Source organism: Cognatundibacterium luofuense (assembly GCF_018139685.1).
In the GTDB taxonomy this organism is placed as follows: domain Bacteria; phylum Pseudomonadota; class Gammaproteobacteria; order Burkholderiales; family Burkholderiaceae_D; genus Undibacterium; species Undibacterium luofuense.
Genome location: NZ_JAGSPN010000006.1, coordinates 173015 through 230685, shown reverse-complemented (window position 1 = coordinate 230685; position 57671 = coordinate 173015). Strand labels below are relative to the sequence as shown.

Here is a 57671-nt window from a genome sequence, read left to right as displayed (position 1 = left end):
ATCTGGGGCATCGGCCTGCAACCAACCGGTGACCGCGATCCGTTCGCATTGCGCCGTCATGCGCTGGGTATCCTGCGTATGCTGCTGGAAAAACGCCTGCCACTATCCCTGAACACGCTGCTGGATCAGGCTGTGGCACTGTTTGCCGGTAATGCACAGTTCACCGACAACCGCGTGGATATTCTGAACTTCCTGTACGACCGTCTGCGTGGTCAGTTGCGTGAACGCGGTTTTGCACAGAATGAAGTCGAAGCAGTTGTTGCGCAGACGCCGGATCAGCTGGCGGATCTGAATGAACGCCTGGAAGCGGTGAAAGTGTTTGCCGGTTTGCCGGAAGCGGAAGCGCTGGCTGCTGCCAATAAACGGATCACCAATATCCTGAAAAAATCAGATATCACACCGGGCGAAGTCAACACGGCATTGCTGACTGAAGCAGCGGAAAGTGCCCTGGCACAAGCGGTTGAAAAGATTCGTCCGCAAGTGGATGCTGCGTTTGCCGGTTCCGATTTCACACAGGCGCTGAAAGCCATGGCGGCGATTCGTCCGGAAGTTGATCAGTTCTTTGCGGATGTGATGGTCAATGCAGAAGATCCTGCACTGCGTCTGAACCGTCTGTCACTGCTGGCCAGCCTGCACCGCATGCTGAATCAGGTAGCGGACATTTCTAAACTGGCGGCCTGATGCAAACGTCCGGGAGAGCACCGATGAAACTGATTATTTTAGATCGCGATGGTGTCATCAATCATGATTCCGATGCCTTCATCAAATCACCGGAAGAATGGGTGCCGGTTTCCGGATCACTGCAAGCAATTGCCCGTCTGAATCAGGCGGGCTATACCGTGGTGGTGGCCACCAATCAGTCCGGTGTCGGACGCCGTCTGTTTGATATGACCACGCTGAATGCCATCCATCAGAAGATGCATCAGCTGGCGCAACAAGCAGGTGCGACGATAGACGCCGTATTTTATTGTCCGCACATGGCAGACGATAACTGCGACTGCCGCAAACCACGCGCCGGTATGTTTCATGAGATTGCCCGTCGTTACGATGTCAGTCTGAAAGGTGTACCCACCGTCGGCGATTCGCTGCGGGATTTACAAGCCGGCTTTGTCGCCGGTTGCCGCCCGTATCTGGTGCAAACCGGAAAAGGCAAGAAAACGCTGGAAAAAGGAGGCCTGCCACCAGGCACCGGCGTTTTTGCGGATCTCGCCAGCGTCGTCGATCATTTACTCGAGCACAACAACAGCCTGTCCGGTGAATAAACCACCGGCAAGTATGGGGACTTTATGTATCGTATTTTTTTATTTATCCGTTCACTGATTTTCTTACTGGTGATGATCACAGCGACCGTGATCTGGGCGCCGGTCAGTATGTGCTTTGCGTTTCTGCCCTATGTTCAGCGCTACAAAATCACCGCGATGTGGAACCGCTTCATCATTTTTGCGGCACGTGTAATTTGCGGTATTGAATACGAAGTGCGCGGCAAAGAAAATTTCCCGGACAGCCCGGCAATTCTGCTTGCAAAACACCAGTCTGCATGGGAAACCATTTTCCTGATGACCGTCACACCACGTCCGCTGGTATTCGTGTTTAAGAAAGAAATCCTGTATTTGCCGTTTTTCGGCTGGGCGATTGCTTTGCTGCGTATGATTCCGATTGACCGCAGCAAAGGCAAAGATGCGTTCAACCACGTCGTGCGTCACGGCACACGTCGTCTGGCTGATGGTCAGTGGATTGTGATGTTTCCGGAAGGTACCCGTATTCCTGTCGGTAAAAAAGGCAGCTACAAAATGGGCGGAACCCGCCTTGCGGTAGCAACCAAAGCACCGGTGATTCCGGTGGCACTGAATTCCGGTGAGTTCTGGCCGAAAAACAGTTTCATCAAGCATCCGGGCAAAGTCATCGTCTCGATCGGCAAACCGATTTCCAGTGAAGGTAAAGATGCAGGTGAGCTGATGCAGGAAGTCGAAAGCTGGATTGAATCTGAAATGCGCGTTATTTCTCCGGATGTCTATCGCGACAAAGCCGCTGCCTGAGTTTTTCCTGCGTTCCGGTCTGCCATCTGACAGACCGGAATCACTTGCATCCAGTGCCGCTGGCTCTGCAGATAAACAAAAAATCCTGTAAAGTTGGCGTTTGTCCGCACAAACAGCCAAGCCTTCATGCCCGTTTCCCAGGTTTTTGACCGCGCCCTGCAATTAGCACTGCAGCTGGATTTATTCAGCGATCTGGTCACACCGGCGCAGATAAAAACCCGCGGAAACACTGCCAATCCGCTTGTTCAGGAAGCAGCTCCTGCTTCTGTTCCTGTCACTCCGCTTATCCTGCCGACGCTTCCGGTTTCACCCGTTTCGTCTGCTCCGCCTGTAAATCCTCCTGCCGTACAGAAGCCTGCGCCGGATACAGGTTCTGATGCTATCAAACCGGATGTACGTCTGCGCCATTGTCGCTGCGGCGATCAGATGATTTCGTATACTTTATCGCGCAGCAGCCGGCGTTCGATCGGGCTGTCTGTCCGCGACAGTCAGTTGCATATCACCGCACCGCACCGGGTGACCATCTCCACCGTCGAAGAAGCGATCATCGCGAAGCAGCGCTGGATACGGAATAAGATACAGGAACAACAAAATCGTCCGTCCGCACGCCAGCGCAGCGTGCAACAGTGGTCTGACGGCGCCTCGCTGCCCTTCATGGGGTCTGCGCTGCAACTGGGATTTGATCCGGCCCGCAAACGGATAGGTCTGGCCGGTGCGCAACGGCTGGAGTTACCGGCAACGGTACAAAGCGATGAAGGCAGGATCAGAATGCTGGTGGAAGGCTGGCTGAAGCAACAAGCGCTGCAGATCTTTGAACAAAAAATCGCAGACTTCGCGTTACGGCTGGGCGTGACGGTGCGTCAGGTCAGTCTGTCATCCGCCCGCACGCGCTGGGGTTCCTGCACCACGCAAGGCGATATCCGGCTGAACTGGCGGTTAATCTTTTTGCCGGAAACCATGATGGATTATGTGGTGGCGCATGAACTGGCGCACCGCCGCGAAATGAATCACAGTCCGCGTTTCTGGGCGCAGGTGGAGGCGATTTATCCGGATTACCGGAATGTGCGCAAACAATTACAGCAATACCCGATTTCTTCCCTGCCGCTGTAGCAGCGGCTTTGTTTAATCTGCCGGCCTGCACTGCAGTCCGGCGCAATTCATGACAGGAAAACCTATGCGTATTCTTCACACTATGCTGCGTGTCGGCAATTTACAGCGTTCTATCGACTTCTACACCAGCGTACTCGGCATGAGCCTGCTGCGTACCTCCGACAATCCGGAATACAAATACACGCTGGCTTTCCTCGGTTATGGCCGCAATCCTGAACATGCGGAACTGGAGCTGACCTACAACTACGGTGTGGAAAGCTATGACATGGGTACGGCCTATGGCCATATCGCGATCGCGGTGCCGGACGCCTATGCCGCCTGCGAAGCGGTAAAAGCCAAAGGTGGTAACGTGACCCGTGAAGCCGGTCCGGTCAAAGGCGGCACTACGGTCATCGCCTTCGTACAGGACCCGGATGGCTACAAAATCGAACTGATTCAGCGCAGCAGCGAAGTCACGCTCTGATACGGGACCCCAAGTAACAAATCTGCACTGATAAGAAAACGAGTTGCATGACGCAACCCGTTTTTTTGTGGCACGGACGCTTCGCAAGCAATGACTGCTGTGCAGCGATCGTCATCACCTGTTTCCGGACGACCAGAGTTTCTGCCGACGACAGCCCGATCGCTATGCTGAACACCGCATTTGAGGCATTTTTGGTCTGAAAACAGCGCCATCAGCTACCAGTAGCAAGCGCGAGTCAGAGATGCAAACGGTGGCTGTGAAACTGCGCTCGCTGAAAAAGTAAAAGCACGGATTTCCATTGGGGGAAAGCCGTGCTTTTTCATCTCAGATTACTGATTCGTGCGGACAAGTCTGCGCAACTGTCCGTCTCATAAATTTATTCCGCCGAAGTACGCGGCTCAGCCGGTGTCAGTGGCATATACGGTGGTGGTTCCGTCGTTGTCACCTGACGTATCGCCTGCAACAAAAACCAGATACACAATCCGCATAACAGCACTAATCCTGCCAGAAAACCTAACCAAGCCATTCCATCATTCCTGAAAGCAACAGGCTCTTTATAGCAATCCGGCACAGATCCGGTCAACAAACTTGCGGCAAATCAAAGCAAATTTTGCGGAAGTGTCGTTAATGGCGGCAATCTGCTGCAAAAGGCTGCAGCAGACCGTCATTTACATGCCTGATCAGACGTGACCGTGACGACGGAAATAGTCAATCAGGCCACGGGTGGACTGATCCAGCTGCGCATCTGCCTCGGATTGCCCCATGATCGCCGGCAGCAAGCGGCTGGCCAGTTGCTTGCCGAGCTCCACGCCCCACTGATCGAAGGAATTCAGCCCCCAGATCACGCCCTGCACAAACACTTTATGTTCATACAGCGCAATCAGCATACCAAGCTGGAAAGGATCCAGCGCAGGCAACAGGATTGTGGTCGATGGCTGATTACCGGCAAACACTTTGTGCGGCAGCAAACGTGCAATCTGCTCTGCACTCATGCCAGACTGCTGCAATTCTTCGCGTGCCTGTTGTTCGGTTTTGCCAAACGCCAGCGCAGCACTTTGTGCCAGACAATTCGACAGCAATGGCGCCTGATGTCCGGGCAAAGGATGATCACTGGAAGCGGCTACGAGGAAATCACAAGGAATCAGCCAGCCGCCCTGATGCAGCAACTGGAAGAACGCGTGCTGACCATTGACCCCGATTTCACCCCAGACAATCGGATTCGCCGGGCAAGCCAGCGCTTCACCATCGCGCCCCACAGTTTTACCGTTTGACTCCATTTCCAGCTGTTGCAGGAACGCTGGCAAATGACGGATCGATTCGTTGTAAGGCAGAATCGCGGTCGTTTCCGCGCCGAGGAAATTGGTATTCCAGATCGAAATCAGCGCCATCAGTACCGGCAGATTCTGTTCCAGCGGTGAATCGCGGAAATGCTGATCCATCGCCTGCGCGCCCTGCAGCATGCGCTCAAACCCGTTCATGCCGATCGACAACGCCACCGACAAACCGACCGCCGACCACAGCGAATAACGGCCACCCACCCAGTCCCACATTTGCAGAACATTTTCAGGCGGAATACCGAACTCAGCTGCTTTGGCAGTATTCGCAGATACGGCGATAAAGTGCTTCGCAATCGCCCATTCTTCCATTGCCGCCGCCATCAGCCAGGTACGCGCGGTCTGCGCATTGATACTGGTTTCCTGTGTGGTAAAGGTTTTGGACGCGACGATAAACAAAGTCGTACGCGGATCGAGCTTCTCCAGCAGTGGCGACAAGTGCGCACTGTCCAGATTAGAAACATAATAAAAATTGATATGCGGATGGGCGAATGCCGATAAGGCGCGGGTTGCCATTTTCGGGCCGAGATCGGAACCGCCAATCCCGATATTCACCACATTCTGAATCGCATCACCTTTAAAGCCACGCCACAAGCCACTGCGCACGCGCTCCACGATGTCACGCATCTGGCGGCGTACAGCACGCACCTGCGGCATCACATCCTGTTCATTGCACGGAAACGGTGTTGCATCCATATGGCGCAACGCGGTGTGCAATACTGCACGGTCTTCGCTTACATTGATTTTCTCACCGGCAAACATACGGTCACGCCAGGCTTCCACATCGGCTGCGCGGGCCAGATCAATCAGGCTGACCATGCAACCGCGATCGACGCGTTGTTTCGAATAGTCGATCAGCAAGCCATCGAGCTGCGCAGAAAAATGGCTGAAGCGCTGCGTGTCTTCAGCGAATAACTGGCGCAAATGAACATGCTGCAAACGTTCACGATGTTGCAGCAAAGCATTCCATGCATTCGTTTTAGTAATATTCATTGTGCTCAGGATTTCGGTGTTTTTTGCGACCACAGATTGGCCAGTGCAACATAAACCTCAAGGGAAATGGTTTCCGGTCTTGCCTGCGGATCCGCACCCGCCTGCAACAATTCTTCTTCAGTGAACATGCCACTCAGGCAGTTACGAATCACCTTACGACGCTGAGTAAAGGCTTTGGTTACGACTTCTTCCAGCGCAGCGACGTCGCAAGCCGGTACATCCTTACGCGGAATCATACGCACGATGGCGGAGTCTACTTTCGGCGGTGGATCAAACGCTTCCGGCGGCACCACAAACAGCAACTCCATGTGATAGCGCCATTGCAGCATCACGGATAAACGACCGTACACTTTCGAACCCGGCTCGGCCACCATGCGTTCGACCACTTCTTTTTGCAGCATAAAATGCTGATCCAGTACGTGCTCGGAAATCGTCGCCAGATGGAAAAGCAAAGGACTGGAAATGTTGTACGGCAGGTTACCGACCACACGCAGTTTCTTCCCTTCCGGCACCGGAATCGACAAGAAATCAAATTTCAGTGCATCACCTTCATGAACCGTCAGGCGCTCCGCCGGATATGATTTTTTCAGGCGTGCGACCAGATCGCGATCCAGCTCCACGACGTGCATATGCGGCATCGCCTGCAATAACAAATTCGTCATCGCTGCCAGACCCGGCCCGATTTCCACCATCACATCATCTTTGCCCGGACCAATGCCACGGATAATCTGATGCAATACGCCATCGTCGGTCAGAAAGTTTTGGCCGAAGCGTTTTCTTGCAATATGTTTCATGAAAATTCCATTATTTTTTGATCATGGATGCGGCAACCCGCATCGCGACCTGCATGCTGCCGGCATCCGCCAGACCCGTTCCCTGCGCAGCCACATCCAGCGCCGTGCCGTGATCGACTGACGTCCGAATCACCGGCAAGCCCAGCGTCACATTCACACCTTGTCCGAGGCTGGCATGCTTGAGCACCGTGAGTCCCTGATCGTGATACATCGCAAGCACCGCATCGGCCTGCGCCAGATATTTATGCTGGAACAGGGTATCTGCCGGATACGGGCCGTGTACATCGATACCCGCCGCTTTCGCTGTTGCCAGCGCCGGTATGATCACATCCAGTTCTTCGCGTCCCAGATAACCGTTTTCACCGGCATGCGGATTCAGTCCGCAAACCAGAATTTTCGGTGCTGCGATACCCCATTTGGTACGTAAATCCGTATCGGTGATACGCAATACTTCCATCAGCAATGCTTCGGTAATTGCATCCGGTACGGCACGCAATGGCAGATGCGTGGTAGCCAGCGCAACCCGCAACGGATACGGTAAATGCGCATTGGCTTCACAAGCCAGCATCATCACCACGCGATCCGTGTTCGTTTTTTCAGCCAGATATTCGGTGTGACCGGAAAACGGTACACCGGCATCATTGATCACGGATTTCTGTACCGGTGCAGTCACCATCGCATCGCACCAGCGATCGCGGATGGCTTCCAGCGCGATATCCAGCGTCTGAACAACGCTGCGTCCGTTACGCGGATCCGGAATACCAGCCTGCACATGGGCTTTCAACGGACAATCCAGTACCGTAATCCGGTCAGGCAAACCAGCCGGCAAACCGGTATGACGGACTGCCGCCATATTCGTTGCCTGCAGGCGGATTTCAGGATCAAGTTCTGACGCAATCATCGCCAGAAAAGCGGCGTCACCAATAAGAACGGGCCGGACCTCATGGCGCAGCGACCAGGCTGCGCGCAGAGAAATCTCCGGCCCGATACCTGCCGGTTCTCCTGTGGTGACAGCGAGAACCGGCAATCCGGATTCAGACATTATTTTTCTTCCGTACGGTATTCAACATAAGTTTTGTCACGCAGTTCGCGCAACCATTCCTGCAGTGCTTCATCGAACTTACGTTCACGCAGCGCCTGACGTGCAGCTGCACGTTTGCGGTCTTTCGATTGCTCGTCCGATTTGCGCTCCAGCACCTGAATCAGATGATAGCCAAACTGGGTTTGTACCGGATCACTGATTTCATTCACTTTGAGCTTGTTCATCGCTTGCTCGAATTCCGGTACCAGTGCATCGCCTGGGAAAATCCAGCCCAGTTCACCGCCTTTAGCAGCAGAACTGTCGACAGAATTAGCTTTCGCCGCATCTTCAAAGGAGATTTGTCCTGCTTCAATTTTCTTTTTCAGATCCGCCAGTTTCTGACGTACTTCCGCGTCCGGCACAATCTGCGTTGGTTTGATCAGAATATGACGCACGCGTGATTGCTGCACCAGATCGCTGCCTGCTTTGCCGTCATTAGTACGCTTACCATTCAGTTTCAGAATGTGGAAACCATTCGCGCTGCGGATAATCGCCGAGGCCTGACCCGGCTGCAGTTTTGCCACTGCATCAAGGAACAGTTGCGGAATTTTGTCCTGTTCGCGCCAGCCGATATCGCCGCCCTTCAGCGCTTCAGCGCTGTCGGAATAGGTAATTGCCAGACGACCGAAATCTTCACCGGCCTGCAGTTTTGTGACGACTTCTTCAGCACGTGCGCGTTTTGCGGCAATCTGTTCCGCTGTCGCATTCTCCGGCAGGCGTACCAGAATGTGCGCCAGGTTCAATTCCTGCTTCGCCGCTTTACCGGCAGTTTCCTGAGCGAGATAGTTATCAACTTCGCTTTCAGAAATAAACAGCTTGCTTTCAACTTCGCGGTCACGAATCCGCTGCATCATAATTTCATCGCGGATTTCTTCGCGGAATTTTGCGTATGGCGTACCTTCACGTTCGATCTGGTTACGCATATCCTGCAGAGACATTTTGTTTTGTTCTGCCATTTTGACCAGCGTGCGGTCCAGTGTCAGATCATCAACACGCATACCGTTTTCTTTTGCCAGCTGAATTTGCGCACGGTCCAGAATCATGCGCTCGACCAGTTGTTTCTCGAGTTCGGCACGATTTGGCGGCTGCGTTCCTTGTGCTTTCAGCCGTTTTTCCAGCGCGCTGATCTGCTCATTTAATTCCTGACGGGTGATTACTTCATCATTGACGACCACCACAATACTGTTCACCAGCTTCGGTTTGCTGACAGGTGCAGAAACCGAGGTTGCCGGCTTCAGTTGAGCGATGGCGGGAGATTGCGCGAACAAACCGGCTGATACTGCGATCAGGGAAAACAGAGTGCGTTGTTTCATGAAGAAAAATTGTCGCATAAATAATAGTTGATTGAAGCAACCCGGGCAAAACGCCCTCTTAAAGCACAAAGCCTGCAATATACACGCTGACAGGCAATTCATAAACCGGAAACAGCAGCGGCACGGCAACTGATTCCGGTAGTACCGCATCACGGTTCATGCGGACAAAATGTATTTTCTGCCATCAGTTAGCCGGTGGCAGCCGACAGCCAGCATGATATCCGTTGATTAACGTTCTGAAACAGACTGATAACCGGCAATATTCCGTTTCAGCGATTCCAGCGGATTTCCGCCGACGCCAAGGCGTGCCAGACCCGTCAGTTCCAGCTGCAATGCAAATCCGGTATTGCTGGTGGTACTGCTGGTGGCAAAACGCTGGGCCACAAAACGCAGCGACCAGCAATCAGCCTTATATTCCAGTCCGGCAATACCGTCGACGATACGTTTATCCATCAGAGAATAATTCAACCTTCCGACACCGTATAAACGGTCGGCGAGCGGCCACTGACCGGAAATATCGACTTGCTCCAGCGAATCACGCTGGAAACGATATCCGAGATTCAGCACCTTTTTCGCTTCCGGTTGCCATTGCACAGAGTAGCTGGTCTGAATAGCGCGACGGTTACTCTGGCTCAGCTGAAATGCCAGATCGCCGCTCAGTGTGGATGACCAGCGACCGGTTGCCGCCAGCAATAAATCTGACCGGCTCGGACTTGGTGTATTGTCCAGCGTTACGCGCTGATGATTAAAATAAAAGCGCTGACCAACCGCCAGTTTCAGGCGTTCGGAACCATCACTTTCCAGATAGCGGGATACCAGCGCCGTGGTCACCTGATTCGCATCACCGATACGATCCTGACCGACGAAGCGGTTTTCCGTGAAAATCTGGGCAAAGTTAAAGTCGGCAGGGGCACTGTCAAAGTTTGGCAGGCGACTCTGATCACGATACGGAATATTCACGTAATACAGACGCGGTTCCAGCGTTTGCGTGAAATCACGTCCGAACAAACGGGTATCGCGTTCAAACACCAGGCCGCTGTCGAGAGAGAATATCGGTACGATACGATGCGCATCCGCATCCTGCTTCTCCGACGGATTCACCAGATGATAATTGGTGGCATGGACACTGACAGCCGGTTTAATGAAATAGCCGGAACGCACGAAAGGCAGCGACAGGTTGGCGGCAACAACAGCACGGTCGCCGCGCACCAGATCCGGGTGCCAGAAGCGTGTCAGCATGGTGTCGACACTCATATCAAAACCGGCGACATCCAGTTGTTCTGCATGCAACTGCAACTGTGGCAAGCGGTCATACGGCCGCGTAATCGGTGCATTCACATCCTGCAGCACCTGATAACCGCTGGCCTGAAACGAGGCACTCCAGAACGAACCACCGTAACTCAGCTGCAGATCGCGCGGCAGCAGACGAACCGAGGTTTTGGTAATCGAATTCGAAAAATCGGTCGGATAATTGTCATCGGAAGCCATGTTCAGGTTCCACGATAATTTCAGATCCGGCATCAGATACTGCTCATGCAGGGATGTCAGCGCATAGCGGTTCGTGCTGGTCTGACGATCGCCGACGATACCCTCAAGCGTTGATTCGCCGCGGTATTGCTCACCCAGATAGCGCGCTTCCGCTCCCAGTTGCAAACCACGACGGCTGATAATTTTCGGATACAGCGTCACATCGCGGTTCGGAGCGATATTCCAGTAGTACGGCAAACCGAATTCAACACCGCCTTTAGAAGTCGCACCGGTCACCGGCGGCAGAAAGCCGGAGTGACGTGCGCTGGACAGCGGAAAAGTAATCGACGGCGCCACCAGAATCGGCGTATCTTTGAAATACAACACAGAACGGCTTGCGGTTCCCGTATCCAGACCGGTATCCAGCTGCAGCGTTTCTGTTTTCAGATACCAGTCGGGACTCACACCCTGACAGGTACTGTAGGTTCCCTGATGTACAACCGAACGTTCTTCATCCAGAAAATCGATGCGCTTCGCCTGTCCCTGCGCATGATTGCGCACCAGACGATAAACCGGATTTTCAACAAAGCCGGTGCTGCGTTCAAGCTGCACACGTACGCGGTCACCGTCATAGCAATCGCCGTTGCGGGTCAGGCTGACCTGACCTTCGGCCTCGGCTTCATCTTCGAGAAAACGGTAAGTTGCCTTATCTGCTGTCAGACGCATATTGCCGCGTGTCATTTCCACTTCTTTTTCAAAGTGAACAAAGCGATCGGTGCGTCCCCAGACTTTCAGTGCGGTTACTTCCAGCGGCGGTTCCGGCTTCACGGGATTCGCAGCTGAACTGCGGCGCTGTGCAATATCCTCGGCAAACGTCGCTGGTGCGGGAGTTGCCAGCTTAGCCTGCTCCTGACTCTGAGCATGTGCCAGCGCCGCCGGTAACAGGACCGAAGCGATAATCGCCGGAACAGTAGGAAACCAGAGCGGCGAATGCGATAATAGAGGTTTGCTGCGCATGTAAATTGACGATCCTGACATTTCTGCAAGCGATCCGGCAGTGCTGCCCGATGGCGGACTGACGGAAAATGAGCCGCTTATTATAGGTGAAATGTCAGCGAAACCATCCGAACTTGCATCATAAACAGTTTTCTTTGCAATATTACTCATGACTTCCCCAACTTCCTCTCAGGCGACTGCGCCGGATGCGGCTGCACGCCGCAATGATCTGCAATTATGGCTGAGCAGCCTGCAAGGCCACGATCTGTTGCCGGATACCCTGCAAAGTGCGTCTTCGGATGCCAGTTTCCGCCGCTTTTACCGTGTTCAGACCAGCACCGGCGGCAGCCTGATCGCCGTGGATGCGCCACCGGCAACCGAAAATTCTGCCGGCTATATCAAAGTCGCAGCGCTGCTGAAAAGCATGAATCTGACCGTGCCGGACGTACTGGCCAGTGATCTGGAACAAGGCTTCCTGCTGGTCACCGATCTGGGTCAGCACACCTATGCACAAATTCTGAATCCCGATACCACACACAAACTGTATCTGGATGCGCTATCCACACTGGTGCTGATGCAGACGCAAAGCCAGCCGGATGTGCTGCCGGAATATGACCGCGCTTTCCTGTCACGCGAACTGGGTATTTTTACCGAGTGGTATATCGGCCGCCATCTGGGCAAAACGCTGGATGAAAAACAACAAGCCACGCTGAACAAAGTGTTTGACCAGATTCTGGCCAGCGCCCTCGCCCAGCCGCAGGTATTCGTGCACCGCGATTACCATTCGCGCAATCTGATGTGGATGGACAAAGGCAATCCCGGCATCGTTGATTTCCAGGATGCGGTATACGGCCCGATTACCTATGACGCAGTCTCGCTGCTGCGCGACGCCTACATTCAGTGGGACGAAGAACTGGTGCTGGACTGGGCGATCCGTTACTGGGAAATGGCGCGCAAAGCCGGTCTGCCATTGTCGAACGATGTGGATGCGTTCTACCGTGATTTCGAATGGATGGGCTTGCAGCGCCACCTGAAAATTCTGGGCATTTTCACCCGCCTCGCCCACCGCGATGGCAAAACCCAGTATCTGGACGATATTCCTACCGTCATGGATTACATTCGCCGCACCACCAATCGCTATAAAGAGCTGGTACCGCTGTGGCGTCTGATTGAAGAACTGGAAGGCAGCGCCACCCAGGTCGGTTATACCTTCTGAGGCCGCAATGAAAGCCATGTTACTTGCCGCCGGACGCGGCGAACGCATGCGTCCGCTGACCGACAGCACGCCCAAGCCTTTGCTGAAAGTGCGCGGCCGACCGCTGATCGTCTGGCATATTCTGAATCTGGTCAAAGCCGGTATTACCGAGATCGTCATCAACCATGCTTACCTCGGTCAGCAGATTGAAGATACGCTCGGCGACGGCAGTCAGTTCGGCGCCAGCATCACTTACTCACGCGAAGCGGAAGCGCTGGAAACCGCAGGTGGCATCGCGACCGCGCTGCCTTTGCTCGGTGATGAGCCGTTTGTGGTGGTGTCTGCCGATATTTATATCCCGCACTTCGATTTCCGCGAATGTCTGAATACGCTGGAAGATGAAGATCCGTGGGGCAATCCGCTGCCGGAAGACGAGCGCGATCTGGCCTGGCTGTACATGGTCAAAAATCCGGACTTCCATCCGCTGGGCGACTTTGCACTGAACCTGATGGGTCTCAGCAATGAAGGCGAACCGCGTTACACCTTTGCGAATATCGGCGTCTATCGGCCGGAAATGTTCCGCCAGATTCCCGCCGGCAATTACGCGAAACTCGGCCCGCTGCTGCGTGAACTGATTGATCAGGGACGCATAGGCGGCGAGCTGTATCGCGGCGACTGGCATAATGTCGGCACACCGGAACAACTGGCGCAATTGAATCAGCCATTCCGTCCGGCGATCTGAAACTTGTCTGCGGGCAAAGCAGAAACCGGCAGCGCGTGGCATGATGCGCGCACCGAAGATGATGGAATTTCAGCATGACAGCGATACTGAATGATGCAGACATTGCAATTGCAGGTGCCGGACCAGCCGGTCAGGCACTCGCTTCCTTACTGATACGCGGCGGCTTTCCGGCGGCGCGGATTGCGGTATTCGATGCGAAAACCGCAGAACAGTCGCAGCAGGATGTGCGTACGATTGCGCTGTCTGCCGGCAGTCGCCAGATTCTGGAACAAGCCGGTGGCTGGCCGGTGCGGGCGACCGCTATTCATGAAATTCATGTTTCGCGGCGCGGGCATTTCGGCCGCACGCTGATCCGCCATGACGATTACCAGCTGCCTGCACTCGGTTATGTGGCGCGTTACGGCGACATCATCCGCCCTCTGGAGCAGGCTTTGCAGCCAAGTAAGCTGCAGTTTTTGCGGCCGGTAAAAATCACCGGCTTGCAGGAGCAGCATGATCATGTGCAGATTCAGACCATCAGCGCCGATGGCCAAACCCGTCAGTACGCCGCCGGCATGGTGATTCAGGCTGAAGGCGGTACGTTTACCGATCAGGAAGCGCGTGGTCAGCGTCGCGATTACGGCCAGACTGCCGTGATTGCGCATGTCTGTTTCAGTGGCAGCATTGCGCACCGTGCATTTGAACGCTTTACCGATCAGGGCCCGCTGGCATTATTGCCGGAAGACGACGGCTACGCGCTGGTCTGGTGTGTCCGCCCTGAACTGGCGGAACAGTTAATGCAGCTGGATGACGCAGCGTTCTGCGCCGCCCTGCAGCAAGCGTTCGGACAGCGTCTGGGCAGCATCAGCAGTATCAGTGCGCGCAATGCGTTTCCGCTCGGGCTGAATGCCCAGCACAGCGCCAGCACCCGTATTGTCAGCATAGGCAATGCAGCGCAAACCCTGCATCCGGTTGCCGGACAAGGTTTGAATCTGGGCTTACGTGATGTAAGCGTGCTGGCACGCGCCATTCTGCAAAACGGCACGCAAACCGAAGCGGCGATTCAGGATTTCATGCGCCTGCGCGGCACCGACCGCCAGCTGACCATCGGTCTGACCGATACGCTGGCCAGAATTTTTGCCAGTTCGCCGGACGGCAGCCTGCGGCAAACGCTGCTAGGCTCCGGACTGGCCTTACTGGATATGTTGCCTCCTGCCAGACATGCGCTGGCGGGGCATATGATGTACGGCTGGCGCAACTGAGCGCCTTGCCGGAATTTTTTATAAAGGAAAATACGATGAAATTACGTCAACGTCGCCGCCTGATGAACTATGGCCGTCTGTACAACCACCAGCTGGCCACCGTACTGGAAGCGGCTTACGAAGAATTCAAAGCAGAATTCCTGAAAGACGGCGGCAATCTGGACGCTGCAACACCGGCTTTCCAGAAACTGGGCCAGAGCTACCGCGCATTCCGCAAGTTCGTATTCCGCTTCGTGGTGGTTCGCTAATCACGACCATCCGCCGGCATACCCGCCAAGTCGCCGGCGAGCAGAATAAAGCACCGCAGACTGTCATGGTCTGCGGTGCTTTTCTTTTATACCTGCTTTGATCCTCGCTGTGACCGGCTGGCAGCGCAAAACAGGCCAAAAATGCCTCAAATGCGGTGTTCTGCACAGCGATTGCGCTGTCGTCGGTAGAAAGTCCGGGCCTCCGTAATTGCCTGATGACGATCGCTGCACAATCGCCGGCGGCTGAGTACGGTGTTTCAGCGGTATTCTTCGGTAATCGGCAAGCCGCTCGGTGGTTTGATTTCTTCCATACAAATCATGGAACGCAGCGATGCGACGCCCGGCACCTGCATCAGCGTATCGGTCAGAAACTGCGACAGGCTTTTCAGATCCGCCGCGACCACTTTCAGAATGTAGTCAAAGTCGCCGGAAATCGTGTGGCATTCGATCACGTTTTCAAACGCTTTCAGCTTGCCCTCCACTTCCCGCACATTGCGGAATTGTTCACGGTCCAGCGACAGATTCACAAACGCCATCACGCCCAGCCCTACCGATTCCGGATTAATCTGCGCCACATAAGAACGGATAACGCCTTTTTCTTCCAGCGCCCGCACCCTGCGCAGGGTTTGCGGCGGCGATAAATGGATGCGCTCAGACAAGTGCAGATTACTGGTGCGACCATCTTCCTGCAGGATGCGCAAAATACTCTGATCGTAGTGATCCACAAAACCTCCGGATTTTTGCTGCAAAACAGCATAATTTTGTCATCAGAATGAAATATGAAATTTTCAGACGAAATTTCATAAACCATGAAACCTTATTTCCTTATCTTGCCGAATAACATGGTATTTAGCAATCTAATTATTTCGTCCCGTGGCTACAATATTCTACGGAACACGACAATCTCACTGCACTCCGCGCGAATGCAGGAGGCTTTTGCGAAATTGAAGATTTCATAAATCTCGCAACGGCTTCGGGACATGCCCGCACGACCGGGCTAAGTTCATTGGCTGTGTTCTCACTATCTATAACGATCAGGAGAACAATCATGGTTAGCTATATCGGCACCAGAGAATTACAAAAGCATTTACAACAAGCCAGACCGGAAACGGCGATTTCCCGTATGGCAGAAATGATCCGCGAGGATTACCTGCGCTGGTCACAATTCGACAAAACCCCGCGCGTTGCCAGCCATTCTGAGGTTGGCGTGATTGAACTGATGCCGATTTCTGACGGCACCCATTACAGCTTCAAATACGTGAACGGCCATCCGAAAAACACCCACGCCGGTCTGCTGACCGTGACTGCATTCGGCGTACTGGCCGATGTGGATACCGGCTATCCGCGTCTGCTGTCGGAACTGACTCTGACCACCGCACTGCGCACCGCTGCCACTTCGGCGCTGGCAGCACGCTATATGGCACGTCCGGATTCGCGCAGCATGGCGCTGATCGGCAATGGCGCACAAAGTGAATTTCAGGCGATTGCCTTCCACACCATGCTCGGTATCAACGAAATCCGTTTGTTCGACGTCGATCCGGCAGCAACCGAAAAACTGATCCGTAACCTGAGCAGCCGCTATCCGTCGCTGCGCCTGATCCGTGCTGCATCCACAGCAGAAGCCGTGCGCGGTGCAGATATCGTGACCACGGTGACCGCAGACAAAACCAATGCCACCATCCTGACACCGGACATGATAGAACCGGGTATGCACATTAACGGCGTTGGCGGTGACTGTCCGGGCAAGACAGAATTGCATGCAGATATTCTGCATCAGGCCTTTGTCGTCGTAGAATACGAACCGCAGTCCAGAATTGAAGGTGAAGTGCAGCAAATGCCGGCCGATTTCCCGGTGACGGAATTCTGGCGCATCGTCAACGGCAGCGTTGCTGCCCGCCAGAGCGCCGCGCAAGTCACCGTGTTTGATTCCGTCGGTTTTGCGCTGGAAGATTTTTCTGCGATGCGCTATCTGGAAAAATTCGTGCTGCACCGTGATACCCCGATGCTGGACCTGATTCCCGAAATGATGGATCCAAAAGATTTGTTCGGCATGGGAATGGCTGATCTGAACATCAGTTCCGAAAAAACAGGCATTGCACCCGCAGTGCCGATACACGCCTGACACAGGCATTTGACTGAGCCACTTTATCAACAGAATAGAATGAAAACCATTACCCTTATCGGGGCGCCAACTGATGTCGGTGCCAGCGTCAAAGGCGCAAGTATGGGACCGGACGCGCTGCGTGTTGCCGGTCTGGCCGAAGCACTGCAGGGTCTGAACCTGCAAGTGATCGACCGCGGCAATCTGCACGGCCCTGCCAATCCGTGGCAGGAACCGGTCAACGGCCTGCGCCACCTGAAAGAAGCGATCGACTGGAATCAGGCTGTGTATGATGCCGTCGAAGCTGCATTCAACGACGGCCAATTCCCGATGATGTTAGGTGGTGATCACTGTCTGGCGATTGGCTCTATCAGCGCGGTGGCGGCACATTGCCGCCGTCAGGGTAAAAAGCTGCGCGTACTGTGGTTTGATGCGCATGCCGACAGCAATCTGGCGACCATCAGCCCGACCGGCAATATCCACGGTATGCCAGTGGCCTGCCTGATGGGTCACGGCCCGAAAGAGCTGATTGATTACGCGGGTTTCACTCCGGCCATTCAGCCTTCCGACATCCGCCAGATCGGTATCCGCAGCGTGGATGAGGGTGAAAAGAAATTCATCCACGAACTGAATATTCAGGTCTACGACATGCGCTACATCGATGAATACGGCATGCGTAATGTGATGAGTTCCGCACTGGCAGGTCTGGATGCAAATACCCATCTGCATGTCAGCTTTGATATCGACTGCCTCGATCCTAGCATCGCACCGGGCGTGGGTACTGCCGTGATGGGTGGCCCGACTTACCGCGAAGCGCAGCTGTGCATGGAAATGATCGCAGATACCGGCCTGCTCGGTTCGCTGGATGTGGTGGAACTGAATCCGGCGCTGGATGTGCGCAATCAGTCCGCGACGCTGGCGGTCGATCTGATCGAAAGTCTGTTCGGCAAATCGACACTGGTACGCAACTGATCCTGTTCTGCCTGCTGCAAAACACAAACGCCGCGTTCTGCGGCGTTTTGTTTTATCCGGCTATATTTATCAGGCTTCGTTTAATGTCAGATTTCGGTTGATGTCGCCCGATTTTCGGCGCTTTGATTTTTCGTTTACCGGAATCCGGCCACCCTGATTTACCGTGTACTGTGCAGATATCGTCATCAGGCATTTTCAGAGCACCCCGCTCAGCCACTGTTTTCGCGGACGTCCGCAATTCAGGCAGTTTTGAGGCGTTTTCTCCGATTCCCGCCGCTGACACCGGTCAGCCATAAAAAAACCGTCCCTGGGGACGGTTTCGTTTGACCAGTAGCACTGGCTGAAGCCGCTTGCGCAGCTTCAGCGCCAGCCGGATTACTCGACTGCCTTGACCATGTCTTCGATGACTTTTTTCGCGTCACCGAACACCATCATGGTTTTATCCATGTAGAACAATTCATTGTCCAGACCGGCGTAACCGGAAGCCATAGAACGTTTGTTCACGATCACGGTTTTCGCTTTGTAAGCTTCCAGAATCGGCATGCCGGCAATCGGCGATTTCGGATCTTTCGCAGCAGGATTCACCACGTCATTCGCGCCCAGCACCAGCACTACGTCAGCCTGACCGAATTCAGAGTTGATATCTTCCATTTCAAACACCTGATCGTAAGGCACTTCGGCTTCCGCCAGCAGCACGTTCATATGACCCGGCATACGACCAGCCACCGGATGAATCGCATAACGCACGTTGACGCCGGCATGCGTCAGTTTCTCGGTCAGTTCTTTCAGTGCATGCTGCGCACGCGCCACCGCCAGACCGTAACCCGGCACGATGATGACGGATTCTGCGTTCGTCATCAGGAAGGCTGCGTCGTCCGGCGAACCGGATTTCACATTGCGCTGCGCCTGTGCTGCTGCGCCGCCTGCTGCTGCCTCGCCGCCGAAGCCGCCGAGAATCACGTTGAAGAACGAGCGGTTCATCGCTTTACACATGATGTACGACAGAATCGCACCGGATGAACCAACCAGCGAACCGGCAATAATCAGCATTGAGTTATTGAGCGAGAAGCCAATCCCCGCTGCAGCCCAGCCGGAATAACTGTTCAGCATCGACACCACCACCGGCATATCCGCACCGCCGATAGGGATGATGATCAGCACACCCAGCACGAAGGCAATCGCCGTCATCGCCGCAAACGGTGTCCAGCTTTGTGTGACGCAGAACGCAACACCGAGGCCGATCATCAGCAGCGCCAGCACCAGATTCAGCATGTGCTGACCGGCAAAATTCACCGGTGCGCCCTGAAACAGGCGGAACTTGTATTTGCCGGACAATTTGCCGAATGCAATCACCGAACCGGAGAAGGTAATCGCACCGACAAAGGTACCGATAAACAATTCCACACGGTTACCGACCGGAATCGCTTCTGCACGACCGGTGATATTGAATACCCACGGCTCTGCCACTACTGCTACCGCGATACAGACTGCCGCCAGACCGATCAGCGAGTGCATCGCCGCTACCAGTTCCGGCATCTTGGTCATTTCCACGCGTTTAGCGAGAATGGCGCCGATACCGCCACCGACCACCACGCCCAGCGTGACCAGTCCGTAGCCGATGCCACCGCCGGTTGCTTCGGATTTCAGTTTGATAATCAGCGCCACGGTCGTGAGTGCGGCAATTGCCATACCGGCCATACCGAACGCATTCCCTTTACGGGCCGTGGAAGGATGAGACAAGCCTTTTAAGGCCTGGATAAAACAGACCGATGCAATCAGATACAGCATCGTGACCAGATTCATACTCATTATTTGCCCTCCGCTGCAGTGTTCTTCTCTTTCTTACGGAACATTTCCAGCATCCTCTGGGTGACCAGAAAACCGCCGAATACATTCACTGCAGCAAGCGCAACCGCGACCGTGCCCATGACCTGCGCGAGTACGCCTTCGGTCAGGCCGGCAGCCAGCATGGCGCCAACGATGATAATGGCCGATACCGCATTGGTGACCGCCATCAGGGGAGTATGTAAAGCAGGTGTGACATTCCACACCACGTGGTAGCCGACATAAACGGCCAGCACAAAAATGATCAGGTTGGTAAGGGTATGACTGACTTCCATGATGTCCTCTCTGGATAATTTATTCTGAGCTGACATGCAAAAGAAGCACTCCCGTTCAAACTGCGGGGCGCAGGTTCCGGCCGGAGTTGCCGACCGGACCATGCTGCAACGGGCTTGCCGTTACTCCTTCAGACTGGTGATCTGATTTTTACCGTTCACAAACACAACTTTCGGTTTGTAGTTACGCGCTTCTTCTTCTGTCATCGGCGCGTAAGTGCAGATAATCATCAGGTCGCCCAGTTGCACCCTGCGAGCTGCGGCGCCATTCAGGGAAATTTCACCACTGCCGCGTTTACCTTTAATCGCGTAGGTGGAAAAACGTTCGCCGTTATTGACGTTGTACAGCTCAATCTGCTCGTTCTCAATGATGTTCGCAGCATCAAGCAGATCTTCATCGATTCCACAGGAGCCTTCGTAGTGGAGGTCGCACTGGGTCACAGTTGCGCGATGAATTTTGGCGCGGAGCATATTTCTTTGCATGATCTTTCAACTTTCAGGTACAAGTTACGGAATCTGACCTTATCCGCTACTTTCTGAGTACCTCCCCGCCGGCACACACCAGCGTCGCTGCGACGATCTCATCTTCGCGGTTAATCGCGAGTGCACCATCTTTGGTGATGATCAGTTTCAGGAAATCCAGCACATTGCGGGCATACAGCGCCGAAGCGTCCGCTGCCACCAGGCAAGCCAGATTTGGTTCTCCGATAATGTGTACACCGTGGCGGGTGACGGTTTTGCCCGGTTCAGATAAAGGACAATTACCGCCTTGTTCCACCGCCATATCCACAATTACGGAGCCCGGTTTCATCGCTTTCACGGTCTCTTCGGAAATGAGCACCGGTGCTTTGCGGCCAGGTATCAGAGCAGTAGTAATAATGATGTCAGCCAGTTTGGCCCGCTCATGGACAAGAGCCGCCTGACGTTGCATCCAGGCAGCGGGCATAGGACGTGCATAGCCGCCAACACCCTGAGCGATTTGGCGTTCTTCATCGGTCTCATAGGGGACATCAATGAATTTCGCACCGAGAGATTCTACTTGTTCTTTGACCGGAGGTCTAACGTCGGACGCTTCGATCACTGCCCCCAGACGTTTGGCGGTCGCGATGGCCTGTAAGCCTGCGACGCCGACACCCATGATCAGCACACGGGCGGCTTTCACCGTACCCGCTGCCGTCATCAGCATAGGCATGAAGCGCTGATAGGTGTTTGCTGCCAGCATTACCGCTTTGTAACCGGCAATATTGGCTTGCGAGGACAACACGTCCATCGACTGTGCACGGGTAATGCGGGGTGCCGCTTCCAGTGCAAAAGCGCTGAATCCTGCTGCCGCCATGGCAGCATTATTATCAGCGTCATAAGGATTGAGCATTCCTACTAAAACGCTGTCCTTGCGCATCAGCGCCCGCTCACTGGCATCCGGCGCACGGACTTTGAGCACCAGATCGGCACTCAAAGCACCGGCGGCATCGGTCAGTACCGCACCGGCGGCCTGATAAGCATCGTCCGTGATACTGGATGCAATCCCTGCACCGCTCTGCACCACGACCTCATGTCCCGCGGCCACATACTTCTTGATCGTTTCGGGGGTGGCCGCCACCCTGGTTTCCCCCGGCCTGATCTCGGCTGGAATGCCGATTCTCATAGCACTGCTCCCTGTTGATTAATAAAATCTTTCGAAAACTGCTGTTAAAACCGGTCATGACACTGGCGCCCCGGCATCCCGCCGGTCCGCATCACCCTGCTTGCGGCAGCGCACACTGGTGCACCACAAATGCTTACCACAAGCTTACATGTCATATTCGACAACGATATTACATGCAAGCATTAGCGCGAACAACGCTGATTTTTTTCAGAAAATGTAGCAATTTCGCCTCAATTCTGAGCCAGACAAATGCACCAAAAGTGCGCAAAAAATTCTGTTTATCTTTTATATTCAATTACTTAGACAGAAACCACGGACACTTCGCTGCCGTCAGCAAAGCCGCTGTTTTTATCAAAGCACTACGTACTATCCGTAAAGACAAAATTCGCATTAGCTAATGCTGTTCATGCTGCGCTACAGCAGTGAACGCGCAGAAAAGGGCGCATCCAAGTACAATACCGGCCTGAACAGGAAATACTATGTCTACCATCTGGAAACCCTCCGTCACTGTTGCGGCCATCATCGAACGTCAGAACCGCTTTCTGATGGTTGAAGAAGATACGCCGGACGGCGTGCGCATTAATCAGCCAGCCGGTCATCTGGAACCGAAAGAATCACTGGAACAGGCCGTGATTCGCGAAACGCTGGAAGAAACAGCGTATGAATTTCAGCCGGCAGCGCTGGTCGGTACCTACTTATCGACGTTTGTATCGCCATCCAGCGGTGAAACCGTGACCTATCTGCGCTTTGCATTTACCGGTGAGGCCGGTGCGCTGACAGACCGTCCGCTTGATCATGGCATCCGCGCCGCGCGCTGGATGAGCTATGCTGAGATCCTGAATTGTGAACATCAGCACCGCAGTCCGCTGGTGCTGCAATGTATTGATGATTACCTGCGTGGCAAACGTGCACCTTTGTCACTGCTCTTCACCCATCCAAGTGCTTTATGAGTAAAAAACGTGTTGTGATCGGTATGTCCGGCGGCGTGGATTCGTCCGTTTCCGCCTGGTTACTGAAAGAACAGGGCTACGAAGTCATCGGCCTGTTTATGAAAAACTGGGAAGATGACGATGACTCCGAATACTGCTCCACCCGCGAAGACTGGATTGATGCAGTCAGCGTGGCAGACGTGGTTGGCGTCGATATCGAAGCGGTCAATTTTGCCGCTGAATATAAAGACCGCGTATTCGCTGAATTTCTGCGTGAATACGAAGCAGGCCGCACACCGAATCCGGATGTGCTGTGTAACGCCGAAATCAAATTCAAAGCCTTCCTCGACCATGCAATGACACTGGGTGCGGATTACATCGCCACCGGCCACTATGCGCGGGTGCGTGAAGTCGATGGTCAGTTTCAATTGCTGAAAGCGCTGGATGCGAGCAAGGATCAGAGTTACTTCCTGCACAGGCTGAACCAGAAACAACTGGCTAATACCCTGTTTCCGCTCGGTGAAATCCCGAAAACCGAAGTCCGCAAAATTGCAGAACGCCTGCAGTTACCGAATGCGCGCAAGAAAGATTCCACCGGTATCTGCTTCATCGGCGAGCGCCCTTTCCGTGACTTCCTGAACCGCTATCTGTCATTCCAGCCGGGTGAAATCCGTACGCCGGAAGAGCAAGTCATTGGCAAGCATGTCGGACTCAGCTTTTACACGCTGGGTCAGCGCAAAGGCATCGGCATCGGCGGCATCAAAACCCATCAGAAAGCCGATGGTTCGAGTGATGCGTGGTATGTCGCGCGTAAAGACGTGAAAAACAACCGTCTGTATGTGGTGCAGGGGCATGATCACCCGTGGCTGCTTTCCGCAGAGCTCGAAGCGAGCCAGACCAGCTGGGTCGCCGGCTCAGTACCGGAAACCGGCAACTACTCCGCAAAAACCCGCTATCGTCAGCCGGATGTTGCCTGCCATCTCAGCGGCGATGCACAAAGTTTCCGTTTGCAATTTCCGGAAGCACAATGGGCAGTGACGCCCGGCCAGTCGGCCGTGCTGTATGACGGCGATATTTGCCTCGGTGGCGGCATCATTCACAGCGCCACTCGCTAAACACTGTTTCCTTATTACGACGGCAGCCCTGCGGCTGCCGTTTGTATTTTCAGATCACCTGAAAGACTGCATCACATCTGCTTTCTCTGTCGCAGATCTCCTGCCCTGTTCCGTGCGCCAGCCTGCACCACCATAAAACCTGCCAATTCAAGAATATCATTTGGCTATTTTCCGCATTAAAGAATTAAATTCCGCCGCAACGGTGCGACTATCTGGCCTGCTGTCCGCTGCAGCGTGTCAGGTCAGCGTTGGTATTGAACGACAGTACAGTGGTCTGTCTCGTGTCAGCAACTGACTGACAGGGCATGCAATGTTTTATTTCTTTACATTTCAAATACCCGAAACTATATTTACAAACCGGTTTCCCGACTTATCCACAGACTATGAATCGTCCTGACACACAAGCACTTGGCGGCACCGTCAACGCCCGTATCGGCAAGGTATATATGAACTTGTCGAAAGCGCATAAAAAAGCAGCGGATTATGTGTTGTCAAATGTATTCCGCTCCGCCACGATGTCGATCGATGAACTGGCGAATGCCGTCGGGATTTCTGTCGCTACCGCTAACCGCTTTGCGCGAGCACTCGGTTTTGAAGGCTACCCGCAATTCCGCGCCGAACTGGTCAGCGGATTTGAAGCGATGCTGGTACCGATTGATAACCTGCGCAATGAAGTGCAACGCCCTGCCACACCGGCAGAAATTATTGCCGGCACGCTTAACGAAGATATTGCCAATCTGGAAGCGACCCGCCGTGGTCTTGACCCAGCGCTGTGCGAGCAGGCTGCCCGCCTGATTCTGAATGCAGAGCGGATTTACATCATCGGCTATGGTGCCAGTGGTTTTCTCGCAGGCTTAATGGCACACAATCTGGACCCGTATTGCAAAACTGTACAATCTGCGATGGGTACCGCCGGACCGTCAACAGTGGCGCGCCAATTATTTAAATTCACAGAAAAAGATCTGGTGATCGGCATTTCCTTCCCGCGCTACGCGGCGGATGTTGTCACTATTCTGACGCAATTAAAAGAAAAGCGGGTTCCGATACTGGCGCTGACGGATGCGCCAAGTTCACCTCTGGCGGCACTGGCGGATATCACACTGTTTGCACAAACCCGCCGTCAGTTTTCTCCGAATTCCGAAGGTGCTGCGTTATGTCTGATCGAAGCGATCTGCAGCGCTGTTGCCCACCAGTCCGCTGCACCGGTACACGCCGCATCCGAAATGACAAAATTCGTGCTGCCATGGCTGTATCAGGACCCGTCGCATCAGGCGGGTCGCCGTGCTGAAGAAGAGGCGGCTTTTCCCGAACATCCTTACAGCGCATGATCACGCCTGTCTGCGTCATTCATGGCGGCGCAGGCACGATTTTGCGCACCAAAATCAGTGCTGCGCAAGAGGCAGCGTACCTATCAGCACTGACACAGATACTGCGGGCAGCGCAGAAATGCCTGCTACAGGGTGGCAGCGCCCTCGATACCGTCGAACTGGCAGTCAGCCTGCTGGAAGACTGTGAGTTATTCAATGCCGGCAAAGGTTCTGTCTATACCGCTGCAGGAACGCATGAAATGGATGCCGCTGTGATGGATGGCAGTCAACTGGCAGCAGGTGCGGTAGCCGGCGTCAGCACACTGCGCAATCCCGTCAAAGCCGCAAGACTCGTGATGGAAAAAAGTCCGCATGTATTACTGGCCGGTTCGGGTGCGGAAGCGTTTGCCAGCAAGCACGGTGCGGAAACCGCTGCGCCTGACTACTTTCACACCGATTTCCGTTACCAGCAATGGTTGCAGGCACGCCAGCAAAACCGAGTCATGCTTGACCATCAGGCACGTCCGATTGATGAAGATCGCAAGATGGGAACTGTCGGCGCAGTCGCACTGGATCAGCACGGCAATCTCGCGGCAGCGACTTCTACCGGGGGTATGACCAACAAACTGGCCGGACGCATCGGCGACACACCAATCCCAGGCGCCGGATGTTATGCGGATAACCGCACAGCAGCGCTGTCAGCAACCGGGACCGGCGAAGCCTTTATCCGCAGTGTCGCGCTGCACGATATCAGCGCCCGCATGCGCTATCTGAATGAAACCCTGACCGTTGCAGCAAGTCAGGTGGTGATGCACAGCCTGCCGGCCGTTCAGGGCAGCGGCGGCATCATCGGTGTCAGCGCTACCGGTGAAATCTGCCTGAGCTTCAACAGTGAAGGCATGTACCGCGGACTGGTACGCGGTGCCAGCGCACCGGAAGTCGCGATTTACCGCGACAATTAATTCGCCACGGATACCGGCAACAAGGCGCTATCCCGTATCCGCAGCAACCGCAATGCTTCTGCTGATCTTCCTGCAATCCTCTCCCTGACAGCTGTAACACTGCGTATTGTGGTTTTTTTACAGCCTGGTAAATCTGCATACCGATTACCGCAGCCACCTTCATGCTCAGGCTCTATACTCCGCTTGTCTTCTTGATACGAACGGAGTATTTCATGCAAAACCTGATCAAACGCGGCGCACTGGGACTGGGTGTGATTGCGGGCATTCTCATCATTAACCCGTTTGCGACTGTGCCTGCAGGTTATCGCGGCGTGATCACCACCTTCGGCAAACCGGCGGAAACGGTTTACGGCGAAGGCTTGCATTTCATCTGGCCGGTTGCGCAGCGCATGCACAAAGTGCAGGTTGCCATACAAAAAGGCGAAGGCGAAGGCGACGCCGCATCACGTGATCTGCAAACCGTACACACGCGTATCGCAATCAACTATCACATCCGTCCGGATGCTGCTGTATCGGTGTTCCGTGACCTTGGGAATGAGCCGGGTGAACGGATTATTATCCCCAGCGTGCAGGAGGCTGTGAAAGCCGTGACAGCGCGGTTTACCGCAGAAGAGCTGATCACGCACCGCGCGCAGGTGCGCAATGAAATTGTGGAAGCGCTGCGCGAACGCATGGCGAGACACGGCTTAATCGTCGATGAGTTTTCGATTGTGAACTTCAACTTCAGCAAAACCTTCAATGAAGCGATCGAAGCAAAAACCACGGCAGATCAGTTAAAAATGAAGGCAGAGCGCGACTTGCAGCGAATCGAAGTGGAGGCAAAACAAAAAGTATCCCGGGCCCGTGCTGAAGCAGAAGCACTGGCATTGCAGCGCCAGCAAGTCACTCCGGAATTGCTGCGCTTACGTGAAGTTGAAAACCAGACCCGCGCAATTGAAAAATGGGATGGTCGTCTGCCGACTACAACCGGCGGTGCAATTCCTTTTCTGAATGTAGGAAATGCCCGCCCGGAAACAGCGCCGTCACAGCGATGATGTTTTCAGAATCTTTTCGTTACTGACCGCTTGCGCCGGTGCATGCCACTGGCGTAATGCGGTAACGGCAAAAGTTTTTCCTGCCTGCACGATGTGTCCGAGTTCTGCATCAGCCTGACTCTGTTGCAAACCGATACGCAAGCGTGTGCCGGGTTGCAAGCGATAACCAGCTGGCAGGATCAGCTGACGCATCGTCTGATGGGTACCAAGTAATGCTGCAAAAGTGTTCGCTCTTCCGGCCGGATGACGCGGATCCGCCCCAGCTTCTACCGTGACCGGTCTTATTTCTGAAGATAATATTTGAAAAAGTATGATCGCCTGCCCGTTCGCACGGCGCTCTATCCGCCGGATGCAGGCCAGTGCAGGACGTTGCCAGTCTTGTTTATCCAGCATAACTGCCGCCAGATCACCGATTTGCATCGCCGTCGTGTAATTCGTCTCCAGCGTTGACAGCAACAGTGTTTCCACCGTCTGTGCCAGCAGGAACCACTGACTTTCGTGATGCGCATCCTGATCATCAGAAAAAACCGCTGAATGCTGCGCCAGCCGGTCTGCAAGACGCTCGCCGATGGCCTGAATTGCACCACCGCTTTCGATATGGCGCAGCAATGGATAAATCTGTTCCATGCCAATAAAAATCCGCAACTCTTTCAACTGACGCTGGCGAAGTGGCGGCTCTGCAGGATGTTCTTCATACTGGGTAATACACTGATACTGTAACTCAGCGGCAGCCAGCCGATCGCTGCTGCCGAGCAGGCTTAAATGTGCGGACAAACGTGATGCATCCGACTGCACCGGATGACGGACAACTTCCGCCAGATCGGACACGATGCGCTGCTGCAACTGATCCCAGATCAGGTACAGACCGTCATTCTCCTGCGTCACGACGCGGCGCACTGCCTGATGGTCGCCACAGACAATCCGGCTTTTCACGCGCGCACCTGCCGCCTCAGCAAAAGTTCCGGCAACAGGACGCCAGACACGCTGATACAAAGAAGCACGCAAAAGTTTTTGCCACAGTACTGGCCAGTGCAGCATGTTCAGACGCTCAACCGTATGAATTGCGGCATATAAATCACGACTGCACAAAAAGAAATGAGACTGACGTCCACTGAAATGCGGCACCTGCAACAGTGGCTGCTGTACGGCATCAAAGCGCTGTGACTGATGCAAAATGTAAGCAAGTGTATGCAAGCCCTCCCAGGTCTGTCCTTCCAGACGCTGGTAACGTAAAGCACGCGCCGATTGCTCCATATAGGCCAGCTCCATCATGCGGAAACTGACCAGATCCAGTCTTTTCAGCGTACGCGCATAGCGAAAGCGGGACAGACTCTGATAATGCTGAACCAGCGCACGATACGATAATCCGAGCGCTGCACATAACTCTATGACCGTATCCAGCCATTGCACTCGTTGCGCAGAATCCGGCAAACCACCTTCACTGGAAAAACGCAGAACCACATTGCCAGCAGGCTGTATCATCAGTCGCGCGATATCTTCACTGAGTGTCAGCCGGGCCGAAGGACGCAGACGTGCGCGGTTCAGTAAACGTACCTGTTTCAGCAAAATACTGAGCAGCGTTTCATCGTCAGCATCACCACGGCGACGTTTTTCGATTTGCCATGCTTCATTCAGCACCGGCTTACGGGCAGAGCGCACGACCGGTAAGGTGCAGGGCATACTGTGTATGCGTTCGGGCAAATCCAGCCCCAGAAATCGTCTTACCCAGTGAGCAGGTTTCATGATCTGAAGAAAGAAATTGATTAAATTCGTTACAATTGTAACTAAAAAACAATTATCTTCCTATAAATATCTGATTTACAACAATCTCAAATTAATAATATTCTTTAGATATATCGCAGACTTTTCATTAAATTTCTTTTACAAATGCACTTTTTTTTGCTTCAATGTTTCCATCAGGAAATTTAACAGGAGCGTAAAAATGACAATGCGTACTCTCGATGAAGCAGAAATCCACATGGTCAGCGGCGGTGAAGAACCACCAAAAAGACCAGAAGATCCGGTTATCGTACTGGCCAGCATCATGGAAGTGCCGGTCAATGAAATTAAAATCCTGCCGCCGCCAACACAAGACCCTATCCGTAAATAAAACGGAGTAGAAAAATAAAAACGCCGGATCACTCCGGCGTTTTTATTTTCAGCGTGGCTGACAGCAAGCAGTAGTTCAGATGCTGTTCCGGCTGGCTGAAAACCTGTCTTACTGGCGAATCAGATAGTCAAACGCACCCAGCGCAGATTTCGCACCTTCACCAACCGCAATCACAATTTGTTTGTACGGTACGGTGGTAACGTCACCGGCAGCAAACACACCCGGTACGGAAGTCTGACCATGCGCATTGGTCTGAATTTCACCGTGACGCGACAATTCCAGCGTGCCTTTCAGCCATTCGGTATTCGGTACCAGACCGATCTGAACAAACACACCTTCCAGCTCCACCTTGTTCAGACTACCGCTGACACGGTCTTCATAGCTGATCGCATTCACTTTTTTTCCATCACCGTGTACTTCGGTAGTGGGTGCATTGGTGATCACGGTGACATTCGGCAGACTGTGCAATTTGCGCTGTAACACGGCATCGGCTTTCAGCTGATCGGCAAATTCCAGCAAAGTCACATGCTGTACGATGCCAGCCAGATCAATCGCGGCTTCAACGCCGGAATTACCTCCACCGACGACAGCCACGCGCTTACCTTTAAACAGCGGGCCATCACAGTGCGGGCAGTAAGCCACGCCACGGTTACGGTACTCTTTTTCACCCGGCACATTCATTTCGCGCCAGCGCGCACCAGTCGCCAGAATCACGGCTTTAGCTTTCAGTGTTGCACCGCTGACCAGCTGTACCTGATGCAAACCATCCTGCTGCGTCAGCTTTTCAGCGCGCTGCAGATTCATGATATCCACATCATAGGCTTTAACGTGCTGCTCTAAGGCGACCGCAAATTTCGGGCCTTCAGTTTCCTGTACCGAGATAAAGTTTTCAATCGCCATTGTGTCCAGCGTCTGGCCGCCGAAGCGTTCCGCCACGATACCGGTACGGATACCTTTACGCGCTGCGTAAATCGCTGCTGCGGCACCGGCCGGGCCACCGCCGACGATCAGTACATCGTAAGGTGCTTTTTCATTCAGTTTTTCTGCTGCTTTGCTGCCGGCGCTGCTGTCCAGTTTGGCGAGGATTTCTTCCACCGTCATGCGGCCCTGACCAAATACCTGACCATTCAGGAACACGGTCGGTACCGCCATGATTTCACGCTGCTCGACTTCGGACTGGAACAGTGCGCCGTCGATCATCACAGCTCGGATTTTCGGATTCAGTACCGCCATCAGATTCAGCGACTGCACGACTTCCGGACAGTTCTGGCAACTCAGCGAGATATACACTTCAAACAGCATCTCCTGATCGATGGCGCGGATTTGTTCAATCACGCCTACATCGGCTTTCGGAGGATGTCCGCCGGCCTGCAGTAAAGCAAGTACCAGCGAGGTAAATTCGTGTCCCATCGGAATACCGGCAAAACGGATGCCGATATCATGACCCGGCGATGTCACAGCAAAGCTCGGGCGACGCAGTGCGGGATCTGCATCTTCAGCAATTGAAATCTTGTCAGACAGCTCAGCAATTTCGCTCAGCAGTGTCTGCATTTCACGGGACTTGTCGCTGTCATCCGGAGTCAGAATCAACTGTACGGGTCTGGTCAGACGTTCCAGATAAGCTTTTAATTGCGTTTTGAGATTCGTGTCTAACATGATGCTTCCTGATAATTTTTTCAGAGCTCCGGACCACCCGGAGCTCTTTGACTACACAGGCGCTAACCGCCTGTTACATTAGATCTTGCCAACCAGATCCAGGGATGGTGTCAGAGTTTCTGCGCCTGGAGTCCATTTAGCAGGGCAAACCTGACCTGGATTGTTTGCAACGTATTGTGCAGCTTGTACTTTACGCAGCAATTCTTTTGCGTCACGGCCGATGCCCAGATCGTGAATTTCTTCTACTTTGATCTGACCTTCCGGATTGATCACGAAAGTACCGCGCAGTGCCAGACCTTCTTCTTCGATCAGAACGCCGAAGTTACGGGAGATCGCTTGTGTAGGATCGCCGATCATCGGGTATTCGATTTTGCGGATAGTGTCGGATGCGTCAGCCCATGCTTTGTGGGTGAAGTGAGTATCTGTCGATACTGCGTACACTTCCACGCCCATTTTTTTGAATTCAGCGTAGTTGTCTGCCAGATCGCCGAGTTCAGTCGGGCAAACGAAAGTGAAGTCCGCCGGGTAGAACACAACAACAGCCCATTTACCTTTCAGGTCTGCGTCAGAAACAGAAACAAAATTGCCGTTGTGGTATGCAGTTGCTTTAAATGGTTTGATCGTAGTATTGATCAGAGACATGGTCTTTCCTTTCGTGTCAGACGTTGTTGATGAACATGTGCACATCTTAAGACAGACAAGCACATTAATAAAGACAATTAAATTTATCATTACGATTAAATTTAACTATCAATAGCCCTAAGTATACCTGATTCTGATGAAGCCGTTGTGTCAGCGGCCACTGCGGCGCAGCATAGAACTCATTTCATAAATATCTGCGAGATGCGTTTGCCTCATAGCGCAGGCTGGCAAGGGTGCAGCAGGGAATTCATGCAGCAAAGCTGCATGCCTGCGTAACGATGTGCGCTTACCAGCGCACGTGCGCCCTGCAAGGGGACAAGGCAGTGAATAGCGGTGCTATTCACAACGCGTCCAACGCTGACCAGCATGCGCTATGAGGCAAACCCTCCGGGAACGGAGGTGCCGGGCGCATTGCTTTGTTGCGTCGCTTGCACAGGCACCAGCCTGTGCAACTGCGTGTAGCCTTCCGCAAATATGCGGAAGTCGCTTCGCAGGTGGATTGCGGTGCAATCCATTTGTCCTGCTACGCCGCCGCGCACCGCATCCCGGCACCTCGCGTTCGCACTCGTGGCTATTTATGAAATGAGTTCTGAAAATTCCGCAACATACTACGATTTCCTCAGGCGCAATCGTAGGAGAGCACTGCTGTCAACGTTATAATGCGCGACCAACTGAAATGCGAGGAATTTGAGTATGTCTGATCGTCTGGCCGTGTTACCCCAGTATTTGCTGCCGAAAAAAGCACTGACCGCGTTTGCCGGTTTCGTCGCCGGTGCCGAAGCCGGTAGCCTGACCACCGCGCTGATACGCTGGTTTGCCGGACGTTACAAGGTCAATATGCAGGAAGCGGCCAATCCGGACTTCGCCAGTTATCCGAGCTTCAATGCTTTTTTTACCCGCGCGCTGAAACCGGGCGTGCGTCCGCTGGCCGATGCGGATCTGGTATGTCCGGTTGACGGTGCGATCAGCCAGTTCGGGCCGATTCGTCAGGGGCAGATTTTTCAGGCCAAAGGCCACGATTATTCCGCCACCGCTTTACTGGCTGGCGACAGCAAGGAAGCGGAACGCTATCACGGCGGTCAGTTCGCCACGATTTACCTGAGCCCGCGCGATTACCACCGTATTCACATGCCTTGCGATGGCAAACTGACGCGCATGGTGTATGTGCCCGGCGATTTGTTTTCGGTCAATCCGACCACAGCGCGTGGCGTACCGGGCTTGTTTGCCCGTAATGAACGTGTGGTCTGCTACTTTGACGGCGAGCACGGCCCGTTTGTCTTAGTACTGGTCGGCGCGACCATCGTCGGCAGTATGGCAACCGTCTGGCACGGCGTGGTCAATCCGCCGCGTTTGCCGCAAGTGACCGAATGGCGTTACGACGATCAGTCAATCACGCTGAAAAAAGGCGAAGAGATGGGGCGTTTCCTGCTCGGCTCTACGGTGGTTTTGCTGTTCCCGCAAAATAATCTGCAATTCAATCCGGAATGGACGGCGGCACGTCCGGTACGTCTGGGTGAAAGCATGGCGAACCAGCCTGCCTGATCTTCCGCACGGCGCTGGCGGCCTGCGCCGCCGCGCCTGTCTGCTGCATTCCTCTGATTCTGCTTTCCTGCGCTCTGCTGCCGCAACATCGTCATAAACCTCAGTGCTGATACAGTTTGCGATTCTGCGCATCTGCGCTTGTGCTTCGTCGCTTACGTGCGGCTCTGCACTGTCTGCATGAAGCCATTCTGAACCGGCGATGCGCTTGCACCTATGCTGTGCTTTCGCGGTGCTTTTGCCTGCACCTTCCCTGTCGTTTTACCACGCTAGTCCGCACTTGTTTCGTGCTGCTTTCATCCTGTTTGAAGTTTAAATCAGCTTAATTTCGTTTCCAAAGAAGATACTCCCCCTCCCTGCAGGCTTATCGTCGGCAGAAAGTCTGGTCTGTAGACACATACCCCCAGGGAGTATTTTTTATCGAAATCCGCATCATTTTGGCTGTTTTTGACGATTTTCAGCCATTGTCCCCCCCCTACTGTCCGCAGCACATTCTTTGCTGTCGCATGAAGAAGTCCGTCGGCAAACAGCTAAGCAAACGCCAACCCTTCGCCACAACCGCTGAACAAACAGTCAAACGAACCCGCAAACAACCCGCATTACATGTGACTGTTTTCCCGTCACAAAACAGCGAATCCGGCCAGCAATGCAAAGCTCTGCAGGCAAACAAACGACCCGCCTGTGCCGCCGGTCTGATCCCGCACAAATTTTCAGCAGTAAACCCGGAAAAACGCTTGCCAAAAAAAGAAATATACACAATAATCTAAATAAGAATTGTTCTCATTTATATTCAGAGGAGCAGCGATGGCTGAACTGAAACATGCTGAAGCCGGTAATACCGGTGCAACGCGCCTGCCACGTGAACAGCGCGTGGTCCCGCGTCTGAAAAGTCAGGATCTGATGCAGCAATCCCGCGAACTGGAAATCGACCACGAAGGCCGGATTTACCGTCTGCGCGTGACCCAGCTGAACAAGCTGATTCTGACCGCCTGACAGCGTTCCACGGGTCGCCAGCCGGAGAGTCTCCCCCTCTCAGCCAGTCAGACACCGCGCCAATGAAGGAGTGTGAATATGCACCACCGAAATGACAGCGGCACTGAAATGCAGCCAAACGGTCATGCAACCCAGCCGGAAATTCTGGTCTCGGCAGTACTGCACCTGATGTCGCATTACAGCGTGCATGCCAGACAACCGGACCGGCAGCAGGCTTGCCAGAATCTGGCGCCGGTGATTGAGCGGCATCTGAATGTGTTATCCGGCTTGCCGGAACTGACGCCGGTACTCAGAGCCACCTGTCAGCAACTGGCAGAACAATGGTCGGCTGTGGTGCAACGCCCGCAGCCGCCGGCAAGAACAAAGCGATTTTCCTGGCTGATGCCGGAAAAACTGATTTAACCAAGAGGAAACCATGATTGTCTGTGTTTGCCATAACGTCTCTGATTCGCGTATCCGCCGCAGCATTGATGCCGGCGCGGAAAGCTTTGCAGATTTACGTCAGGAATTACAGATCGGCAGCACCTGCGGCAAATGCGCAGGCTGCGCACGCCAGATTCTGCGCGAACATCAGCCAGCCATTATTCTCAGCCCCGGCGTTCAGCGTTTGCTGAATGGCCTGCAACTCGGACAAGGAGCTGTCGCAGCATGATGTCCCCCGCCCTCTCTTCCGGCCCTTCGCTCAGTTTTCATGTGAATAGTGCGCCGGCTTCCGGTAAATGGATTTCCGTCGGCGTGATTCTGCTGGCCCACGTCGGTCTCGCCATGGCCTTACTGCAAGGCATTACTGTGCCTGCCAGTCAGCCTAAAGAAGTGGTCATGACGCTGATTGCACCGCCATCGCCACCCGCGCCACCGAAAATGCAGCCTGAGCTGCCAAAACCAAAAACTACCCAGACCACCACTGCACCGGCCGTGATTGCGCCTGCTGCAGCACCGGTGCAACCGGTGGTTGCCACCATCAGCGCCAGTCCGGAACCGGCGCCGCGTGCAGAACCGGTCAGCAGCCATCAGCCAGCCGCACCCGTGGCGGCACCGGCAGCCCCGGTCAGCGCAGGCCCGAAAGTGGTTTCCGCCGTCGAATACCTGCGCCAGCCGCGTCCGGAATATCCGGCCATGGCACGCCGTATGGGAGAAGAAGGCAAAGTCGTGATGCGCGTACTGGTGAATGACAAAGGTCAGGCTGAAAAAATCGATATCCAGCAATCGTCCGGTTCGCAACGTCTGGATGATGCAGCCCGTATCGCGATTCAGCGCGCGCTGTTCAAACCGTATATTGAAGATGGCAAAGCCCTGGCAATGATTGCGACTGCAACCATCAATTTTTCCATCGATAACTGAGCCAGCAATTCCCTGACTTACCCTTTGCGGGATGCGGACCGGCAAGCACCGGCCACATCCCGTTTTATTTTTTCTTCACAACATCCGCCGCCCCGGCACTGTCGCTGCTGTCCGCGTTTCCCGTTTCGCTGCCTGTTGCAGCGCGGTAGCGATGCATCAGCGCAACTGCTATGATGAAGCGGATTTCACCTGAACCATGCAGAAAGGAAGCCGTATGAAAGGCGATGCAACCGTCATCCAGTGGCTGAATGCCCAGCTGACCAATGAACTGACCGCGATTAACCAGTATTTCCTGCATGCCCGCATGTATAAGCACTGGGGTTTCGACAAAATCGCCAAGAAAGAATACGACGAATCCATCGGTGAAATGAAACATGCCGATAAACTCATCGACCGCATCCTGATGCTGGGCGGCCTGCCGAATCTGCAGGCGCTGCATAAAATCATGATCGGTGAAGACACCAAAGAAATGCTGGAATGCGATCTGAAGCTGGAACAGGGCGCACAGCAAACCGTGAAAAACGGTATCGCTGCGGCCGAAGCGGCTGCCGATTATGTATCGCGTGATTTACTGCTAGCGATTCTGGAAGATACCGAAGAGCATATCGACTGGCTGGAAACCCAGCTGGAACTGATCGATAAAATCGGTATTCAGAATTATCTGCAATCCCAAATGGCGCAGGACGAATAAGCGCTTTCTGCTGCTGGCGGCAGATAAAAAGTCGGATAAAAAAATGGACGCTGCGGCGTCCATTTTGATTTGTGTGCTGATGATCAGGCAAACGGCACGGTGTCGCGGAAAGACGGTCGTTCCGATAATTTTTCGAACAACTTTGCCAGATTCGGGTACGGCGTGCGCCAGTCATATTCCGGGAAACGGAAACTCAGCCAGCCCACTGTACACGCGACCGCAATATCTGCCAGCGTCATATGATTGCCGAGGTAATACGGATGATCGCCGAGTTGTGCTGACAGGGTTTGCAAACCGGCGTCCACCTTGCCCATCTGACGATCTGTCCAGCTCTGGCTTTGCTGCTCTGCCGGACGCAGGGTTTTCTCCAGACGCACCAGAATCGCCGCGTCCAGCACACCGTCTGCAATTGCTTCCCAGCATTTGACATCGGCACGTTCACGGCCCAGTCCGGGGATCAGCTTACCAACCGGCGTCAGTGTATCCAGATATTCAACAATGACGCGCGAATCGACCATGGTTTTACCGTCTTCCATCACCAGCGCGGGAACTTTACCCAGCGGATTAGTTTGCTGGATTTGTGTTTCGGCTGCCCACACATTTTCCAGTACAAACTCATAATCCAGCTTTTTTTCCGCCATCACAACGCGGACTTTGCGAACAAAAGGACTTGTAGTGGATCCGATCAGTTTCATAGCGTTTCACAGTAAAGTTTGGTCTGGATTATAACACCGGCCAGTTTGCGGCCCGGCGGTCTCGGCACTGCGTATCTCAACCTCCGTACGATACAGTTGATGCGTAATCTGTTCCGATACAGAACAGAGCGGAATGCTAAAATGCTGGCTGTCGCGCACGGTACAGCAAAGCGGCAGTTTTCCCTGCAAGCTTAGTGGAAAATCTGATCAGACAGACAAAATTTCCACCCGTTGTTGTATTTTGCGCAAGCAAATCTTTTTCACTTTTCATTCTGACCATCATGTCCTTATCTCCACTTTCTGCTTTGTCCCCGATTGACGGCCGTTACGCCGCCAAAGTTGACGCTCTGCGCAGCACCCTGTCCGAAGCCGGTTTCATGCACCACCGTGTGAAAGTGGAAGTGGCGTGGCTGCAAGCTTTGTCCGAAGCCGGCTTCAGCGAAATCCGTCCGTTCTCTGCGGATGCGGTTGCACTGCTGAACCGTCTGGTCAGCGATTTTTCGGAAGCTGATGCACAGCGCATCAAAGAAATCGAAGCCGTCACCAACCATGACGTCAAAGCCGTTGAATACTGGCTCAAAGAAAAAGTAGCAGGTTCTGCGGAACTGGTTGCAGCCAGCGAATTCATTCACTTCGCCTGCACATCTGAAGACATCAACAACACTTCGCACGGCATGATGCTGAAAGCGGCACGTGATGAAGTGATGCTGCCTGCACTGAATAAGCTAATCAGCAAACTGGCGGAACTGGCGCATCTGAATGCAGAAATCCCTATGCTGTCCCGTACCCACGGCCAGCCAGCCAGCCCGACGACACTGGGTAAAGAACTGGCCAACGTGGTTGCACGTCTGCGCCGCGCTGCAGACCGTATCGCGAAAGTAGAAATCCTCGGCAAAATGAATGGTGCAGTCGGTAACTACAACGCACACTTGTCTGCCTATCCTGCACACGACTGGGAAAGTTTCTCCAAAGCCGTGATCGAGCAGCGTCTGGGTCTGGTGTACAACCCGTACACAATTCAGATTGAACCGCATGACTACATGGCAGAAATGTTTGATGCCTTTGCCCGTGCCAACACTATCCTGCTGGATCTGAACCGCGACATCTGGGGTTACATCTCCATCGGTTACTTCAAGCAAAAAACCAAAGCCGGCGAAATCGGTTCCTCCACCATGCCGCACAAAGTCAATCCTATCGACTTTGAAAACTCTGAAGGCAATCTGGGGCTGGCCAATTCTCTGCTGCGCCACCTGTCGGAAAAACTGCCGGTATCGCGCTGGCAGCGTGACCTGACCGACTCCACCGTACTGCGCAACATCGGCGTGGCACTGGGTTACACCCTGCTGGCGTACGACAGCTGCATGCGCGGCCTGAACAAACTGGAAACCAATCCTGAACGTCTTGCAGCTGATCTGGATGCGACATGGGAAGTACTGGCAGAGCCGGTGCAAACCGTAATGCGCCGCTACGGCATCGAAAATCCGTACGAACAGTTGAAAGAACTGACACGCGGCAAAGGCATTTCTAAAGAAGCGCTGCGTGAATTCGTTGAAGGTCTGGCGATTCCGCAAGACGCCAAAGATTTGCTGCTGGCCATGACACCAGCCAGCTACACCGGTATCGCGGTCAAACTGGCAAAAGCCATCTGATCGGTATCCGCGTCAGAAAAAGCCAGCCTGTCGTAAAGGCTGGCTTTTTTATTGGCCGCACTCTTTACGGCTGCATTGCTGCTTCAAGCTGAAGCACGCTGATTTGCACTGATCTGCGCCACTTTATCGGCAAATTGTTGAACTTCCTGCATTCCCCGCTATCCTAATGAGAACTGTGTTTCCGGTATCAGTACAGCATTGCTGAACGCCACGTCCGGCAGCAGGTACTGGTGCATTTCCGGAAAATACAGCGGACTTGTGCAAACTTTTTTAATTTGCGCTATATTAGTTCTAATCAGAACCAATTATTTGTTTTGCAGAGGATAGTATGGCTACGCCTTCCCGTTATTCCCCCGTCATGATCGCATTGCACTGGCTGATGGCTTTGCTGATTATCGGCGCATTCACGCTCGGCTTCATTATGACCGATATGCGCATCAGTCCGACCAAACTGCAGTTTTATGCCTGGCATAAATGGCTGGGCGTTACCGTTCTCGGACTGGCGGCCTTCCGTCTGATCAGCCGCTTGCTGAGTCAGGTACCTGCACCGGTAGCAGGACCGGCATGGCAGGAAAAACTGGCAGCCGGTACGCATCTGGCCTTGTATGTGCTGATGTTCGCAGTGCCTGTTTCCGGTTATCTGCATACCTATGCCGCTGGCTATCCGGTAGTGTATCTGGGCATATTTGAACTGCCTGCACCGTTTCCTCCGCAACCGGAATGGAAACATACACTGGAAGAAATTCACGAAGTGTTATCCAAACTGATGCTGGTGACCTTGCTGATGCATATCGCCGGCGCCATCAAACATCAGGTCATTGATAAAGACCGTATTTTCCTGCGCATGATGCCAGGCACTCAATCTGACAAGGAATAAAACATGTCACTCGTTTCTAAAATCACCCGCTCCGCCATCACCCTGAGCCTCGTTGCCGGTTTGCCTTTGCTCGCGCAGGCTGCTCCACTGAAAGTCGATGCAGCGAAAAGCCAGGTTGCGATTACATTCAAACAAATGAATGTACCGGTCGATGCCACCTTTAAGAAATTCAATGCTGCCATTGACTTCAATGCCGCTGCAGTTACCACATCCAAAGCCAGTTTCGATCTGGATGTTGCCAGCTTTGATCTGGGCGATGCGCAGTACAACAAAGAAGTACAAAAAAAAGAATGGTTTAACGCACCGCAGTTTCCGAAAGCGAATTTCGTCAGCACCGGCATGAAGCAGGCTGCGGGCGGCAAGCTGGAAGTGACCGGCAACCTGACCATCAAAGGAAAAACCACTGCAGTCAGCTTTCCGGTCACTCTGAAAAAAGAAGGTAACAGCCAGATTTTTGACGGCACGCTGCCAATCAAACGCCTGACCTACAACATTGGCGAAGGCGAATGGAAAGATACCAGCATGGTGGCGGATGAAGTTGTGATCCGCTTCCATATCGTGACGAATCCGTGATCAGTCGCGATACGTGCAGGCTGTACGTATTGTTTTACCCGATCAAATCGAATTCAGCCGACTTCATCCGAATTTATCTGAACCAAGTCGACTCAAATTCAATTGTTTTATTAAGATACCCGTCAGAAAAACTGACGGGATTAACGCAACCCACCAATCCACTGGAGTTTCTCATGTCTGTAAAAAAACTCGTTGCCGCTTTATCCCTGATCGCTGCTGCACCGGTATTCGCTGATAACTACGTTATCGACCCAACCCACACTTACCCAAGCTTTGAAGCAGACCATTTCGGCGGTCTGTCTGTATGGCGCGGTAAGTTCGACAAATCCAGCGGCAAAATCACGCTGGATAAAGCGAAAAAAACCGGTACTGTTGACATCACTATCGATGCAACATCGGTGAACTTCGGCATGAAAAAAATGGACGATCACGCGAAATCTGCGGATATGTTCAATGTTGAAAAATTCCCGACTGCAACTTACAAAGGCAGTGCCGTACGTTTTGAAGGCGACAAGCCAGTGGCTGTTGACGGTGAATTCACATTCATGGGCGTGACAAAACCACTGACACTGAAAATCAATCAGTTCAAGTGCATCATGCATCCGATGCTGAAAAAAGAAGTCTGCGGTGCTGACGCATCTGCAGAATTTAACCGCGCTGACTTCGGTCTGACTTACGGTCTGCAATATGGCTTCAAACCGGAAGTACGCCTGTCGATTCAGGTTGAAGCAGTGAAAGTTGACTAAGCTCAGTAACGCTGAGTACAGCTGAATACAGCTTCAGGCTGCATTCAGCACGCAACCGGATGCTGCCTGTCGCAGCGCCGGTTGCCATCTGACAAAGCGATCTGGCTGCAACGCTACCCTGTCCGTATAATGCGGGCTTTACCGCAGTTGCCGGCCAGACATGATGCCCGGTGCGGAAACCTGATTATTCCTCCCTTATGGCTAAGAACTATCTGCGCAGCATCCGTCTGCTCTCCGAATGTATGCAATTGTTTGAACTGGCATCGGCACGCACGGTGCGCCAGTTCGGGCTGACCCATTCCCAGTTCGATATCATCGCCACGCTTGGCAACACGCCCGGCATGACTTGCAAAGAACTCGGCGAAAAAACCCTGATTACCAAAGGTACGCTGACCGGCGTGCTGGACCGGCTGGAACAAAAAGGCTGGATACACCGTGAACGCGGCAATGATGACCGCCGCCAGTTATTTATCCGCCTGACAGCGGAAGGTGAGCGCTTGTTTGATGAAGTGTTCCCGCAAGTGGTTGCGACCGGCGCACGCCGCTTTACCGATTACGCAGACGAAGATTTCGATACGCTGGAACAGGCGCTGATCAAGCTGAAACAGCATCTGAGCGACGCCACCTGATCGCCTTACCTGCCGCTGGTTGTTCTGCCGGAACACCCGTATCCGGCACTGTCTGCAACTGCTTTGCGAGCACCCATTGTGCAATTATCGTCATTTGTGATTTCCGGAAGCCCGGACTTTCTGCCGACGACCGCCGGATCGCTGTGCCAGACTCCGCATTTGACCCGTTTTTAGCCATTTTTCAGGCATTCTGGGCCTGCTCCGGCCTGCCGGACGCCTTCGCATTGTCCGAAAAAAAGCCCCGCTGTCTTTTCAGAAAGCGGGGCTTTTGTCCTGCAGGCTTGTTCTGCTCAGTGTATCTTTGCTTCAGACTTTGGCAGATGAAGACGATGCGTCGTGCAGATCATCGCCGGTAATCGGGCCTTTACCACTGTATTTATCCAGCGCCAGATAAATCACCGGCGTGATGAACAGGGTAATCGCCTGTGAAAACACCAGACCACCGACCACCGCCAGACCCAGCGGCTGACGCAATTCTGCACCTGCACCCAGACCCAAAGCAATTGGCAGCGCACCAACCGCTGCCGCCAGCGTGGTCATCATGATAGGACGGAAACGCTGAATACAGGCTTCGCGGATCGCTTCTGCCGGTGTCATGCCGTGATGGCGTTGCGCGTCCAGTGCGAAGTCAATCATCATGATCGCGTTTTTCTTGACGATACCGATCAGCAACAGAATACCAATCGTCGCAATCAGGGTCAGATCTTCGCCAAACCATTTCAGTGTCAGCAAAGCCCCCACTGCTGCCGATGGCAAACCGGCCAGAATCGTAATCGGGTGAATATAACTTTCATACAGCACACCCAGCAGCACATAAATCACCAGCAAGGCCGCCACAATCAGTACCACCTGACCGGATTGCGTATCTTTAAACACCGCCGCATCGCCACCGTATGTGGTGATAATGGACGACGGCATTTTGATTTCATCACGGAATTTTTCAATACGAGTGGTCGCCTCACCCAGCGCCAGTTCCGGCGACAGATTGAACGATACCGTGACCGCCTGCAACTGACCTACGTGGTTAATCGAGGTCGGGCCAACGGTACGGCGCACGGTCGCCACACTGCTCAGCGGAATCAGGCTGCCGGTATTGGTACGGACGTAAATCCCTTCAATTGCGTTCTCATCTTTTTTCTGATCCGGCGCGACTTCCATGATGACTTGATAGCTGTCCACGCTGGTAAACATGGTCGAAACCTGACGCTCACCAAATGCACTATACAGCGCAGAACGAATCGCATCCATGCCAACACCATAGGTATTCGCACGGTCACGGTCGATATCCACCGATGCCTGCAAACCTTTCAGCTGCGCATCGGTCGTCACGTCTTTAAAGCCAGGATCAGTACGCAGTTTTTCCTGCAGCTTGTTCGCCCAGCCATTCAGTTCACCGGCTTCCACACTTTGCAGAATGTACTGGTACTGACTCTTACTCTGACGTCCGCCCAGTTGCAGATTCTGCGTCGGACGGAAGAACACGGTAATACCCGGCACTTCCGCGACTTTTTTACGCAAGCCATCGACCACATCTTTCATCGGCTTACGTTCACCGCGCGGCTTCAGGTTAATAAACATACGGCCGTTATTCTGCGCGCCACTGCCACCATTAAACGAGGTCGCGGTTGCCACATTCGGGTCTTCACGGATAATGCGCGCCACTTTGTCCTGCAACTGCACCATGGCCGGGAAAGAGGTTTCCTCAGAAGCTTCCGTTGTTACGTTAATCTGACCGATATCTTCCTGCGGGAAAAAGCCTTTCGGAATATCGTTAAACAGATAGGCGGTTGCCGCGAACGTACCCAGCGCAACCATCAGCACAGTTTTGCGATGCGCGAGTGCTGCATCCAGCCAGCGCGTATAAAACTTCAGCGACGCGTCGAAAGCAGATTCAAAGCTGTGCAGTATCGCAGCAATCGCTTTCGGCGGCTCCTTCATTTCATGCTCACTGCGCAGGAATTGCGCTGCCAGCATCGGCACCAGTGTCAGCGACACAAAGGCAGAAGCCAGAATCGCGAGACTGACAATCACCGCAAATTCATGGAACAACTGACCGATGACACCCGGCATAAAGAAGATAGGAATAAACACAGCCACCAGCGAAGTGGAAATCGAAATAATCGTAAAACCAACTTCGCGTGAGCCTTTCAGCGCGGCCTGAAACGGTTTTTCTCCCATTTCAATATGACGCATGATGTTTTCCAGCATCACAATCGCATCGTCTACCACCAGCCCGACCGCCAGTGTCAGGCCCAGCAGCGAAATATTATCCAGCGTATAGCCAAAGCCCCACAGCAAACTGATGGCACCAACAATAGATACCGGTAAAGACAGTGTAGGAATCACGGTGGCGACCAGACGGCGCAGGAACAGGAAAATCACCACCACCACCAGCACGATGGTCAGGATCATGGTCAGATTCACGTCATGCAGCGCTTCGCGGATCGATACGGAACGGTCATTCACCAGCGTCATTTTGACGGATTCCGGCAACTGCGCCTGGAAGCCCGGCAGCGCCGCTTTGATCGAATCCACCACCTTCACCGTGTTCGCATCTGACTGGCGCTGAATGGCCAGCGTAATCGAACTTTCACCCATGAAATTGGCCGCGGTTTTGACTTGCTCGTAACTGTCTTCCACCGTTGCGACATCACGCAAACGCACAACCTGACCACCTTTATTGCTGACCACCAGATTGGCAAATTCCGCTGCACTTTGTAACTGGCGGTTTGCCAGAATCGTCAGCGTCTGTTTGTCGCCGTCCAGTGTTCCTGCGGGCGTGTTGGCATTCGCTGTGCGGATTGCCGCAGAGAGCTCGTCCAGTGTCAGATTACGTGCTGCCAGCGCGCCCGGATTCACGCGGATACGCACGGCATAACGCTTGATACCGAAGATATTCACCTGCGCCACACCTTCCAGCGTGGACAGCGATGGCGAAATCAGATGCTCTGCATAACTTGTCAGTTCCGCCAGACTCAGCGACGGAGACTGCAGTGCAATAAACAGCACCGGTGCATCCGCCGGATTCACTTTGCGGTAAGACGGCGGCGATGTCATTTCCACCGGCAGCGAACGTTGCGCGCGCAGCAATGCAGCCTGCACATCGACTGCGGCGGCATCGATATTCCGGTTCTGATCAAATTCCAGCGTCAGCGAGGTGTTGCCCAGCGTGTTATTCGAGCTGATCACCGACAAACCGGGAATCGTGGCAAATTGCTTTTCCAGCGGCAACGCGACCGAAGTCGCCATCGTTTCCGGACTCGCACCCGGCAAGTTTGCACCTACGTTGATTACCGGCGTGTTATAGCTCGGCAATGCTGCAATCGGGATATAGCGATACGCCAGAATACCGGCGATCACAATCGACAGATTCAGCAATACCGTCATCACCGGACGACGGATAAACAATTCAGACAAATTCATGATGCACTCGCTGCTGAAGCACTCGCGGACCCGGCCGGTGCCGGTTTGGCATCTTTTGCCTCTTTGGCTTCTTTGCTGCCGTCCTTTGCACCGGATTTATCTTTACCGTCTTTGCTTTCTGCGGAACGTTCTTTAATCAGTGATCCCGGACGCAGATTCTGCTTACCATCCACAACAACCCGCGCACCGGCTTCGATACCGGTAATCACTGCATCATTCTGCAGACTGGTTACCACTTGCACAGGTTTCAGTTCGGCCTTGCCTTCGGCGCCGGCAATATACACGGCGGAACCTTTAGGATTGACGATCACCGCTTCACGCGGCACGACCAGCGCATCTTTCAGAGTTTGTACACTGAAATCGACATTTACATACGCGCCCGGCCACAGCTTCATTTCTTTGTTTTCAAATTCGGCTTTGACTTTGACAGTACCGGAGGAAGCATCCACCACATTATCAACAAACTTCAGCTTGCCTTTGAACTTGCCACCGTTATCCGGCAGGCTGGCGTACACATAACTGTCGCTGCGCTGCAGGCTTTGCAAAGCAGCACTCAGATGACGCTGTGGTAACGGGAAGGTCACGGTGATCGGATCCATCTGCGTGATTGTGACCAGTGCTGCCGAACCCGGCTGCACCAGCGAACCCGGATACACACCCACAATACCGGTACGGCCGGAAGAAGGCGCGACGATGCGCTGATAGCTCAGCGCTACTTTTGCAGCTGCCACCGCCGCTTTGTCCGAGGCAACGACCGCTGTCTGCGCATCAAGCTGCGCCTGTGCAGTGTCCACTGCACTCTGGGCAACGAACTTACGTGCTACCAGTTCTTTGCTGCGGGTCAGCTGGCGCTGGTTGTCTGCCAGCGTTGCCAGATCTTTATCCAGCTGGGCCTGCGCTTTTGCCAGGTTCACTTCGTCCGCGCGGCTGTCAAAGCTGAACAGTAAATCACCGGCCTTCACAAACTGACCTTCTTTAATATGCACTTTGGTAATCGTACTGGTGACTTGCGGGCGGATATCAACCATATTCGGTGACGAAACCACACCATTCGCGGTAATCGTGACCGGAAAATCTTTTTGCTGAACACTCACTAATGAAACGCTGACCGGACGTGCAGGCTTCTGATCTTTGGCACCGGCCGCCGGCGCGCTTCCTTCTGCTTTGGGCGTACTGCCCCATTTCAGATAACTGCCACCTGCGATCGCGGCGATGGCCGCAACGATTGTCAATGTTTTTAATTTACTCATAACGGTATTCCCTGTGCAGACCGCCTTCTGACCGCCTGTGCGGCAGAAAGTTCTGAAATGATGGTGCCTCGTAACACAGACACCGGATTGAGCCCGGATTATCCTTGCGTCATCTGACGACAGAATTACAAAGTCAAAGCGCTGATTGCCAGTACTGAGATCAAAAAACTGAAAAGCATTCCGGAAGAATGACTGCGCTAAACCAGCGCGCAATGGGTCAGACTTTATGCGCAAGAGTTAGCATGAGTGACTGTGTCAGGCGCAGACATGCTAACAAATAAAAAAGCCGGCGCTAAGGCCGGCTTTCTGTGAGAAACCTTCTGTTACAAAACACGATCAGACTACAGCGCCGTCTGTATCGTCTTTTTCTTTAACAGGTTTAATCAGGTCTTCACGCGATACACCCAGCCACATCGCAATTGCTGCAGCAACGAACACCGACGAGTAAATACCGAAGCAGATACCGATGGTCAGCGCGATGGCAAAATAATGCAGTGTAGGGCCGCCCAGCAACAGCATGGACAAGACCATCATCTGCGTACATCCGTGGGTAATGATAGTGCGGGAGATGGTACTGGTGATCGCATTGTCGATGACTTCTTTCACCGACATCTTGCGCTGCTTACGGAAGTTTTCACGGATACGGTCAAAAATAACCACCGATTCATTGACCGAGTAACCGAGTACAGCCAGCACCGCTGCCAGCACTGACAGGTTGAATTCCCACTGGAAGAACGCGAAGAAACCGAGAATGATCACGACGTCATGCAAGTTCGCGATAATCGCCGCCACCGCGAATTTCCATTCAAAGCGAATTGCCAGATAGCCCATCACACCGATCACCACAAACAGCAACGCCATCAGACCGTCATGCGCCAGTTCGTCACCGACCTGAGCACCGACCTGTTCAACACGCTGCAGTTTCACCGCCGGATCTTTGGCTTTCAGTGCAGACATCACCTGATCAGCCTGCTGCGCAGAAGACATGGTTTTCGATACCGGCAGACGAATTACCACATCTTCGGCTTTACCGAAAGGCTGCACCGGTGCATCGATATAGCCCAGATCTTCCACCATCTTACGGATGCCGTTGATGTCGGCTGCCTTGCTGTAGGAAACCTCCAGCACAGTGCCACCGGTAAATTCAACGGAAAAATGCAAACTCTTGGACAACAGGAAAAAGACTGCTGCGACAAAAGTTAACGCGGAAATGACATTGAATATCAGCGCATGGCGCATGAAAGGAATGTCTTTTTTAATACGGAATAATTCCATGTGCGCCTCGCTTATTTAACTGCCGGTGTGGAATCTGTCGATTCCTGTGGCTTCCAGACCTGACCAATCGAAATCGAAGCCAGTTTTTTCTTGCGGCCATACCAGAAATTGACGACGCCACGCGATACGAATACGGACGAGAAGATCGAGGTCAGAATACCGAGGCAGTGCACCACAGCAAAACCACGAATCGCGCCGGAACCGAAAATCAGCAATGCCAGACCAACGATCAGCGTAGTGACGTTGGAATCCAGAATCGTATCCCATGCGTGCGCAAAACCTTCTTCGATGGCTTTTTGCGGTGTGCGGCCAGCACGTAACTCTTCGCGGATACGTTCGTTAATCAGCACGTTCGCATCAATCGCCATACCCAGCGCCAGCGCAATCGCTGCCATACCCGGTAAGGTCAGTGTCGCCTGCATCAGCGACAGAATCGCAACCAGCAATAACAGGTTGATACCCAGCGCCAGTACACTGAAGAAGCCGAACAGCATGTAGTACAGCATCATGAAAATCGCAATCGCGATGAATCCATACAGCGTGGAATGCATACCCTGCTTGATGTTTTCAGCACCGAGCTGCGGACCAATGGTGCGTTCTTCGATGATTTCCATCGGCGCAGCCAGCGAACCTGCACGCAGCAGCAATGCCAGATCCGCCGCAGCTGTCGCAGTACCCATACCGGTAATATTGAAGCGGGAGCCGAGCTCTTCCTGAATCATCGGAGCAATCAGCACTTCGCCCTTACCTTTCTCAAACAGCACGATCGCCATGCGTTTGCCAACACGGGTACGGGTCGCATCGCGCATCTTACGGCCGCCGTCACCGTTCAGATCAACGGAAACCGCAGGCTGCTGACGCTGATCGAAACTCAGTGCTGCACCGGTAATGTAATCACCGGTCACGACTGGATCTTTCACCAGCACAATCCATTCGCCATCACGATTCGATTTAAACAATTCGGAACCGTAAGGCGCTGCAGTGTTCTGATCAACAATTCCGACCACAGAGTCATCCAGCAACCGGACTTCCAGTGTTGCAGTACGGCCGATAATCTCTTTCGCACGAGCGACATCCTGCACACCGGGCAATTGCACCACGATGCGGTCCGGGCCCTGCTGCTGAATAATCGGTTCTGCTACGCCCAGTTCATTCACACGCTTAGACAGCGCGGTAATGTTTTGCTTAACGCCTTCGGTAATAACATTTTTCAATGCTTCCGGTTTCAGTCCGACTTTCAGTTCGAATTCGCCGTTATCCGCTGCCACAGATTCCTGTACAGCGATTTCCTGCATCTGCGATGTCAGTACATTCTTCGCGGAGTTACGGGTATCTGCATCACGGAAACGTACATTAATCGCATCGCCATCACGTGCAATGCCAGCGTAGCGAATTTCTTTTTCACGCAGCACCGATTTGATAGTCGACTGCATGCCCTGAACACGTTTGTTCAGAACCGCTTTGGTATCCACCTGCATCAGGAAGTGGACGCCACCGCGTAAATCCAGCCCCAGATACATCGGCAGTGCACGCAGGTTTTGCAGCCATTTCGGTGTATTTGATAACAGGTTGAATGCGACGGTATAGGTCGGATTATCGTGGTCAGGATTCAGTGCCTGTTCCAGTGCAGCTTTTGCCTTGAACTGGGTGTCGACATCGGCAAAGCGGGCACGGACACTGCCTTGTGCGCCATTAAAGTCAAAAAACACACCAGTGTTTTGCAGGCCGGATTGCTTCAGCACGGTTTCCACGCGCTCTGACATGCTGTTCTCCACTTTCACAGTGGATTTTGCACTGCTGATCTGCACTGCCGGAGACTCTCCGAAGAAGTTCGGTGCTGTGTACAGCGCACCGAATACCAGCGCAATAAGTATCAGTATGTACTTCCAGATTGGATAGCGATTCATAGTAATTGATTTGGAATGCCGGAAAGTACAACGCAGTCACGAAGCGACTGCGTTGTGTGTGAGGCTTAAGCTGACTTGATCGTTCCGCTCGGCAATACCACCGATACGGCGTTTTTCTGGACTTTTACTTCGACTTTGTCGGCGATTTCTACAGTAACGTAGCTTTCACTGACTGCAGTCACGCGACCGATTACACCGCCAACGGTCACAACTTCATCATTCTTTTTCAACGCATCAATCATCGCGCGCTGTTCTTTCTGGCGTTTCATCTGCGGACGAATCATGACGAAATACAGAACCACAAACATCAGCACCAGTGGCAGGAAGCTCATCAGGCCGTTTTCAGCACCAGCACCCGCACCTGCGGCCTGGGCATAAGCATTCGAAATAAACACAATCAGACTCCGTTCGTTATCATTTTTTCAGTAATCCTGCTTTTCTGCAGGGGAAACCTTACGATATATCATGCCTTTACAGCATTTTTCAATCCGCGGGGCGCCACATTCTAGCACCGCCCTGCGAAAATACCTGTTTTTCAGCTTGTGTAAACCGACGTACAGAAGATCAGCGGTCTTTTATACGCCACGGCTACGGTCAGCATGGAACTGCTGAACAAACTGCGGGAAGCGGTCTTCATCCAGCGCATCACGGATGTTTTGCATCAGATCCAGGTAGTAATGCAGGTTATGAATCGTATTCAGACGTGCGCCGAGAATTTCGCCGGTACGGTGCAAATGATGCAGATAAGCACGCGAGAAATTCCGGCAGGTGTAGCAGGAACAGGTCGCATCGAGCGGCTCTTTGTCGTTTTTATAACGTGCATTCTTGATCTTAACGTCACCAAAGCGGGTGAAGATCCACCCGTTACGCGCATTACGGGTCGGCATCACGCAATCGAACATATCAATACCATTCGATACACCCGCCACCAGATCTTCCGGTGTGCCGACGCCCATCAGGTAATGCGGTTTATTTTCCGGCAATTTCGGGCCAGTATGCGCGAGGATGCGCATCATATCTTCTTTTGGCTCACCAACCGACAGACCACCAATGGCGAGGCCGTGGAAACCCATTTCACTCAGACCGGCCAGAGATTCATCGCGTAAATGTTCATACATGCCACCCTGCACAATACCGAACAGGGCATTCGGGTTTTCCGTATTATTGAATTCGTTAATCGAACGCTGCGCCCAACGCAATGACATGCGCATAGACTTACCGGCTTCTTCGGTAGTTGCCGGTCTGCCATCAATTTCATACGGTGTACATTCATCGAACTGCATCACGATGTCGGAATTCAGCGAACGCTGAATCTGCATCGAAATTTCCGGAGACAGAAATAAACGCTCACCACTGATCGGGGAAGAGAATTTCACGCCTTCTTCCGTAATCTTGCGCATAGCACCGAGGGAGAACACCTGAAAACCACCGGAGTCGGTCAGAATCGGTTTATCCCAGCCCATGAATGCATGCAATCCACCGAACTGGTTCATCACTTCCAGACCCGGGCGCAGCCACAGATGGAAAGTATTGCCCAGAATAATTTGCGAACCGATTTCTTTCAGTTCCAGTGGCGACATGGCTTTTACAGAGCCATAAGTACCCACCGGCATAAAAATCGGCGTTTCAATTTCACCGTGATTTACTTTTACACGGCCGCGACGTGCAGCTGTCGTCGCATCTTTTTTAATAAGGGTAAATTCAAGCATCTTGCTTCCCTGAAGTATTCGTTAACATCATGGCATCGCCATAACTGAAAAAGCGGTAACGTTGCTGAATCGCGTGCGCATAGGCATCCCGGATCTGCTGATAACCGGCGAATGCGGATACCAGCATCATCAGCGTCGATTTCGGCAAGTGGAAATTCGTAATCAGGCGATCCACTGTTTTAAAGCGATAACCCGGTGTGATAAAGAGTTTGGTATCACCGCTGCCAGCCACCAGTTGCCCGCTTTGCGATGCACTTTCCAGCGCCCGCATACTGGTGGTGCCAACAGCAATCACCGATCTGCCTGCGGCTTTGGTTTTGGCGATCAGTTCTGCAGTTTCTGCCGGTACGGTGTACCACTCGCTGTGCATCTGATGTTCCTGCAGATTTTCCGTACGCACTGGCTGAAAAGTGCCCGCGCCGACATGCAGTGTGACGTAGGCCAGTTGCACGCCATTTGCCACGCAACGATCCAGCAATGCCTGATCGAAATGCAAACCGGCAGTCGGTGCAGCGACCGCGCCCGGCACTTTGCTGTACACGGTCTGATAACGTTCTTCATCGTAATCGTCTGCTTCATGCTCGATATACGGAGGTAACGGCAGGCGGCCATACTGCTCAAGCAACTCGAATATATCGGAAGGAAAATGCAGGGAGAAGAATTCACCAGCACGTTCACCGACGATCACATCAAATGCATCCGCCAGACGAATTCGGCTGCCGGGCAACGGCGACTTCGATGCACGCATCTGCACCAGAACGCGGCGATCGTTTTCGGTGTTACTCAGTACCCGCTCTACCAACAATTGCACTTTACCGCCGGATTCTTTTTGCCCGAAAAAACGAGCTTTCAGAACACGGGTATTGTTAAACACAAGCAAATCACCGGCCTGGATTAATCCGGTAACATCAGCGAATACACGGTCATGTAATTGCCCTTCCGGTTCAACATGCAGTAGGCGTGACGCAGTACGATCAGGCAGTGCAGTTTGCGCAATCAGATCATCAGGCAATTCAAAATCAAAATCACTCAGAGTATAAGTTGTCATGGTCATCAACATCGATGGTGGATACCGGGCCGACATCAGTACGCGGATTACTGATGGCAGATCATCCGGCGTATCCAACACTGTCACCATGGCGCCGGCTTAAAGCCCTGTACATACTGTATAAAAACTCAGTAGAATAAAACTATCAGTCTGCGCATCCCGGTTATAGCCGGCTACTGAGTTTCTCAGTGACCAACCCGGTTCTGCAGCAAAACCCACCATTGTACACTTATGGCAGCTGAAGCCCCAAGCAATCCGGAACAAACCGCGCAGCCCGACGGCGCAGATACGACTGCGTCAACCGGAAAAAATGCAAAAAAAACGCCGGCCAAGCAAATGAAAGCCAGCGAAAAGCTGGCAAAACTCGGCTTGCGCAAAGATATGGATTTTTTACTGCATTTGCCGATGCGGTATGAAGATGAAACACAGATTCTGAGTATCGCAGAGGCCAGTCTGCGGGGCGGGTCGCAAGTACAGATTCAGGGCATTGTTACGCATCAGGAAGTGCAATACCGTCCAAGGCGGCAATTAGTAGTTACAGTCAGTGATGACAGCGGTGAATTACATCTGCGCTTTCTGAATTTTTACGGCAGCCAGACCAAGCAGTTAGCCACCGGTGCTCACGTACGGGCGCGCGGCGAATTACGGCATGGATTCTTTGGCGCAGAACTGGTACATCCGACCTATAAGCTGGTACAGGATGATACGCCACTGCCTTCCGCACTGACTCCGGTTTATCACAGCGGAGAAGGCGTCCCGCAGGCTTTGCTACGTAAAGCAATCAGTAATGCGATTCAAAGAACCCACTGGCGGGACACGCTGGCACCGCGCTATCTGACGCAACTGAATCTGATGGGCTTCGAAGCAAGTATTCGGACACTGCACAACCCGCCACCGGACGTCGACCAGTATGCGCTCAGCGAACGTGAACATCCGGCCTGGACGCGCATGAAATTCGACGAATTGCTGGCTCAGCAATTGTCGCTGAAACGTGCTCAGAAAAGCCGCCGTGCCAAAGGTGCACCGGCAATGCCACTGGTTGGTGAGCTCAGCAATGCCTTTTTACTGAATCTGCCTTTTACCCTGACCGGCGCGCAGGAAAAAGTCCTGAAGGAAATCCGCGCAGATTTGGGTCAGTCATATCCTATGCAAAGGCTGCTGCAAGGCGATGTCGGCAGTGGTAAAACTATCGTCGCTGCACTGGCTGCAGCACAGGCAATCGATAACGGCTATCAGGCTGCACTGATGGCACCAACTGAAATTCTGGCAGAACAACATTTCCGCAAAATCGCCGCGTGGCTGGAACCGCTGGGGGTTCGTACTGCATGGCTGACCGGCAGTTTGCGCAAAAAAGAAAAAGAGCAGGCACAGGCGCTGATACAAAGCGGTGAAGCCAGACTGGTGATCGGCACTCACGCTCTGATTCAGGATAATGTGCAGTTTCAAAAACTGGGGCTGGTGCTGGTTGATGAACAGCACCGGTTCGGCGTCGGGCAACGGCTGGATTTATCGCACAAAGCGCAGGCCGGACTGATTCCGCATCAGTTGATGATGTCCGCCACACCGATTCCGCGCACGCTGGCAATGACCTACTACGCTGATCTGGAAGTGTCGGTCATTGATGAGCTTCCGCCGGGCAGAACGCCGATTGTGACCCGCGTCATTGACCAGAACCGGCGTGACGAAGTCATCGAACGTATTCATGCTGCCGCCCACGAAGGCAAACAAGTTTACTGGGTATGTCCGCTGATTGAGGAATCCGAAACCCTGCAGCTGCAAACCGCAACAGAAACGCATGCGATGCTGGCAGAGGCCCTACCGGACATCCGCACCGGACTGGTACACGGACGCCTGAAACCGGCAGAAAAACAGCAGGTGATGGATGATTTTTTACATAACCGCGTACAGGTACTGGTCGCCACCACCGTGATTGAAGTCGGGGTGGATGTACCGAATGCCAGCCTGATGGTGATTGAACACGCAGAACGTTTCGGCCTGTCGCAGTTGCATCAGCTACGCGGACGGGTAGGACGCGGCGCTGCGGCTTCGGTATGCCTGCTGATGTATCAAGGGCCACTAGGGCAAGTCGCAAAGCAGCGGCTGGGCATCATGCGCGAAAGCACGGATGGCTTTGAAATTGCACGTCGCGATCTGGAATTGCGGGGTCCCGGTGAGTTTCTCGGCGCCAGACAGTCTGGCGAGGCGATGTTGAAATTTGCCAATTTAGAAACTGATCAATGGCTGGTTGAACAAGCACGCGATCTGGCGGACTATCTTCTGCGCAACGACACGGCGACGGTATCGGCCCATCTGGAACGATGGATGGGGAACAAAGAAGAATACCTGCGGGTCTGACCACTACTTACTATTCCATCCGGAATCTTCGACCATATGAACATCACCATTCTGAAGGCTGAGCTCAGCAATGCTCAGCATGCTTCTGACTTAGTCATACTGCTGGACAGCTATGCCAGTGACCCTATGGGTGGTGGCGAAGCACTGACTGAATACTGCAGGAATCACCTGATTCAGGAATTGCAAAAACGTCCTGCCGCACATGCTTTTTTACTGTATGCAGATGGCAAAGCTGCCGCGTTTTCTATCGCGATCGAAGGCTTTTCGACATTTGCATGCAAAGCCTTACTGAATATTCATGACTTTGCCGTACATCCGGACTTTCGTGGCCACGGACTGGGAAAACAATTGATGCAATACATTTCCCGCTTTGCTCAGGAGCAGGATTACTGCAAAATCACGCTGGAAGTTCTTGAGGGCAACCATCCTGCGCGCACACTTTATGCTGCGGAAGGATTTGCACCATATGCGCTCGATCCAGCCATGGGCGGCGCACTGATGCTTCAGAAAAAATTCTGATTTTCTTATCTCACACTGTCAATCACCGAAAGGATTCATCATGACTCTGGATTTCACTGGACGCGTTGCGATTGTTACCGGCGCGGGCGGCGGTCTGGGACGCGAACATGCGCTCGCGCTGGCAAAGCGTGGTGCGAAAGTTGTTGTGAATGATCTCGGCGGCGCACGTGACGGAAGTGGCGGCTCGGTAACTGCAGCTGAATCCGTCGTGCATGAAATCCGTGCAGCCGGCGGTGAAGCAATCGCCAGTACTGCATCCGTCACTGATTTTTCGTCTGTTCAGGACATGGTCAGTGCCGCGATGGGACAGTGGGGGCGCGTTGATATTCTGATTAACAACGCTGGTATTTTGCGCGACAAGAGTTTTGCAAAGATGGAGTTAGATGATTTCCGTACTGTGATGGAAGTGCATCTGATGGGTGCAGTGCATTGCTGTAAAGCCGTCTGGCCGGTAATGACGGAGCAAAAATACGGCCGCATCGTGATGACAACTTCTTCGTCCGGTCTGTTTGGCAATTTCGGCCAGTCAAATTACGGCGCAGCTAAAATGGCCTTAGTCGGACTGATGCAAACGCTCGCGCTGGAAGGTGCAAAATATGATATCCGGGTGAATAGTCTGGCCCCGACAGCTGCTACCCGCATGACGGAATCATTGTTCCCCGCAGAATTTTTACAGGCCTTGCAACCTGCCGATGTCGTTCCCGCGATGCTGGTACTGGCAGGAAAAGATGCGCCGACCAGACAAATACTCTGTGCCGGTGCCGGAGGTTTTGAAGCAGCCCACATCAGCCTGACTCAGGGTATCTGGTTGCCACAATCAGAAGACACCGCTGAGCAACTTGCCTCGCGACTGACCGAAGTACAAAACCGGGATCAGTCGGTCGTACCGGAAAGCGGTCTGGCACAGGGTCAGCTTGAGCTGGGCAAAGCATTTCAGCACCGCAAATAATCTGCGCGCGAATCCATTTTCTTTTTTACGGTATTTGTGCTAAACCTGATCAGGCGCACCTTTTCCGGTTTGTGAGCTGCTATGACTCTGACAGAACTGAAATACATTGTGGCGGTTGCCCGCGAAAAACACTTCGGCCATGCTGCGGAAGCTTGTTTTGTCGCGCAACCGACTTTATCCGTCGCGATTAAAAAACTCGAGGATGAGCTGGGGGTCACCATTTTCGAACGCGGTGGCACAGAAATTTCGACGACACCAATCGGTGCACAAATTGTCGCTCAGGCAGAGCGGGTGCTGGAGCAAACTGCAGCAATCAAAGAAATTGCCAAACAAAATAAAGATCCGCTGGCTGGCGCTTTCCGTCTTGGCGTTATTTACACCGTTGGCCCTTACCTGCTTCCGTCTCTCGTCAAAACGATGATTGAACAAGTTCCTCAAATGCCACTGGTACTGCAGGAAAATTACACAGTCAAACTGATGGAGTTATTACGTCAGGGTGAACTTGATGCCGCAATCATGGCGCTGCCGATACCGGATCAGGGTTTGATGGTACAACCCTTGTATGACGAGCCCTTTCTGGTTGCGGTCCCGCATCAGCATCCATGGGCAGAACGCGACATGATTTCCGCCGAGGAACTGAAAACAGAAACGATGCTACTCCTTGGAGCAGGTCACTGCTTCAGAGATCAGGTACTTGAGGTGTGTCCTGAAATGGCGCGCTTTTCGACAACGGGTGATGGCATTGCCCGTACCTTTGAAGGATCATCGCTGGAAACTATACGCCACATGGTTGCTTCGGGCATAGGATTAACTGTACTGCCAGCCGCTTCAGTGGTCAGGCAGAATGCAGAAACACTGCTGAAATACATTCCTTTTGAACAACCGGCACCAAACCGCCGTATTGTGATTGCATGGCGCAAAAGCTTTACCCGTCAGCCTGCTATCGAGGCAATACGACGTGCAGTTCAGGCATGCCAGTTACCCGGCGTAACCATGGTCGAAGCATCTCCGGAATCACAGTAACCATGTTTCCTGAAATCTCTACTCCCCGTTTGCAGATGCGCGTTTTGCAAACTGAAGACCTGACTGCATACCGGCAATATCTGACCCAAAACCGCGAACATCTTCGTCCATGGGAACCGGAACGGACTGAGAGTTTTTTCAGTGATCAAGAATGTATTGCCCGCATTAGTCTGATGCATCAGCACACTGAAGCTGGTACAGCGATCCCCTTTAGCTTGTTTATGGGGAGGGACATGATTGGAGTTTGCAACTTCAGCAACATCGTACACGGAGTTTTTCAGGCCTGCCATCTCGGTTATGCCATTTCAGCTGCACATCAGGGGAAAGGTCTGATGCGTGAAGCCGTTGAGGCCGGTATTCACTACATGTTTGAAAAGCAAAATTTACACAGGATTATGGCGAACTATCGTCCGGAAAATCTCCGCAGTGCGGCACTGCTGGACAGCCTGGGCTTTGAACGTGAAGGTTTTGCAAAACGCTACCTGAAAATTAATGGTGTCTGGTGCGATCACGTTTTGACAGCAAAAGTCCGTGATGACGAGTAAGTCATTATAAAATTACAAATATCCGAGACGCACACCAATAACCGCTATGGCACTTTCTTTGCGAATGACCGCAATGGTCATGCTGTCTGTTTTCATTTGTACCAACGCCAGTAGTCAAACGCTGCAAACAGAATCAAAAACAACTGATTCATCATCTGCCCGTCCGAAAGTCGCACTGGTTTTATCAGGCGGTGGTGCGCGTGGTTTCGCACATATTGGTGTCATCCGGGCATTAAGACGCATGCAAATCCCGATTGATATGGTAGTCGGAACCAGTATGGGCGCAGTTGTCGGTGGTGCGTATGCTGCAGGACGTACACCTGAACAACTGG

57 protein-coding genes (2 of these 57 running past the window's edge) are annotated in these 57671 nt (G+C 53.2%); 35 read left to right on the top strand and 22 right to left on the bottom strand.

Translation table 11 applies throughout. The annotated features are described in order from the left end of the window. The 5 genes from glyS to gloA form a co-directional block, all read left to right on the top strand. Window positions 1–681, top strand: partial view of a glycine--tRNA ligase subunit beta gene (gene glyS / locus KDM89_RS10420; RefSeq protein WP_212687864.1) — the final stretch only. The gene continues 1404 nt to the left of window position 1, outside the view; the window shows 681 of its 2085 coding nt (coding positions 1405–2085); the start codon falls outside the window, past its left edge; it ends in the stop codon at window positions 679–681. Window positions 682–704: 23 nt separating this feature from the next. After that, a complete protein-coding gene (gene gmhB, locus KDM89_RS10415; RefSeq protein WP_212687863.1) occupies window positions 705–1262 on the top strand; it encodes a D-glycero-beta-D-manno-heptose 1,7-bisphosphate 7-phosphatase in 558 nt (185 codons plus the stop codon). A 24-nt stretch (window positions 1263–1286) separates the two neighbouring features. After that, entirely contained in the window at window positions 1287–2036 is a 750-nt protein-coding gene (locus tag KDM89_RS10410; RefSeq protein WP_212687862.1) for a lysophospholipid acyltransferase family protein, read from the top strand. 126 nt (window positions 2037–2162) lie between these two features. Continuing rightward, window positions 2163–3146: a M48 family metallopeptidase gene (locus KDM89_RS10405; RefSeq protein WP_212687861.1), complete on the top strand. Its 984-nt coding sequence runs from the start codon at window positions 2163–2165 to the stop codon at window positions 3144–3146. A gap of 64 nt (window positions 3147–3210) precedes the next feature. After that, entirely contained in the window at window positions 3211–3609 is a 399-nt protein-coding gene (gene gloA, locus KDM89_RS10400; RefSeq protein ID WP_212687860.1) for a lactoylglutathione lyase, read from the top strand. A gap of 376 nt (window positions 3610–3985) precedes the next feature. Here gloA and KDM89_RS10395 read toward each other — a convergent pair whose 3' ends face one another. The 6 genes from KDM89_RS10395 to KDM89_RS10370 form a co-directional block, all read right to left on the bottom strand. Beyond that, on the bottom strand, window positions 3986–4135 hold the full coding sequence (locus tag KDM89_RS10395; RefSeq protein WP_212687859.1) for a hypothetical protein: 150 nt from the start codon (window positions 4133–4135) through the stop codon (window positions 3986–3988). A gap of 154 nt (window positions 4136–4289) precedes the next feature. Further along, a complete protein-coding gene (pgi, locus tag KDM89_RS10390) occupies window positions 4290–5936 on the bottom strand; it encodes a glucose-6-phosphate isomerase (RefSeq protein ID WP_212687858.1) in 1647 nt (548 codons plus the stop codon). 5 nt (window positions 5937–5941) lie between these two features. Beyond that, the gene (gene rsmA / locus KDM89_RS10385) at window positions 5942–6730 is read right to left on the bottom strand and encodes a 16S rRNA (adenine(1518)-N(6)/adenine(1519)-N(6))-dimethyltransferase RsmA (protein WP_212687857.1); all 789 of its coding nucleotides are present in this window, start codon (window positions 6728–6730) and stop codon (window positions 5942–5944) included. Window positions 6731–6740: 10 nt separating this feature from the next. Beyond that, complete coding sequence (gene pdxA, locus KDM89_RS10380; RefSeq protein ID WP_212687856.1) at window positions 6741–7772, bottom strand: 4-hydroxythreonine-4-phosphate dehydrogenase PdxA; 1032 nt, start codon at window positions 7770–7772, stop codon at window positions 6741–6743. Continuing rightward, on the bottom strand, window positions 7772–9124 hold the full coding sequence (locus KDM89_RS10375) for a peptidylprolyl isomerase (RefSeq protein WP_230427788.1): 1353 nt from the start codon (window positions 9122–9124) through the stop codon (window positions 7772–7774). Before KDM89_RS10375 ends, pdxA begins: the two co-directional genes overlap by 1 nt. A 228-nt stretch (window positions 9125–9352) precedes the next feature. Then, complete coding sequence (locus tag KDM89_RS10370; RefSeq protein WP_212687854.1) at window positions 9353–11608, bottom strand: LPS-assembly protein LptD; 2256 nt, start codon at window positions 11606–11608, stop codon at window positions 9353–9355. A gap of 148 nt (window positions 11609–11756) precedes the next feature. On the opposite strand from KDM89_RS10370, the gene KDM89_RS10365 reads away from it, so the two are divergent. The 4 genes from KDM89_RS10365 (at window position 11757) to KDM89_RS10350 (ending at window position 15013) form a co-directional block, all read left to right on the top strand. After that, window positions 11757–12803, top strand: coding sequence for an aminoglycoside phosphotransferase family protein (locus tag KDM89_RS10365; RefSeq protein ID WP_212687853.1), 1047 nt, complete (start codon window positions 11757–11759; stop codon window positions 12801–12803). A gap of 7 nt (window positions 12804–12810) precedes the next feature. Next, window positions 12811–13524, top strand: coding sequence for an N-acetylmuramate alpha-1-phosphate uridylyltransferase MurU (gene murU, locus KDM89_RS10360; RefSeq protein ID WP_212687852.1), 714 nt, complete (start codon window positions 12811–12813; stop codon window positions 13522–13524). A 74-nt stretch (window positions 13525–13598) separates the two neighbouring features. Then, complete coding sequence (locus tag KDM89_RS10355; protein ID WP_212687851.1) at window positions 13599–14765, top strand: FAD-dependent monooxygenase; 1167 nt, start codon at window positions 13599–13601, stop codon at window positions 14763–14765. A 35-nt stretch (window positions 14766–14800) separates the two neighbouring features. Continuing rightward, window positions 14801–15013 (top strand): hypothetical protein, encoded by a 213-nt coding sequence (locus KDM89_RS10350; RefSeq protein WP_212687850.1) that lies wholly within the window; start codon window positions 14801–14803, stop codon window positions 15011–15013. A 257-nt stretch (window positions 15014–15270) separates the two neighbouring features. Here KDM89_RS10350 and KDM89_RS10345 read toward each other — a convergent pair whose 3' ends face one another. Beyond that, window positions 15271–15738: an Lrp/AsnC family transcriptional regulator gene (locus tag KDM89_RS10345; protein ID WP_189357671.1), complete on the bottom strand. Its 468-nt coding sequence runs from the start codon at window positions 15736–15738 to the stop codon at window positions 15271–15273. Between the two features lie 323 nt (window positions 15739–16061). Between KDM89_RS10345 and KDM89_RS10340 the strand changes: the two genes are divergently transcribed. Then, on the top strand, window positions 16062–17135 hold the full coding sequence (locus KDM89_RS10340) for an ornithine cyclodeaminase (protein WP_212687849.1): 1074 nt from the start codon (window positions 16062–16064) through the stop codon (window positions 17133–17135). Window positions 17136–17174: 39 nt separating this feature from the next. Then, complete coding sequence (rocF, locus tag KDM89_RS10335; protein WP_212687848.1) at window positions 17175–18086, top strand: arginase; 912 nt, start codon at window positions 17175–17177, stop codon at window positions 18084–18086. Between the two features lie 375 nt (window positions 18087–18461). Here the strand turns inward: rocF and KDM89_RS10330 are convergent, their stop codons facing one another. The 4 genes from KDM89_RS10330 to KDM89_RS10315 all read right to left on the bottom strand — a co-directional run bounded on the left by KDM89_RS10330 (window position 18462) and on the right by KDM89_RS10315 (window position 21848). After that, the gene (locus tag KDM89_RS10330; RefSeq protein ID WP_212687847.1) at window positions 18462–19895 is read right to left on the bottom strand and encodes an NAD(P)(+) transhydrogenase (Re/Si-specific) subunit beta; all 1434 of its coding nucleotides are present in this window, start codon (window positions 19893–19895) and stop codon (window positions 18462–18464) included. Continuing rightward, window positions 19895–20206 carry an NAD(P) transhydrogenase subunit alpha part 2 gene (locus KDM89_RS10325; protein ID WP_189357717.1) on the bottom strand — a complete coding sequence of 104 codons (312 nt, stop codon included), beginning with the start codon at window positions 20204–20206 and terminating at the stop codon, window positions 19895–19897. Before KDM89_RS10325 ends, KDM89_RS10330 begins: the two co-directional genes overlap by 1 nt. 120 nt (window positions 20207–20326) lie before the next feature. Beyond that, window positions 20327–20686 carry an aspartate 1-decarboxylase gene (gene panD, locus KDM89_RS10320; RefSeq protein ID WP_189357667.1) on the bottom strand — a complete coding sequence of 120 codons (360 nt, stop codon included), beginning with the start codon at window positions 20684–20686 and terminating at the stop codon, window positions 20327–20329. 46 nt (window positions 20687–20732) lie between these two features. Then, window positions 20733–21848 (bottom strand): Re/Si-specific NAD(P)(+) transhydrogenase subunit alpha, encoded by a 1116-nt coding sequence (locus KDM89_RS10315; RefSeq protein ID WP_212687846.1) that lies wholly within the window; start codon window positions 21846–21848, stop codon window positions 20733–20735. A gap of 479 nt (window positions 21849–22327) precedes the next feature. Here KDM89_RS10315 and KDM89_RS10310 point away from each other — a divergent pair, with 479 nt between their 5' ends. From KDM89_RS10310 to KDM89_RS10290, 5 genes are all read left to right on the top strand, one after another. Then, on the top strand, window positions 22328–22798 hold the full coding sequence (locus tag KDM89_RS10310; protein ID WP_212687845.1) for an NUDIX hydrolase: 471 nt from the start codon (window positions 22328–22330) through the stop codon (window positions 22796–22798). Next, window positions 22795–23892 (top strand): tRNA 2-thiouridine(34) synthase MnmA, encoded by a 1098-nt coding sequence (mnmA, locus tag KDM89_RS10305; protein WP_212687844.1) that lies wholly within the window; start codon window positions 22795–22797, stop codon window positions 23890–23892. The genes KDM89_RS10310 and mnmA overlap by 4 nt, the downstream gene beginning before the upstream one ends. Window positions 23893–24275: 383 nt before the next feature. Continuing rightward, window positions 24276–25220 carry a MurR/RpiR family transcriptional regulator gene (locus KDM89_RS10300; RefSeq protein WP_212687843.1) on the top strand — a complete coding sequence of 315 codons (945 nt, stop codon included), beginning with the start codon at window positions 24276–24278 and terminating at the stop codon, window positions 25218–25220. Then, window positions 25217–26161, top strand: coding sequence for an isoaspartyl peptidase/L-asparaginase family protein (locus KDM89_RS10295; protein WP_212687842.1), 945 nt, complete (start codon window positions 25217–25219; stop codon window positions 26159–26161). The genes KDM89_RS10300 and KDM89_RS10295 overlap by 4 nt, the downstream gene beginning before the upstream one ends. A 212-nt stretch (window positions 26162–26373) precedes the next feature. Continuing rightward, window positions 26374–27195 (top strand): prohibitin family protein, encoded by an 822-nt coding sequence (locus KDM89_RS10290; RefSeq protein WP_212687841.1) that lies wholly within the window; start codon window positions 26374–26376, stop codon window positions 27193–27195. On the opposite strand, the gene KDM89_RS10285 is transcribed toward KDM89_RS10290, so the two are convergent. Next, window positions 27184–28938 carry a hypothetical protein gene (locus KDM89_RS10285; RefSeq protein WP_212687840.1) on the bottom strand — a complete coding sequence of 585 codons (1755 nt, stop codon included), beginning with the start codon at window positions 28936–28938 and terminating at the stop codon, window positions 27184–27186. The genes KDM89_RS10290 and KDM89_RS10285 overlap by 12 nt on opposite strands. 199 nt (window positions 28939–29137) lie before the next feature. On the opposite strand from KDM89_RS10285, the gene KDM89_RS10280 reads away from it, so the two are divergent. Then, window positions 29138–29305: a hypothetical protein gene (locus KDM89_RS10280; RefSeq protein ID WP_212687839.1), complete on the top strand. Its 168-nt coding sequence runs from the start codon at window positions 29138–29140 to the stop codon at window positions 29303–29305. Between the two features lie 108 nt (window positions 29306–29413). On the opposite strand, the gene ahpF is transcribed toward KDM89_RS10280, so the two are convergent. Continuing rightward, window positions 29414–30961 carry an alkyl hydroperoxide reductase subunit F gene (gene ahpF, locus KDM89_RS10275; protein WP_212687838.1) on the bottom strand — a complete coding sequence of 516 codons (1548 nt, stop codon included), beginning with the start codon at window positions 30959–30961 and terminating at the stop codon, window positions 29414–29416. A 78-nt stretch (window positions 30962–31039) separates the two neighbouring features. After that, window positions 31040–31603 (bottom strand): alkyl hydroperoxide reductase subunit C, encoded by a 564-nt coding sequence (gene ahpC, locus KDM89_RS10270; protein ID WP_212687837.1) that lies wholly within the window; start codon window positions 31601–31603, stop codon window positions 31040–31042. Window positions 31604–32296: 693 nt separating this feature from the next. On the opposite strand from ahpC, the gene asd reads away from it, so the two are divergent. The 7 genes from asd (at window position 32297) to bfr (ending at window position 36167) form a co-directional block, all read left to right on the top strand. Continuing rightward, window positions 32297–33145: an archaetidylserine decarboxylase gene (asd, locus tag KDM89_RS10265; RefSeq protein WP_212687836.1), complete on the top strand. Its 849-nt coding sequence runs from the start codon at window positions 32297–32299 to the stop codon at window positions 33143–33145. A gap of 503 nt (window positions 33146–33648) precedes the next feature. Next, window positions 33649–33909: a hypothetical protein gene (locus KDM89_RS10260; RefSeq protein WP_212687835.1), complete on the top strand. Its 261-nt coding sequence runs from the start codon at window positions 33649–33651 to the stop codon at window positions 33907–33909. Window positions 33910–33946: 37 nt separating this feature from the next. Further along, entirely contained in the window at window positions 33947–34135 is a 189-nt protein-coding gene (hemP, locus tag KDM89_RS10255) for a hemin uptake protein HemP (RefSeq protein WP_212687834.1), read from the top strand. Window positions 34136–34213: 78 nt separating this feature from the next. After that, entirely contained in the window at window positions 34214–34537 is a 324-nt protein-coding gene (locus tag KDM89_RS10250; RefSeq protein WP_212687833.1) for a hypothetical protein, read from the top strand. A 13-nt stretch (window positions 34538–34550) separates the two neighbouring features. Next, window positions 34551–34787: a (2Fe-2S)-binding protein gene (locus KDM89_RS10245; RefSeq protein WP_189357653.1), complete on the top strand. Its 237-nt coding sequence runs from the start codon at window positions 34551–34553 to the stop codon at window positions 34785–34787. After that, window positions 34784–35476, top strand: a complete 693-nt coding sequence (locus KDM89_RS10240; RefSeq protein WP_212687832.1) for an energy transducer TonB — start codon at window positions 34784–34786, stop codon at window positions 35474–35476. Before KDM89_RS10245 ends, KDM89_RS10240 begins: the two co-directional genes overlap by 4 nt. Window positions 35477–35690: 214 nt before the next feature. Further along, complete coding sequence (bfr, locus tag KDM89_RS10235) at window positions 35691–36167, top strand: bacterioferritin (protein ID WP_212687831.1); 477 nt, start codon at window positions 35691–35693, stop codon at window positions 36165–36167. An 83-nt stretch (window positions 36168–36250) separates the two neighbouring features. Here bfr and KDM89_RS10230 read toward each other — a convergent pair whose 3' ends face one another. After that, window positions 36251–36862: a glutathione S-transferase N-terminal domain-containing protein gene (locus KDM89_RS10230; protein WP_212687830.1), complete on the bottom strand. Its 612-nt coding sequence runs from the start codon at window positions 36860–36862 to the stop codon at window positions 36251–36253. Between the two features lie 281 nt (window positions 36863–37143). Between KDM89_RS10230 and purB the strand changes: the two genes are divergently transcribed. The 5 genes from purB (at window position 37144) to KDM89_RS10205 (ending at window position 41336) form a co-directional block, all read left to right on the top strand. Next, window positions 37144–38511, top strand: coding sequence for an adenylosuccinate lyase (gene purB / locus KDM89_RS10225; protein ID WP_212687829.1), 1368 nt, complete (start codon window positions 37144–37146; stop codon window positions 38509–38511). A 304-nt stretch (window positions 38512–38815) separates the two neighbouring features. After that, entirely contained in the window at window positions 38816–39388 is a 573-nt protein-coding gene (locus KDM89_RS10220) for a cytochrome b (RefSeq protein WP_329604654.1), read from the top strand. A 3-nt stretch (window positions 39389–39391) separates the two neighbouring features. Next, the gene (locus tag KDM89_RS10215) at window positions 39392–39961 is read left to right on the top strand and encodes a YceI family protein (RefSeq protein ID WP_212687827.1); all 570 of its coding nucleotides are present in this window, start codon (window positions 39392–39394) and stop codon (window positions 39959–39961) included. 173 nt (window positions 39962–40134) lie between these two features. Then, a complete protein-coding gene (locus KDM89_RS10210) occupies window positions 40135–40707 on the top strand; it encodes a YceI family protein (RefSeq protein ID WP_212687826.1) in 573 nt (190 codons plus the stop codon). Window positions 40708–40904: 197 nt separating this feature from the next. Next, the gene (locus tag KDM89_RS10205; RefSeq protein ID WP_212687825.1) at window positions 40905–41336 is read left to right on the top strand and encodes a MarR family winged helix-turn-helix transcriptional regulator; all 432 of its coding nucleotides are present in this window, start codon (window positions 40905–40907) and stop codon (window positions 41334–41336) included. 306 nt (window positions 41337–41642) lie between these two features. Here the strand turns inward: KDM89_RS10205 and KDM89_RS10200 are convergent, their stop codons facing one another. The 7 genes from KDM89_RS10200 to queA all read right to left on the bottom strand — a co-directional run bounded on the left by KDM89_RS10200 (window position 41643) and on the right by queA (window position 51948). Next, window positions 41643–44759 carry an efflux RND transporter permease subunit gene (locus KDM89_RS10200; RefSeq protein ID WP_212687824.1) on the bottom strand — a complete coding sequence of 1039 codons (3117 nt, stop codon included), beginning with the start codon at window positions 44757–44759 and terminating at the stop codon, window positions 41643–41645. Beyond that, complete coding sequence (locus KDM89_RS10195) at window positions 44756–46009, bottom strand: efflux RND transporter periplasmic adaptor subunit (RefSeq protein ID WP_212687823.1); 1254 nt, start codon at window positions 46007–46009, stop codon at window positions 44756–44758. The genes KDM89_RS10200 and KDM89_RS10195 overlap by 4 nt, the downstream gene beginning before the upstream one ends. A 336-nt stretch (window positions 46010–46345) precedes the next feature. Then, window positions 46346–47284 carry a protein translocase subunit SecF gene (gene secF / locus KDM89_RS10190; RefSeq protein WP_212687822.1) on the bottom strand — a complete coding sequence of 313 codons (939 nt, stop codon included), beginning with the start codon at window positions 47282–47284 and terminating at the stop codon, window positions 46346–46348. 11 nt (window positions 47285–47295) lie between these two features. Then, window positions 47296–49191 carry a protein translocase subunit SecD gene (gene secD / locus KDM89_RS10185; protein WP_212687821.1) on the bottom strand — a complete coding sequence of 632 codons (1896 nt, stop codon included), beginning with the start codon at window positions 49189–49191 and terminating at the stop codon, window positions 47296–47298. Window positions 49192–49256: 65 nt separating this feature from the next. Continuing rightward, entirely contained in the window at window positions 49257–49586 is a 330-nt protein-coding gene (gene yajC / locus KDM89_RS10180; RefSeq protein WP_212687820.1) for a preprotein translocase subunit YajC, read from the bottom strand. A 180-nt stretch (window positions 49587–49766) separates the two neighbouring features. Next, window positions 49767–50900 (bottom strand): tRNA guanosine(34) transglycosylase Tgt, encoded by a 1134-nt coding sequence (gene tgt / locus KDM89_RS10175; protein WP_212687819.1) that lies wholly within the window; start codon window positions 50898–50900, stop codon window positions 49767–49769. Further along, the gene (gene queA, locus KDM89_RS10170) at window positions 50893–51948 is read right to left on the bottom strand and encodes a tRNA preQ1(34) S-adenosylmethionine ribosyltransferase-isomerase QueA (RefSeq protein WP_230427802.1); all 1056 of its coding nucleotides are present in this window, start codon (window positions 51946–51948) and stop codon (window positions 50893–50895) included. Before queA ends, tgt begins: the two co-directional genes overlap by 8 nt. Window positions 51949–52179: 231 nt before the next feature. On the opposite strand from queA, the gene recG reads away from it, so the two are divergent. From recG to KDM89_RS10140, 6 genes are all read left to right on the top strand, one after another. Further along, window positions 52180–54303 (top strand): ATP-dependent DNA helicase RecG, encoded by a 2124-nt coding sequence (recG, locus tag KDM89_RS10165; RefSeq protein ID WP_212687818.1) that lies wholly within the window; start codon window positions 52180–52182, stop codon window positions 54301–54303. 36 nt (window positions 54304–54339) lie between these two features. Continuing rightward, window positions 54340–54822, top strand: coding sequence for a GNAT family N-acetyltransferase (locus KDM89_RS10160; protein WP_212687817.1), 483 nt, complete (start codon window positions 54340–54342; stop codon window positions 54820–54822). A gap of 40 nt (window positions 54823–54862) precedes the next feature. Then, entirely contained in the window at window positions 54863–55771 is a 909-nt protein-coding gene (locus KDM89_RS10155; RefSeq protein ID WP_212687816.1) for an SDR family NAD(P)-dependent oxidoreductase, read from the top strand. Between the two features lie 81 nt (window positions 55772–55852). Then, entirely contained in the window at window positions 55853–56794 is a 942-nt protein-coding gene (locus KDM89_RS10150; protein WP_212687815.1) for a hydrogen peroxide-inducible genes activator, read from the top strand. Between the two features lie 2 nt (window positions 56795–56796). Continuing rightward, the gene (locus KDM89_RS10145; RefSeq protein WP_230427786.1) at window positions 56797–57339 is read left to right on the top strand and encodes a GNAT family N-acetyltransferase; all 543 of its coding nucleotides are present in this window, start codon (window positions 56797–56799) and stop codon (window positions 57337–57339) included. Between the two features lie 79 nt (window positions 57340–57418). Next, window positions 57419–57671, top strand: the start of a protein-coding gene (locus KDM89_RS10140) for a patatin-like phospholipase family protein (protein ID WP_212687814.1). The gene runs 1961 nt beyond the window's last position; only the first 253 of its 2214 coding nucleotides appear in the window; it begins with the start codon at window positions 57419–57421; its stop codon lies beyond the right edge, outside the window.

Excerpts from the sequence above, each read along its gene's own strand:
- gmhB (WP_212687863.1), top strand. The coding sequence starts at position 705 with ATGAAACTGATTATTTTAGATCGCGATGGTGTCATCAATCATGATTCC.
- KDM89_RS10410 (WP_212687862.1), top strand. The coding sequence starts at position 1,287 with ATGTATCGTATTTTTTTATTTATCCGTTCACTGATTTTCTTACTGGTG.
- KDM89_RS10405 (WP_212687861.1), top strand. The coding sequence starts at position 2,163 with ATGCCCGTTTCCCAGGTTTTTGACCGCGCCCTGCAATTAGCACTGCAG.
- gloA (WP_212687860.1), top strand. The coding sequence starts at position 3,211 with ATGCGTATTCTTCACACTATGCTGCGTGTCGGCAATTTACAGCGTTCT.
- KDM89_RS10395 (WP_212687859.1), bottom strand. The coding sequence starts at position 4,135 with ATGGCTTGGTTAGGTTTTCTGGCAGGATTAGTGCTGTTATGCGGATTG.
- pgi (WP_212687858.1), bottom strand. The coding sequence starts at position 5,936 with ATGAATATTACTAAAACGAATGCATGGAATGCTTTGCTGCAACATCGT.
- rsmA (WP_212687857.1), bottom strand. The coding sequence starts at position 6,730 with ATGAAACATATTGCAAGAAAACGCTTCGGCCAAAACTTTCTGACCGAC.
- pdxA (WP_212687856.1), bottom strand. The coding sequence starts at position 7,772 with ATGTCTGAATCCGGATTGCCGGTTCTCGCTGTCACCACAGGAGAACCG.
- KDM89_RS10375 (WP_230427788.1), bottom strand. The coding sequence starts at position 9,124 with ATGAAACAACGCACTCTGTTTTCCCTGATCGCAGTATCAGCCGGTTTG.
- KDM89_RS10370 (WP_212687854.1), bottom strand. The coding sequence starts at position 11,608 with ATGCGCAGCAAACCTCTATTATCGCATTCGCCGCTCTGGTTTCCTACT.
- KDM89_RS10365 (WP_212687853.1), top strand. The coding sequence starts at position 11,757 with ATGACTTCCCCAACTTCCTCTCAGGCGACTGCGCCGGATGCGGCTGCA.
- murU (WP_212687852.1), top strand. The coding sequence starts at position 12,811 with ATGAAAGCCATGTTACTTGCCGCCGGACGCGGCGAACGCATGCGTCCG.
- KDM89_RS10355 (WP_212687851.1), top strand. The coding sequence starts at position 13,599 with ATGACAGCGATACTGAATGATGCAGACATTGCAATTGCAGGTGCCGGA.
- KDM89_RS10350 (WP_212687850.1), top strand. The coding sequence starts at position 14,801 with ATGAAATTACGTCAACGTCGCCGCCTGATGAACTATGGCCGTCTGTAC.
- KDM89_RS10340 (WP_212687849.1), top strand. The coding sequence starts at position 16,062 with ATGGTTAGCTATATCGGCACCAGAGAATTACAAAAGCATTTACAACAA.
- rocF (WP_212687848.1), top strand. The coding sequence starts at position 17,175 with ATGAAAACCATTACCCTTATCGGGGCGCCAACTGATGTCGGTGCCAGC.
- KDM89_RS10330 (WP_212687847.1), bottom strand. The coding sequence starts at position 19,895 with ATGAGTATGAATCTGGTCACGATGCTGTATCTGATTGCATCGGTCTGT.
- KDM89_RS10325 (WP_189357717.1), bottom strand. The coding sequence starts at position 20,206 with ATGGAAGTCAGTCATACCCTTACCAACCTGATCATTTTTGTGCTGGCC.
- panD (WP_189357667.1), bottom strand. The coding sequence starts at position 20,686 with ATGCAAAGAAATATGCTCCGCGCCAAAATTCATCGCGCAACTGTGACC.
- KDM89_RS10315 (WP_212687846.1), bottom strand. The coding sequence starts at position 21,848 with ATGAGAATCGGCATTCCAGCCGAGATCAGGCCGGGGGAAACCAGGGTG.
- KDM89_RS10310 (WP_212687845.1), top strand. The coding sequence starts at position 22,328 with ATGTCTACCATCTGGAAACCCTCCGTCACTGTTGCGGCCATCATCGAA.
- mnmA (WP_212687844.1), top strand. The coding sequence starts at position 22,795 with ATGAGTAAAAAACGTGTTGTGATCGGTATGTCCGGCGGCGTGGATTCG.
- KDM89_RS10300 (WP_212687843.1), top strand. The coding sequence starts at position 24,276 with ATGAATCGTCCTGACACACAAGCACTTGGCGGCACCGTCAACGCCCGT.
- KDM89_RS10295 (WP_212687842.1), top strand. The coding sequence starts at position 25,217 with ATGATCACGCCTGTCTGCGTCATTCATGGCGGCGCAGGCACGATTTTG.
- KDM89_RS10290 (WP_212687841.1), top strand. The coding sequence starts at position 26,374 with ATGCAAAACCTGATCAAACGCGGCGCACTGGGACTGGGTGTGATTGCG.
- KDM89_RS10285 (WP_212687840.1), bottom strand. The coding sequence starts at position 28,938 with ATGAAACCTGCTCACTGGGTAAGACGATTTCTGGGGCTGGATTTGCCC.
- KDM89_RS10280 (WP_212687839.1), top strand. The coding sequence starts at position 29,138 with ATGACAATGCGTACTCTCGATGAAGCAGAAATCCACATGGTCAGCGGC.
- ahpF (WP_212687838.1), bottom strand. The coding sequence starts at position 30,961 with ATGTTAGACACGAATCTCAAAACGCAATTAAAAGCTTATCTGGAACGT.
- ahpC (WP_212687837.1), bottom strand. The coding sequence starts at position 31,603 with ATGTCTCTGATCAATACTACGATCAAACCATTTAAAGCAACTGCATAC.
- asd (WP_212687836.1), top strand. The coding sequence starts at position 32,297 with ATGTCTGATCGTCTGGCCGTGTTACCCCAGTATTTGCTGCCGAAAAAA.
- KDM89_RS10260 (WP_212687835.1), top strand. The coding sequence starts at position 33,649 with ATGAAGAAGTCCGTCGGCAAACAGCTAAGCAAACGCCAACCCTTCGCC.
- hemP (WP_212687834.1), top strand. The coding sequence starts at position 33,947 with ATGGCTGAACTGAAACATGCTGAAGCCGGTAATACCGGTGCAACGCGC.
- KDM89_RS10250 (WP_212687833.1), top strand. The coding sequence starts at position 34,214 with ATGCACCACCGAAATGACAGCGGCACTGAAATGCAGCCAAACGGTCAT.
- KDM89_RS10245 (WP_189357653.1), top strand. The coding sequence starts at position 34,551 with ATGATTGTCTGTGTTTGCCATAACGTCTCTGATTCGCGTATCCGCCGC.
- KDM89_RS10240 (WP_212687832.1), top strand. The coding sequence starts at position 34,784 with ATGATGTCCCCCGCCCTCTCTTCCGGCCCTTCGCTCAGTTTTCATGTG.
- bfr (WP_212687831.1), top strand. The coding sequence starts at position 35,691 with ATGAAAGGCGATGCAACCGTCATCCAGTGGCTGAATGCCCAGCTGACC.
- KDM89_RS10230 (WP_212687830.1), bottom strand. The coding sequence starts at position 36,862 with ATGAAACTGATCGGATCCACTACAAGTCCTTTTGTTCGCAAAGTCCGC.
- purB (WP_212687829.1), top strand. The coding sequence starts at position 37,144 with ATGTCCTTATCTCCACTTTCTGCTTTGTCCCCGATTGACGGCCGTTAC.
- KDM89_RS10215 (WP_212687827.1), top strand. The coding sequence starts at position 39,392 with ATGTCACTCGTTTCTAAAATCACCCGCTCCGCCATCACCCTGAGCCTC.
- KDM89_RS10210 (WP_212687826.1), top strand. The coding sequence starts at position 40,135 with ATGTCTGTAAAAAAACTCGTTGCCGCTTTATCCCTGATCGCTGCTGCA.
- KDM89_RS10205 (WP_212687825.1), top strand. The coding sequence starts at position 40,905 with ATGGCTAAGAACTATCTGCGCAGCATCCGTCTGCTCTCCGAATGTATG.
- KDM89_RS10200 (WP_212687824.1), bottom strand. The coding sequence starts at position 44,759 with ATGAATTTGTCTGAATTGTTTATCCGTCGTCCGGTGATGACGGTATTG.
- KDM89_RS10195 (WP_212687823.1), bottom strand. The coding sequence starts at position 46,009 with ATGAGTAAATTAAAAACATTGACAATCGTTGCGGCCATCGCCGCGATC.
- secF (WP_212687822.1), bottom strand. The coding sequence starts at position 47,284 with ATGGAATTATTCCGTATTAAAAAAGACATTCCTTTCATGCGCCATGCG.
- secD (WP_212687821.1), bottom strand. The coding sequence starts at position 49,191 with ATGAATCGCTATCCAATCTGGAAGTACATACTGATACTTATTGCGCTG.
- tgt (WP_212687819.1), bottom strand. The coding sequence starts at position 50,900 with ATGCTTGAATTTACCCTTATTAAAAAAGATGCGACGACAGCTGCACGT.
- queA (WP_230427802.1), bottom strand. The coding sequence starts at position 51,948 with ATGACAACTTATACTCTGAGTGATTTTGATTTTGAATTGCCTGATGAT.
- recG (WP_212687818.1), top strand. The coding sequence starts at position 52,180 with ATGGCAGCTGAAGCCCCAAGCAATCCGGAACAAACCGCGCAGCCCGAC.
- KDM89_RS10160 (WP_212687817.1), top strand. The coding sequence starts at position 54,340 with ATGAACATCACCATTCTGAAGGCTGAGCTCAGCAATGCTCAGCATGCT.
- KDM89_RS10155 (WP_212687816.1), top strand. The coding sequence starts at position 54,863 with ATGACTCTGGATTTCACTGGACGCGTTGCGATTGTTACCGGCGCGGGC.
- KDM89_RS10150 (WP_212687815.1), top strand. The coding sequence starts at position 55,853 with ATGACTCTGACAGAACTGAAATACATTGTGGCGGTTGCCCGCGAAAAA.
- KDM89_RS10145 (WP_230427786.1), top strand. The coding sequence starts at position 56,797 with ATGTTTCCTGAAATCTCTACTCCCCGTTTGCAGATGCGCGTTTTGCAA.